We start from the raw sequence: 55,834 nt of genomic DNA on the forward strand, positions 1-55,834 counted from the left end.
GGCCGGCACCTCGCCCTCGCGCTCGTCGAGCATCTTCACGTAACCGCCCAATGGAATGGCAGCTACCACATATTCGGTGCCTTGCCGGTCATGCCAGCGCAGCAGCGGCAGGCCGAAGCCCACGGAAAAACGCAAAACCTTGACGCCACAGCGCCGCGCGACCCAGAAATGGCCGAATTCGTGAAAGGTGACCAGTACGCCCAATGCCACCAGGGTACCGACAATCATGTAGAGCGCACTCATAACTCTCTCCGAATTGCGTCGCGGCGCAAATCAAGCGGTGCGCGTGCACACCGCGGCAGTCAACGCCCGTGGCGATTCAACCATTGCCCGGCCAGCTCGCGTGCCCGCGCGTCGGCGGCAAACACCGCGTCCAGCGCATCCAGCGCCACGACCGGCTCCTGACCCACTACATCCTCGATCATACGCGCGATGTCGGGGTAACGGATGCGCCGCTCGAGAAATGCCGCCACTGCCACTTCGTTGGCAGCGTTGAGCATCGTCGGCGCGCTATTGCCCGCCTGGGCAGCCTGCCGCGCCAGGCGCAGGCAAGGGAAGCGCTGTTCGTCGGGGGCTTCGAAATCCAGCCGGCCGATGGCGAACAGGTCCAGCGCCGACACGCCCGAATCGATACGTGCAGGCCAGGCGAGCGCGTGGGCGATGGGCGTGCGCATGTCGGGGTTGCCCAACTGCGCCAAGACCGAACCGTCGACATAGTCGACCATGGAGTGAATCACACTTTGGCGATGCACCACCACCTCGACCTGCTCCGGGCGTGCATCGAACAGCCAGCAGGCCTCGATCAGCTCCAGGCCCTTGTTCATCATGCTGGCGGAATCAACGGAAATCTTGCGCCCCATGGACCAGTTCGGGTGGGCACAGGCCTGCTCGGGGGTCACCCGCTCCAGCTCGGCCAGCGGCGTCTCGCGGAACGGGCCACCACTGGCGGTCAGCAGGATACGGCGCACGCCGACATTGCCCAGGCCGCGGGCGAAATCGCCCGGCAGGCATTGGAAAATCGCGTTGTGCTCGCTGTCGATGGGCAGCAGCACCGCGCCGCTGCGGCGCACGGCCTGCATGAACAGCGCGCCGGACATCACCAGCGCCTCCTTGTTGGCCAGCAACACCTTCTTGCCGGCTTCAACCGCCGCCAGTGTAGGGCGCAGGCCCGCGGCGCCGACGATGGCTGCCATGACGGCGTCCACGCTCGGGTCGGCAGCCACCTGGCACAGGCCCTGCTCGCCGATCAGCACCTGGGTAGCCAGGCCGGCAGCGCGCAAGCCCGCTTCCAGCTGACGGGCGCCCGCCTCGTCCGGCACCACGGCGACTTGCGGGCGGTGCTTCACGCACAACGCCAGCAATTCATCGAGCCGCGAGTAGCCACTGAGCGCAAACACCTGGTACAGGTCCGGGTGGCGCGCCACCACGTCCAGCGTGCTCAGGCCAATGGAGCCCGTGGCGCCGAGCACGGTAATCATTTGCGGCTTGCTCACAGGGCGCTCCAGTTGGCAGCCCAGAGCAGCACGGCGAACACCGGCACGGCAGCGGTCAGGCTGTCGATGCGGTCCAGCACGCCGCCATGGCCTGGCAGCAGGTTGCTGCTGTCCTTGATACCGGCGCGACGCTTGAACATGCTTTCGGTCAGGTCACCCACCACCGACAGCGCCACCACGATGGCCGCGCCGATCAGGCACAGAAGGGTTTCACCGATACCCCAATGGCGCACCTGGCCAACCACCAGGGTAATCAGCAGGCTTACCGCCATGCCGCCATAGAAGCCCGCCCAGCTTTTGCCAGGGCTGACCTGCGGCGCCAACTTGGCCTTGCCGAAGGCCCTGCCGGAGAAATAGGCGCCGATATCGGCGGCCCACACCAGCACCATCACCGCCAGAATCAGCCAGTTGCCTTGCCCCTGGGCCTTGATCAGCACCAGGCCCTGCCAGGCCGGCAGCAGGATCAACAGGCCGATCAGCAGCTTGCAGGCCACGCTGGACCAATGCTCGCTGGTGCGCGGGAAGGTCAGCACCAGGAAGGTTGCCACCCCCCACCAGATCAGCGCGGCTGCCAGCACGAAGGGCGCCAACGCCGGCGACAGGTAAAGGAAGAACAGGGCCACCGCCACCACGGCGGCAAAGCCCACGCGCGCACCCTGCGCCTCGAAACCGGCCAGGCGTGCCCACTCCCAGGCGCCCAGGGTCACTACCAGGCCGATGAACAGGGCAAAGCCTGCACCTTCGAGCAGGAAGAAACCGCACAGGGCGATCGGTAGCAGGATCAGCGCTGTAATGATGCGTTGTCTAAGCATTAAGCACGGGCTCCGGCTTCGACCTGCTCGCTCGTCTTACCGAAGCGGCGCTGGCGCGAAGCGAAATCGGCCAGCGCGGTGCGCATGGCCTCGTGTTTGAAGTCCGGCCAGAACAGGTCGGAGAAATACAGCTCGGCGTAGGCCAGCTGCCAGAGCAGGAAGTTGCTGATGCGTCGCTCGCCGCCGGTGCGGATGCACAGGTCAGGCAACGGCAGGTCGCCGGTGGACAGGCAGGTCTGCAACAACCCGGGGGTAATATCGTCCGGGCGCAGGTGCCCGGCCTGGACTTCGCGAGCCAGGCGCTGGGCGGCCTGGGCGATGTCCCACTGGCCACCATAGTTGGCGGCGATCTGCAGCACGAAGCGGTCATTGCCGGCGGTCAACGCCTCCGCTTCACGCATGGCAGCCTGCAGCTCAGGGTGAAAGCGTGAGCGATCACCGATGATGCGCAGGCTGATGCGGTTTTCATTCAGGCGCCGCGCTTCCCGGCGCAGGGCCGAGAAGAACAGCTCCATGAGGGCCCCGACCTCTTCGGCCGGCCGTTGCCAATTCTCGCTGGAGAAGGCAAAGAGGGTCAGGACCTCGACCTTCGCCTCTGCGCACACCTCGATGACGGCACGAACGGCGTCCACGCCGGCCTTGTGCCCGGCGATGCCAGGCAGCAGGCGCTTCTTCGCCCAGCGGTTATTCCCATCCATGATGATCGCAACGTGTCGCGGCACCGAGGATGGCGCAGTCTGCTTGGTCTTTTCCATGGAAACGCGCGGATCCTTCTTATACAGCCATCAAGTCGGCTTCTTTCTGCTTCACGGCCACTTCGATTTCAGCCACGAACTTGTCGGTCAGCTTCTGCACGTCATCAGCAGCGCGGCGCTCTTCGTCTTCGCTGATTTCCTTTTCCTTGACCAGGTCTTTCAGCTGGCTCAGGGCATCGCGACGGATGTTGCGCACGGCAACGCGGCCGTCTTCGGCAGCATCACGGGCCTGCTTGGTGAAGCCCTTGCGGGTTTCCTCGGTCAGGGCCGGCATGCTGATCAGCAGCAGTTCACCCAGGTTGGTCGGGTTGAAACCCAGGCCCGAGCTCTGGATGGCCTTGTCGACGGCCGACAGCATGTTGCGCTCGAACGCTACCACTTGCAGGGTGCGCGAGTCTTTAACGGTGACGTTGGCCACCTGGTTCAGCGGGGTATCGGCGCCGTAGTAAGGCACCATCACGCCACCCAGGATGCTTGGGTGAGCCTGGCCGGTACGGATGCGGCTGAACGCGTGTTGCAGCGATTCCAGGGACTTCTGCATGCGCGCTTGCGCGTCTTTCTTGATTTCGTTGATCATTCTTCGCCTTCCTCGATCAGAGTTCCTTCAGCGCCGCCCACTACGATATTCAGCAGAGCGCCAGGCTTGTTCATGTTAAACACCCGCAACGGCATGTTGTGGTCGCGGCACAGGCAGATGGCGGTCAGGTCCATCACACCCAGCTTGCGGTCCAGCACTTCATCGTACGTCAGGCGGTCAAATTTCTCAGCATGCGGATCCTTGAATGGATCGGCAGTGTACACACCATCGACCTTCGTTGCCTTCAACACCACGTCGGCGCCGATTTCGATGGCACGCAGGCAGGCTGCGGAGTCGGTGGTGAAGAACGGGTTGCCGGTACCGGCGGCGAAGATCACCACGTCGCCGGACTTGAGCAGGCGGTCAGCCTTGCGACGGTCGTAGTGGTCGGTAACGCCAACCATGGTGATCGCCGACATGACGATGGCCGGGATATTGGAGCGCTCCAGCGCGTCGCGCATGGCCAGGGCGTTCATCACCGTGGCGAGCATGCCCATGTGGTCACCGGTAACGCGGTCCATGCCGGCTTCGCTCAGCGCAGCACCACGGAACAGGTTGCCGCCGCCGATCACCAGGCCCACTTGCACGCCGATACCTACCAGCTGGCCGACTTCCAGGGCCATGCGGTCCAGCACCTTCGGGTCGATACCGAAGTCTTCCGAGCCCATCAGGGCCTCGCCGCTAAGTTTGAGCAAAATGCGTTTATAGCGAGGTTGACGACCACTAACCTGCTGAGCCATTGCGAATCTCTCCTGCGGCGTTAAAAAATTCTGAGCGGGCTGTTTTGCAGCCTGCGCTAACTCTAGCTTGGCACTGCTACAGCGCCATCGGAAGCAGCCTTGTAAGCCACGATTCCGCCTTTCACTTTGACAAAGAGGCTGCGCGCGTGAGCGGGCAGCCTCTTTGGGACGACAGTGGTTAGACCGTCTTACTGCTTGGCAGCAGCCAGCTGAGCGGCAACTTCTTCAGCGAAGTTGTCAACTGGCTTCTCGATGCCTTCACCGACCTTGAAGTAGGTGAACGAAACGATTTCAGCGCCAGCTTTCTTGGCCAGTTCGCCAACCTTGACTTCCGGGTTCTTGACGAACGGTTGTTCGACCAGGGAAGCTTCAGCCAGGAACTTCTTGATACGACCGTCGATCATGTTGGCGACGATGTTCTCAGGCTTGCCTTTCATCTTCTCTTCGTTCAGCTGCAGGAACACGGCTTTTTCGCGTTCGATGGCTTCGGCGGAGACTTGCGATGGCAGCAGGAACTCTGGGTTGCTGGCAGCCACGTGCATGGCGATGTCTTTGGCCAGCTCGGCGTTGCCGCCTTTCAGGGCAACGACTACGCCGATCTTGTTACCGTGCAGGTAAGCGTCGACCACGTCGCCTTCAACGCGAACCAGGCGGCGAATGTTGACGTTTTCGCCAACTTTGGCAACCAGGGCTTCACGAGCAGTTTCCTGAGCGGCGATCAGCGGAGCTGCGTCGGTCAGTTTGTCGGCCAGGGCTTTTTCAACGCTGGCAGCCACGAAGTTCTTGAAGTCGTCCTGCAGGGCCAGGAAGTCGGTCTGCGAGTTGACTTCCAGGATCACGGCGGACTTGTTGTCAGCAGCGACTTTAACAGCGATGGCGCCTTCAGCGGCAACGTTGCCAGCTTTCTTGGCGGCCTTGATGGCGCCCGAAGCACGCATGTCGTCGATCGCTTTTTCGATGTCGCCGCCAGCCTTGGTCAAGGCCTTTTTGCAGTCCATCATGCCTTCGCCGGTACGCTCGCGCAGTTCTTTGACCAACGCTGCAGTAATTTCTGCCATTTCAAAATCCTCTTGGATAGGTTTTCAACCATTCCACCCGATTGGCACGGGCGCTCAATTCTTGAACACTGCCAGCTACTGCGTTAAAAAATGCAATGACTACGCAGACAGGTTCTCGAGGTGGCAAAAAGGGGGCCTAGCCCCCTTTTTGCGTACCGAGTAAACGCTGGGCGTCTAGACTCAGCCTTCTACCGCTGCAGCAGGAGCGTCCTGGACGTACTCTTCAGTACCGCCAGCAACGTGGTTGCGGCCACGGATAACGGCGTCAGCCATCGAACCCATGTACAGCTGGATGGCGCGGATGGCGTCATCGTTACCTGGGATGATGTAGTCAACGCCTTCTGGGCTGGAGTTGGTATCGACTACGCCGATGACCGGGATACCCAGCTTGTTGGCTTCGGTGATCGCGATGCGCTCGTGATCAACGTCGATAACGAACAGTGCGTCAGGCAGGCCGCCCATGTCCTTGATACCACCCAGCGAGCGATCCAGTTTTTCCAGATCACGGCTGCGCATCAGGGCTTCTTTCTTGGTCAGCTTGGCAAAGGTGCCATCTTCGGCCTGGGTTTCCAGGTCGCGCAGACGCTTGATCGAAGCACGGATGGTTTTGAAGTTGGTCAGCATGCCGCCCAACCAGCGGTGGTCAACGTACGGCGAGCCGCAACGTGCTGCTTCTTCAGCAACGATCTTGCCAGCCGAACGCTTGGTGCCGACGAACAGGATCTTGTTCTTGCCCTGGGCCAGGCGCTCAACGAAAGTCAGAGCTTCGTTGAACATTGGCAGGGTTTTTTCGAGGTTGATGATGTGAATCTTGTTGCGCGCGCCGAAAATGTACTTGCCCATTTTCGGGTTCCAGTAACGGGTCTGGTGGCCGAAGTGCACACCGGCCTTCAGCATATCGCGCATATTGACTTGGGACATGATAGTTCCTTGATAAGTCGGGTTAGGCCTCCACGTACCCCAATGACCAACCAGCAGCTTGAGCTGCGGGCACCCAGGTCATCGTGCCGGCACGTGTGTGGGTTTGTGCTTTCGGGGCTATCCCCGGAAAGCGGCGCATTTTATATCACAGAACCTTGGCCAGCGAAACCCGAATTCACGTTGTCGATCAACGACTTTTGCGTGGAAGCTTGTTTCGCGCAACAATGGCCCCATGACTCTATATAGAGAAGCGATGCCTGGCGACAGTTCCCGTTGCCGTACGTCTGGTAGAATCGTTTCATCCCGTGTTTGCCTGCGCCGCCGAGCGCCCAGAGAGCCCGTATGACCGTCACCATCAAAACCCCCGAGGACATCGAGCACATGCGCGTTGCCGGCCGCCTGGCCGCGCAAGTGCTGGAAATGATCGAACCCCACGTCAAGCCCGGCGTGACCACGGAAGAGCTGGACCGCCTGTGCCATGACTTCATCGTCAATGAGCAGAAGGCTATCCCGGCCCCGTTGAACTACAAGGGCTTCCCCAAGTCGATCTGCACCTCGATCAACCACGTGGTATGCCACGGCATTCCCGGCGACAAGGTGCTGAAGGACGGCGACACGCTGAACATCGATGTCACCGTGATCAAGGACGGCTACCACGGCGACACCAGCCGCATGTTCCACGTCGGCACCGTGCCGGTATGGGCCGAGCGCCTGTCGCAGGTCACCCAGGAATGCATGTACAAGGCCATCGAGCTGGTGAAGCCGGGCTGCCGCCTGGGCGACATCGGCGAAGTGATCCAGAAACACGCTGAAAAGAATGGTTTCTCGGTGGTGCGCGAGTTCTGCGGCCACGGCATTGGCAAGGTGTTCCACGAAGAGCCGCAGATCCTGCACTATGGCCGCGCCGGCACCGGCATGGAACTGAAGGAAGGCATGACCTTCACCATCGAGCCGATGATCAACCAGGGCAAGGCCGACACCAAGGTGCTGGGCGACGGCTGGACCGCCATCACCAAGGACCGCAAGCTGTCGGCCCAGTGGGAACATACCCTGGTGGTGACTGCCACCGGCTACGAGATCTTCACCCTGCGCGCGGACGACACCATCCCCCGCGTCTCGGCGTGATGTGACCCATTGATTGTGGGAGCTGGCTTGCCAGCGAGCTTTTGGGGGCCTCCCAAAAACTCGCTGGCACGCCAGCTCCCACAATAGCGCTCCAGTCAAAATTTGCCGCTACAGTTCAGGAAGGCTCATTCGATGCCCCAGGTGGATCCGGAGTTGTTCGATCGCGGTCAGTTCCAGGCGGAACTGGCCCTCAAGGCGAGCCCCATCGCCGCGTTCAAGAAAGCCATTCGCCAGGCCCGCGACGTGCTGGATGGGCGTTTTCGCGCCGGCCGCGACATTCGCCGGCTGATCGAGGACCGCGCCTGGTTCGTCGATAACATCCTGCAACAGGCCTGGAAGCAGTTCGACTGGAGCGATGAAGCCGATATTGCCCTGGTGGCGGTGGGCGGCTATGGCCGCGGCGAACTGCACCCCTACTCCGACATCGACCTGCTGATTCTGCTGGAAAGCTCGGACCACGAGATTTTCCGCGATTCCATCGAGCGTTTTCTCACCCTGCTGTGGGACATCGGCCTGGAAGTGGGCCAAAGCGTGCGCTCCATCGAAGAATGCGCCGAACAGGCCCGCGCCGACCTGACCATCATCACCAACCTGATGGAAAGCCGCACCGTGGCCGGCCCCGAGCGCCTGCGCAAGCGCATGCTGGAAGTGACCGGCACCGCGCACATGTGGCCCAGCAAGGAATTCTTCCTGGCCAAGCGCGCCGAACAGAAGGCCCGGCACCACAAGTACAACGACACCGAATACAACCTAGAACCCAACGTCAAAGGCTCCCCGGGCGGGCTGCGCGACATCCAGACCATCCTCTGGGTGGCCCGCCGCCAATACGGCACGCTGAACCTGCACGCCCTGGCGGGGGAAGGTTTCCTGCTGGAAAGCGAGAACAACCTGCTGGCCAGCTCCCAGGAGTTCCTGTGGAAGGTGCGCTACGCCCTGCACATGCTGGCCGGGCGCGCCGAAGACCGCCTGCTGTTCGACCACCAGCGCAGCATCGCCGGCCTGCTGGGCTTCAAGGACAGTGACGCCAAGCTGGCCATCGAACGCTTCATGCAGAAGTATTACCGCGTGGTGATGAGCATCGCCGAGCTCAGCGACCTGATCATCCAGCACTTCGAAGAGGTGATTCTGGCCGATGACGTCGGCAGCGTTACTCTGCCCATCAACTCGCGCTTCCAGCTGCACGACGGCTACATCGAAGCTACCCACGCCAACGTGTTCAAGCGCACGCCGTTCGCCATGCTGGAAATTTTCGTGCTGATGGCGCAGAACCCCGAGATCAAGGGCGTGCGCGCAGACACCATCCGCCTGCTGCGCGAACATCGCCACCTGATCGACGACGACTTCCGCAACGACATTCGCAACACCAGCCTGTTCATCGAGCTGTTCAAGTGCGAAATCGGCATTCACCGCAACCTGCGTCGCATGAACCGCTACGGCATTCTGGGTCGCTACCTGCCCGAGTTCGGCCATATCGTGGGGCAGATGCAGCATGACCTGTTCCACATCTACACGGTGGACGCGCACACGCTGAACCTGATCAAGCACCTGCGCAAGCTGCAGTACACGCCGGTGTCGGAGAAATTTCCGCTGGCCAGCAAGCTCATGGGCCAGTTGCCCAAGCCCGAACTGATCTACCTGGCCGGCCTGTACCATGACATTGGCAAGGGCCGCCAGGGCGACCATTCCGACCTGGGCGCGGTGGACGCCGAGGCGTTCTGCCAGCGCCACCAGTTGCCGGTGTGGGACAGCCGCCTGATCGTGTGGCTGGTGCAGAACCACCTGGTGATGTCGACCACCGCCCAGCGCAAAGACCTCTCCGACCCGCAGGTGATCCACGATTTCGCCCAACTGGTGGGCGACCAGACGCACCTGGATTACCTCTACGTGCTGACCGTGGCCGACATCAACGCCACCAACCCCAGCCTGTGGAACAGCTGGCGCGCCAGCCTGCTGCGCCAACTGTTCACCGAGACCAAGCGCGCCCTGCGCCGTGGCCTGGAAAACCCGCTGGACCGCGAAGAGCAGATCCGCCAGACCCAGAGCGCAGCCCTGGACATTCTGGTGCGCGCCGGCACCGACCCCGACGACGTAGAGCAGCTGTGGTCGCAGCTGGGCGACGACTACTTCCTGCGCCACACCGCAGGTGACGTGGCCTGGCACAGCGACAACATCTTGCAGCAGCCGCTGGATGGCGGCCCGCTGGTGCTGATCAAGGAGACCACCCAACGCGAGTTCGAGGGCGGCACGCAGATCTTCATCTACGCACCCGACCAGCACGACTTCTTCGCCGTGACCGTGGCAGCCATGGACCAGCTCAACCTGAACATCCATGACGCGCGCATCATCACCTCCAGCAGCCAGTTCACCCTCGACACCTATATAGTCCTGGACACCGACGGCGGCTCGATCGGCGACAACCCGGTGCGCGTCAAGGAGATCCGCAGCGGCCTCACCGAGGCCCTGCGCAACCCCGACGACTACCCCACCATCATCCAGCGCCGGGTGCCGCGCCAGCTCAAGCACTTTGCCTTCGCGCCCCAGGTCACCATCCACAACGATGCCCAGCGCCCGGTGACCATCCTGGAGCTCAGCGCCCCGGACCGCCCCGGCCTGCTGGCGCGCATCGGCAAGATTTTCCTGGAGTTCGACCTGTCGCTGCAGAACGCCAAGATCGCCACCCTGGGCGAAAGGGTGGAAGACGTGTTCTTCATTACCGACGCCGATAACCAACCGCTTTCCGACCCGCAACTGTGCAGCCGCCTGCAGGATGCCATCGTCGACCAACTGAGTGTCAGCCAGCCGCAGGGCGTAGAGCTGTCGCGCCTGAGCATTTAGAGGAAGTTTCGTGAACAACGCTTTGAACCAGCTGCAGCCCTACCCGTTCGAGAAACTGCGCAAGCTGCTGGGCGCCGTCACGCCCAACCCGGACAAGCGCGCCATTGCCCTGTCCATCGGCGAGCCCAAGCACCGCTCGCCCAGCTTTGTCGCCGAAGCGCTGAGCGCCAACCTCGACCAGATGGCCGTGTACCCCACCACCCTGGGTATCCCGGCGCTGCGCGAGGCCATCGGCGCATGGTGCGAACGCCGCTTCAACGTGCCGGCCGGCTGGATCGACCCGGCGCGCCACGTGCTGCCGGTAAACGGTACCCGCGAGGCGCTGTTCGCCTTCACCCAGACCGTGGTTGAACGCAGCGACGACGGCCTGGTGATCAGCCCCAACCCGTTTTACCAGATCTACGAAGGCGCAGCCCTGCTGGCCGGCGCCAAGCCGCACTACCTGCCATGCCTGGACAGCAACGGTTTCAACCCGGACTTCGACGCTGTGTCGGCCGATGTCTGGGACCGCTGCCAGATCCTGTTCCTGTGCTCGCCAGGCAACCCCACCGGCGCCCTGGTGCCGATGGAAACCCTGAAAAAGCTGATTGCCCTGGCTGACAAGCACGACTTCGTGATTGCTGCCGACGAGTGCTACAGCGAGCTGTACTTCGACGAGCAAACCCCACCACCCGGCCTGCTCAGCGCCTGCGTGGAGCTTGGCCGCAACGACTTCAAGCGTTGCGTGGTGTTCCACAGCCTGTCCAAGCGCTCGAACCTGCCGGGCCTGCGCTCAGGCTTCGTGGCCGGCGATGCGGAAATTCTCAAAGCCTTCCTGCTGTACCGCACCTACCACGGCTGTGCCATGCCCGTGCAGACCCAGCTGGCCAGCATCGCCGCCTGGAACGACGAGGTGCATGTGCGCGCCAACCGCGCGCTGTACCGCGAGAAGTTCGATGCCGTACTGGAGATCCTGGCACCGGTGCTGGACGTGCAGCGCCCGGACGGCAGCTTCTACCTGTGGCCGAAAGTGCCGATGGATGACGCGCAGTTCTGCCAGCAGCTGTTCGAGCAGCAGCACGTGACCGTGGTACCGGGTTCGTACCTGTCGCGCGACGTGGACGGCGTCAACCCGGGTGCTGGCCGCGTGCGCATGGCGCTGGTCGCGCCGCTGGCCGAGTGCGTGGAAGCTGCCGAGCGCATCCGCGACTTCGTCAGCCAGCGTTGACCCCTCTGACGCGGGCGGGGGGGGCCGGGGGCGGGACCCCCGGGGGGGCGGGGCGCCGCCCGCGCCCGCGCCGGGCGCCCCGCGGCCCCGCCCCCGGCGCCCCCGCGCCCCCCCCCCGCGTCAGTGCCATTCCAGTCAACCGACGGAGGGGCGGGTCACACCCAGGTTCGCCTCGCTCAAGTCCAGCTCACTGAGAATCTCGCGCAACACATCATCGCCGATGTGGTGATGACGGCGCAGGTCATACAGTTCCAGGCGCTGGGCGCGCAGCCCGCGGATACGCAGGCGGCGCTCCAGCTGGTCCATCATCAGCGCCTGTGCCTGGGCTTCGGCGGAGTCGTTGAACACGTCCAGTTGGTGGCGGTACTCGGACATGATCTGCGCTTTCAACTCGGTGGCCAGCGCCGCCTGTGCGGCGTCGGGCGCCGGCGCGGCCGGGTCGCTCACCTCTTCCGACTCCAACGCGCGAATCGCTGCCTCGGCAGTGCGCCGCCACACCTCGCGCACCTCTTTGCGCAACGCCTCGTCGGAAGTCTTCTCCACCCCGCGCAGCAACAGCGGCAAGGCCACGCAGGCGGCGATCAGCGACAACAAAATTACCCCCGCGGCAATGAAGATCAGCAGGTCGCGCTCGGGGAAATCCTGCCCCGCGCCCAGCAGCAATGGCACCGACATCACACCCGCCAGGGTAACGGCGCCACGCACGCCGCCCACGGTCAGCAGCCAGCAGGAACGCGCGGTGGGCAGCATGGTGATGGTGGCCTTGCCGGTCCAGCGGCGCAGCATGCTGATGAACCGCCAGGTGCTCTGCACCCAGATGAAACGCAGCACCACCAGCACCAGGAAAATGCCGACAACGTCGAAGATCCGGTAGCCCAGGGTCGGCCACAGCGACGCCTGGTGGCTGGTGACCGCCTTGATGATGTCCGGTAGTTGCGGCCCCAGCAGCAGGAAGATCAGGCCATTGAAGGCAAACTCCAGCAGCGACCAGACGCTGCGGTTCAACAGGCGGGTGCTGGTCTGCCGCGGCAGCAGGTCGAGCCAGCTCTGCATCATGCCTGCCGCCACCGCCGACAGAATGCCCGAGGCGCCCAGGCGCTCGGCCAGCACATAGGCAGCGAACGGCAGCAACAGCATGAACACCACGTGGGTGGCCGGGTCATCCCAGCCGCGGGCGATCATCCACAGGCGCAAGCGCCCCACCAGCCAGCTCAGGGCCACGCCCAGGGCCAGGCCACCGACGGCCACCAGCACGAACGTCAGGCTGGCCTCGGCCAGCGAAAAGTAACCGGTGACGGCAGCCGCCAGGGCGAACTTGAAGGTCACCAGGCCCGAGGCGTCGTTCATCAGCGCCTCGCCCTGCAGAATGCGCATCAGCGGCGTGGGCAGCTTGTCCTGGGCAATCGCCGACACCGCCACGGCGTCGGTGGGCGACAGCACGGCCGCCAGCGCGAAGGCCACCGGCAACGGAATAGTGGGCAACAGCCAGTGAATGAAGTAGCCCGCCCCCACCACGGTAAATAGCACCAGGCCCACGGCCAGCATCAGGATCGAGCCGCGGTAGCGCCACAGGTCGCGCTTGGGCATGCGCCAGCCGTCGGCGAACAGCAACGGCGGCAGGAACAGGAACAGAAACAATTCCGGGTCCAGTACCACGTGCAGGCCCAGGCTGGGCCACGCCAGAATGGCCCCGGCGGCTATCTGCACCAGCGGCAACGGAATGGGGATCACCCTCGCCACCAGCCTGCTGAGGCCCACCAGCATCAGCAGGATCAGGACGGTGTAGGCGGTTTGCATAAGACAGTCTTCCCTCTTGCTTCACACGTGCCGGGCGGAATGGAACGCGCCGGACATTAAACGATACATCTTACCGGCACATGGCAAGCAAGGCCGCTGCACCATGGTCGCAGGGAGCCTGGCCACTTGTAACTGGATGCTACCAGACAAGTGGAGGCCCTCGGCATAAGCAAATTCTTTCATAAACCTTATAAAAGACTTATTATCGAAATGAACCGAGTATTCTGGCAAAGGAAAGCCGTGAAACAGCTCTTGAAGCTGCACACACTTCATCAGGGACAGATTCGCGACGCCGTCACACAGCTCGCGGCAATGCCCGACGTGACCGGCGTCAAATCACTCATCAACCATTCAATGGGTTATCGGCTGCGGGTAGGCAACTATCGAGTCCTGTTCGACTGGGATGGCAGCGTTAAAATCGTGAGCATTCAAGAGGTCAGGAAACGTGACGAACGCACCTACTAATATCCAGGTCATCAACGACCCCGACGGCAAGCCGGCATTCGTGGTCATCCCTTACGACCAGTACATAGCGACCCATGGCTGCGCCGACCTGATCCCTCACGAAGTCGTCAGCCGCGTGGTCGATGGGCTCACCCCCATCCGGGCATGGCGCGAGTACCTAGACCTGACCCAGGAGGAAGTCGCCCGCCGCCTTGGCGTCACCCAGCCCGCATTTGCCCAACAGGAAGCCGTGGCCAGGCCACGCAAGGCTACCCGCGAAAAAATAGCCGCGGCGTTCGGTATCCGCCCCCAGCAACTGGACCTTTGAAGCACATTGCAAGGCAACAGTCATGGCGCCGAAAGAATCGATGCCGCATAATTCGTCGATTCGTATTCAGGAGACCGCAGGGCATGGCCGCGTTCCGCACGCGCCGCCCCCTTTGAACCATGGCTTACACACTGTTCGGCATCAAGGCCTGCGACACCATGAAAAAAGCCCGCACCTGGCTCGACGAGCACGGCGCCGCTTACGAATTCCATGACTACAAGACCCAGGGCATCGACCGTGAACACCTGGAGCAATGGTGCGGCGAACACGGCTGGGAAGTCGTGCTGAACCGTGCCGGTACCACCTTCCGCAAGCTCGCTGACGAGCAGAAGGCCGATCTGGACCAGGCCCGCGCCATCGAACTGATGCTCGCCCAGCCCTCCATGATCAAGCGCCCGGTGCTGGACCTTGGCCACCGGACCCTCGTGGGCTTCAAGCCCGATATTTATGCGGCGGCCGTCCAGCAATAATGCTGGCAACAGGCCCCATTCATTTGCAAAGAGGTAACTGCATGTCCACTACCCTGTTCAGCCTGGCTTTCGGCGTCGGCACCCAGAATCGCAACGGCGCCTGGCTTGAAGTGTTCTACGCGCAACCCCTGGTGTCGCCTTCGGCCGAACTGATCGCCGCGGTCACCCCTATCCTGGGCTACACCGGTGGCAACCAGGCCATCACCTTCACCACCGCCCAGGCCTCGCAGCTGGCTGAAGCCCTGAAAGGCGTCGACGCCGCCCAGGCCGCCCTGCTCACCCGCCTGGCCGAGAGCCACAAGCCGCTGGTCGCCACCTTGCTGGCCGAAGACGCCGCACTGGCATCCACCCCAGAGGCCTACCTGAAGCTGCACCTGCTGTCGCACCGCCTGGTGAAGCCGCACGGCGTCAGCCTGGCCGGCATCTTCCCACTGCTGCCGAACGTGGCCTGGACCAGCCAGGGCGCCGTCGACCTGGCCGAGCTGGCCGAGCTGCAACTGGAAGCACGCCTGAAGGGCGAGCTGCTGGAAGTGTTCTCGGTGGACAAGTTCCCGAAAATGACCGACTACGTGGTACCGGCCGGCGTGCGTATCGCCGATGCCGCCCGTGTGCGCCTGGGCGCCTACATCGGCGAAGGCACCACCATCATGCACGAAGGCTTCGTCAACTTTAACGCCGGCACCGAAGGCCCGGGCATGATCGAAGGCCGCGTGTCGGCTGGCGTGTTCGTCGGCAAGGGCTCGGACCTGGGCGGCGGCTGCTCCACCATGGGCACCCTGTCGGGCGGCGGCAACATCGTCATCAAGGTCGGCGAAGGCTGCCTGATCGGCGCGAATGCCGGCATCGGTATCCCATTGGGCGACCGCAACACCGTGGAAGCCGGCCTGTACATCACCGCTGGCACCAAGGTAGCCCTGCTGGACGAAAGCAACCAGCTGGTCAAAGTGGTCAAGGCCCGCGACCTGGCTGGCCAGACCGACCTGCTGTTCCGTCGCAACTCGGAAACCGGCGCCGTGGAATGCAAGACCCACAAGTCGGCCATCGAGCTGAACGAAGCGCTGCACGCTCACAACTAAGCGGCACCGCGCAGGCCCGGCAGCGTGCCGGGCCTGCCTGCCCAGAGCCCCGATCCCATGTTCCAGCCCTCCCCCTGGCGCGCCGACTTTCCGGCCATCGCCGCCCTGCAACGCCAGCACCAGACGTATCTGGACAATGCGGCAACCACGCAGAAACCTCAGGCCCTGCTCGATGCATTGGCCCACTATTACAGCCACGGCGCCGCCAACGTGCACCGTGCGCAACACCTGCCTGGCGCCTTGGCGACTCAAGCGTTCGAAGCCAGCCGCGAGAAAGTCGCGCAATGGCTGAACGCTGCCAGCCCCAGCCAGGTGGTCTTCACCCATGGCGCCACCAGCGCCTTGAACCTGCTGGCCTACGGGCTGCAGGCCCAGTTCCAGCCTGGTGATGAAATAGTCATCAGCGCGCTGGAACACCACGCCAACCTGCTGCCCTGGCAACAGCTGGCCCAGCGCGCCGGGCTCAGCCTGGTGGTGCTGCCGCTGACCAACGCCGGGCTCATCGATCTGGACGCTGCCGCCCAGTTGATAGGCCCGCGCACACGGCTGCTGGCGGTAAGCCAGCTGTCCAACGTGCTCGGCGCCTGGCAACCGCTTGCGCCCTTGCTGGCCCTGGCCCGCGCCCAAGGCGCGCTGACGGTGGTCGATGGCGCCCAGGGCGTGGTGCACGGCCGCCATGACGTGCAGCAACTGGGCTGCGATTTCTACGTGTTCTCCAGCCACAAGCTGTATGGCCCGGATGGCGTCGGCGTGCTCTACGGCCGCAGCGAGGCGCTGGGCAAACTGGCCCACTGGCAGTTCGGTGGCGAGATGGTGCATGTGGCCGACTACCACAGTGCCAGTTTCCACCCCGCGCCGCTGGGCTTCGAGGCCGGCACCCCGCCCGTGGCTGGCGTGATCGGCCTGGGCGCCACCCTGGACTACCTCGCAAGCCTCGACCAAGACGCCGTCGTGGCCCATGAATGCGCCCTGCACGGCCAGCTGCTGCGTGGCCTCAACGACCGCGAAGGCGTGCGCTTGCTGGGCACACCGCAACTGGCCCTGGCCAGTTTCGTGGTGGATGGCGTGCACAACGCCGACCTCGCGCACCTGCTTACCGAGCAGGGCATTGCCGTACGCGCCGGGCACCACTGCGCCATGCCGCTGCTGAAAAGCCTGGGGCTGGCCGGGGCCATTCGCGTGTCGCTGGCGCTTTACAACGACAGCGACGACCTGCAGCGCTTCTTCGAAGCCTTGGACAAATCGTTGGAGTTACTGCGATGAGCCTGCCCGTACACGCTGCCGAGGCCCTGCAGGCCTTCGAACAAGCTGCGGGCTGGGAACAGCGCGCACGCCTGCTGATGCAGTGGGGCGAGCGTCTTGCGCCCCTGGCCGATGACGAAAAAAGCACCGAGCACCTGGTGCACGGCTGCGAGAGCCAGGTGTGGCTGATCGCCACGCACGCAGACGGCCAGTGGCAGTTTCGCGCCGGTAGCGATGCGCGGCTGATTCGCGGCTTGCTGGCGCTGTTGCTGGTGCGGGTGGAGGGGTTGAGCGCCGCCGAGCTGGCGGCGCTGGACCTGCCGGCGTGGTTCCAGCAGCTAGGGCTGGGCCGTCAGTTGTCGCCATCGCGCAGCAATGGCTTGAACGCGGTACTCAAGCGCATGGCGGAGTTGGCCGCCCCCTGACCCAAGCAGGTGTAGCAGCGGCCTTCAGGCCGCGTCACCGGCGCCGCGCGGTTTCAGGCCGCGCTCGGAGGGGCGGCGCACACCCGCCACCAACTTGTCCACCGCCCGCGCCGCCGCCACCATGCCGAAGGTTGCAGTCACCATCATCACCGCGCCAAAACCACCGGCGCAATCGAGCTTCACACCTTCCCCCACGAATGCCTTGGTCAGGCACACGCCGCCCTTGTTGTCCGGGTAGCGCAGCTGCTCGGTGGAGTACACACACGGCACGCTGTAATGGCGGGTGGTGTTACGCGAGAAACCGTAGTCACGGCGCAGGGTGGACCGCACGTTGGCCGCCAGCGGATCGTTGTGGGTGCGGTTCAGGTCGCACACCTTGATCTGCGTGGGGTCGATCTGCCCGCCCGCACCGCCGGTGGTGATGATGCCGATCTTGCGACGCTTGCACCAGGCAATCAGCGCCGCCTTGGCCAACATGCTGTCGATGCAGTCGATCACGAAATCCAGGTCCGGGGTGATGTACTCGGCCATGGTCTCGCGGGTGACGAAGTCGCTGACCGCGTGCACCGTGCATGCGGGGTTGATCGCCCGCAGGCGCTCGGCCATCACCTCGACCTTGGGCTTGCCTACATTGCCGTCCAGGGCATGCAACTGGCGGTTGACGTTGCTGACGCAGACGTCGTCCAGGTCGAACAGCGAAATCTCGCCCACGCCGCTGCGGGCCATGGCTTCCGCCGCCCAGGAGCCCACGCCGCCGATGCCGACAATGGCCACATGGGCGGCGCGCAGGCGCTGCATGCCCTCGCGCCCGTACAGCCGGGTAACACCTTCGAAACGTGGATCTTCTGTGCTCATGGACCTGGACCTCAAAAACCGGCGCGCATTATAGGCCTGTAACACGCACAGATCACCTTCGGCGTTTAATGCGCTACAACTAATAGCAGGCAAGAACTTAACCAAAAAATTCCAATCTAAACGTATGTTTTCAGACATCTCCTATACACACTTGTAACGTGCAGAGTAGGATGCGCGCCGGTTCGGCGCCCGTCGCCGGCACTCCCCCGTTCCCCCGCTTCGGAACCCAAGCCCCCATGTCATCGCGTAAATTTGGTCTCAACCTGGTGGTAGTCGTCGCGATCGCGGCGCTATTCACAGGTTTCTGGGCGTTGATCAACCGCCCGGTCAGCGCCCCCGACTGGCCTGAGCAAATCTCCGGCTTCTCCTACTCACCTTTCCGCCTGGGCCAAAGCCCGCAGAAAGAGCAGTACCCCACTGACGACGAAATTCGTCAGGACCTCGAGCAGATGAGCAAGCTGACCGACAGCATCCGCATCTACTCGGTGGACGGCACCCAGGCCGACATTCCGAAAATTGCCGAGGAATTCGGCCTGCGCGTCACCGTGGGCGTATGGATCAGCCCCGACCTTGAGCGTAACGAACGCGAAATCGCCAAGGCCATCGAACTGGCCAACTCCACCCGCAGCGTCGTGCGCGTGGTGGTCGGCAACGAAGCGCTGTTCCGCAAGGAAGTGACCGTCAAGGACCTGGAAGCCTACCTCGACCGCGTACGCGCTGCCGTGAAGGTACCGGTGACCACCTCCGAGCAGTGGCACATCTGGGAGCACAACCCGTCGCTGGCCAAGCACGTCGACCTGATTGCCGCGCACATCCTGCCGTACTGGGAATTCATTCCCATGGACAAGGCCGGCCAATTCGTCCTCGACCGGGCGCGGGAACTCAAGCACATGTTCCCGAAAAAGCCGCTGCTGCTGTCTGAAGTAGGCTGGCCGAGCAACGGCCGCATGCGCGGTGGCGCCGACGCCACCCAGGCCGACCAGGCCATCTACCTGCGCACCCTGGTCAATAAGCTCAACCGCCAGGGCTACAACTACTTCGTGATCGAAGCCTACGACCAGCCGTGGAAGGCCAGCGACGAAGGTTCGGTGGGTGCGTACTGGGGCGTGTTCAACGCCGCGCGCCAGCAGAAATTCAACTTCGAAGGCCCGGTGGTGGCCATTCCGCAATGGCGCGTACTGGCCATCGGCTCGGTGGTGCTGGCGATGCTGTCGCTGGCCCTGCTGCTGATCGACGGTTCGGCCTTGCGCCAGCGCGGCCGCACCTTCCTGACCTTCATCGCATTCCTGTGTGGTTCGGTGCTGGTGTGGATTGGCTACGACTATAGCCAGCAGTACAGTACCTGGTTCAGCCTGACGGTCGGTTTTCTATTGGCCCTGGGCGCGCTGGGCGTGTTCATCGTGCTGCTGACCGAGGCTCACGAACTGGCCGAGGCCGTGTGGACGCACAAGCGCCGCCGGGAATTCCTGCCGGTGGAGGGCGATTCCAACTACCGGCCGAAAGTGTCGATTCACGTGCCGTGCTACAACGAGCCGCCGGACATGGTCAAACAGACCCTGGACGCCCTGGCGGCGCTGGATTACCCGGACTACGAAGTCCTGATCATCGACAACAACACCAAGGACCCGGCGGTGTGGGAACCGGTGCAGGCTTACTGCGAAACCCTGGGCCCGCGCTTCAAGTTTTTCCACGTCGCGCCGCTGGCCGGCTTCAAGGGCGGTGCGCTGAACTACCTGATCCCGCACACCGCGCCAGACGCCGAAGTGATCGCCGTGATCGACTCGGACTATTGCGTGGACCGCAACTGGCTCAAGCACATGGTGCCGCACTTCGCCGACCCGAAAATCGCCGTGGTGCAGTCGCCGCAGGATTACCGCGACCAGAACGAAAGCACCTTCAAGAAGCTCTGCTATTCCGAGTACAAGGGCTTCTTCCACATCGGCATGGTCACCCGCAACGACCGTGACGCGATCATCCAGCACGGCACCATGACCATGACTCGCCGCTCGGTGCTCGAAGAACTGGGCTGGGCCGACTGGTGCATCTGCGAAGACGCCGAGCTTGGCCTGCGCGTGTTCGAAAAAGGCCTGTCGGCGGCGTACTACCACCACAGCTACGGCAAGGGCCTGATGCCCGACACCTTCATCGACTTCAAGAAGCAGCGTTTCCGCTGGGCCTACGGCGCCATCCAGATCATCAAGCGCCACACCGCAAGCCTGTTGCGCGGCAAGGACACCGAACTGACCCGTGGCCAGCGCTACCACTTCCTGGCGGGCTGGCTGCCGTGGGTGGCCGACGGCATGAACATCTTCTTCACCGTGGGCGCCCTGCTGTGGTCGGCGGCGATGATCATCGTGCCGCAACGGGTCGACCCACCGCTGCTGATCTTCGCGATCCCGCCATTGGCGCTGTTCGTGTTCAAGGTAGGCAAGATCGTGTTCCTGTACCGTCGCGCCGTGGGCGTGAACCTCAAGGACGCCTTCGCTGCCGCCCTGGCCGGGCTGGCCCTGTCGCACACCATTGCCAAGGCGGTGCTGTACGGCTTCTTCACCACCAGCATCCCGTTCTTCCGCACCCCGAAGAACGCTGACAGCCATGGCCTGCTGGTAGCGATCTCGGAAGCCCGCGAGGAGCTGTTCATCATGCTGCTGCTGTGGGGCGCGGCCGGCGGCATCTGCTTCGTGCAAGGCCTGCCGAGCTCCGACATGCGCTTCTGGGTGGCCATGCTGCTGGTGCAGTCGTTGCCTTACCTGGCGGCGCTGGTGATGGCATTCCTGTCGTCGCTGCCCAAGCCGGCGCCAGCGCCGGAACCGGTGACCGCGCAGTAACCTGATGAGAGGCCCGCAGATGCGGGCCTTTTTTTCTTATGACAAGTTCAAGAACCTCATCTGTCGCTAACCAGGACACACGGTCATGACAAGAACCGGTATAGGCACAACACCCCCAAACCGAAGAAAAAGGTTACCGCAAAAGGCACCAAGCCATAGGTTTCAGCCAGGGACTCCTTGCGGCCCATGTCTTTCTCTATTTTATCAATTTCCTTATCGATTGCCGCTAGGAAACGCTGAGTTGGACTGCTCATTCCTTCATCCTCTTTTGACGCCAGCCTAGTCCCGCCGAATACCGACGGCAAACTCCTTTCAATGCCAAATATGCCTCAAGCGATTTCACCGCATGGAAGTCAAATCTTGAGCCAAAACGTTCCGACGGCAGTGATCGACGCTGTTGCCACCAAAATCGGATAAAACAATCCCTCTCGCTTCAACTTGACCGTTTCTGCCTTCAGCTTTGCGGTTTCCGACCTTAATTTTTCAGTTTCGATTGCCTTTCTGCGATTCTCGACAAGCAGCGCTTCGAGCTCCGCATTTTCTCTGCTGTCCAAAAACATCCGTTGCCTCCACGATCATCCAAGGTGCAGGGAACATTGTGCAGAGGCTCAAAAATGAAATATGCCGGTCGTCTCCGACGTTTCTGTAGGAAGCTTCTCCCTTGGAATTGATCGTGTCGGTCCATAGATCCACCAGCCCCTGCGCCCGCCCCCGTTTTGCTTTAACATGTCGCCCTCTTTATATGCGCCCTGCCCTGTTTTCGGAGTCTTCCCCATGACGGCCCACGCCGACCTTTCGCCGACCCTGCAACTCGCCTGCGACCTGATTCGCCGCCCTTCGGTCACCCCGGTGGACGCCGACTGCCAGAAGCTGATGATGCAGCGCCTGGGCGATGCCGGCTTCACGCTTGAGCCCATGCGCATTGAAGACGTCGACAACTTCTGGGCCAGCCACGGCACTCAGGAAGGCCCGGTGCTGTGCTTCGCCGGCCACACCGACGTGGTGCCCACCGGCCCGGTCAGCGCCTGGCAGACCGACCCGTTCGATGCGCTGATCGACGAGCAGGGCATGCTCTGCGGGCGCGGCGCGGCCGACATGAAGGGCAGCCTGGCAGCCATGCTGGTAGCGGCCGAGCGCTTTGTGGGCGACTACCCCAACCACCGCGGCGCGGTGACGTTCCTGATCACCAGTGACGAAGAAGGCCCGGCCCACCACGGCACCAAGGCTGTGGTAGAACGCCTGGCCGCGCGCAACGAGCGCCTGGACTGGTGCATCGTCGGCGAGCCGTCGAGCACCACCCTTGTGGGTGACGTGGTCAAGAACGGCCGTCGCGGCTCCCTGGGCGCGACCCTGACCGTGCGCGGCAAGCAGGGCCACGTGGCCTACCCGCACCTGGCCCGCAACCCCATTCACCTGGCTGCCCCGGCCCTGGCCGAACTGGCCGCCGAGCACTGGGACAACGGCAACGCCTTCTTCCCGCCCACCAGCTTCCAGGTGTCGAACCTGAACTCGGGCACCGGCGCCACCAACGTGATCCCGGGCGACCTGACGGCCGTGTTCAACTTCCGTTTCTCCACCGAATCCACCGTCGAAGGCCTGAAGGCGCGCGTTGCCGCCATCCTCGACAAGCACGAGCTGGACTGGCACGTGGAGTGGGCGCTGTCGGGCCTGCCGTTCCTGACCGAGCCGGGCGCCCTGCTGGACGCGGTGTCGGCCAGCATCAAGGCGGTCACTGGCCGCGAGACCCAGGCATCCACCAGCGGCGGCACCTCCGATGGCCGCTTCATCGCCACCCTGGGCACCCAGGTGGTCGAACTGGGCCCGGTCAACGCCACCATTCACCAGGTCAACGAGCGCGTGCTGGCCAGCGACCTCGACGTGCTGACCGAAATCTATTACCAGACCCTGGTGAAACTGCTCGCATGATGCTCACCTGCCCCATCTGCAACGCCAGCCTGGCCAATGCCAGCGCTGGCAACGGCGTGGTCTGCCCTGCCGGCCACAGCTTCGACCGCGCACGCCAGGGTTACCTGAACCTGCTGCCGGTACAGCACAAGAACAGCCGCGACCCGGGTGACAACCAGGCGATGGTGGAAGCGCGCCGCGACTTCCTCAACGCCGGCCATTACTCGCCCGTGGCCCAGCGCCTGGCGGAACTGGCCGCCGAGCGCCAGCCTGGCCGCTGGCTGGACATCGGCTGCGGCGAGGGCTACTACACTGCGCAAATCGCCGAGGCACTGCCCAAGGCCGACGGCTACGCCCTGGACATCTCCCGCGAGGCGGTGAAACGCGCCTGCAAGCGTGACCCGGCCGTCACCTGGCTGGTGGCGAGTATGGCGCGCATTCCGCTGCCCGACGCCAGCTGCCAGTTCCTGGCCAGCGTGTTCAGCCCGCTGGACTGGCAGGAAGCCAAGCGCCTGCTGGTGCCCGGCGGCGGCCTGATGCGCGTGGGGCCGACCCGCGAGCACCTGATGGAGCTGCGCGAACAGCTGTACGATGAAGTGCGCGAATACGTGGACGACAAACACCTGCTGCAGGTGCCTGAAGGCATGAGCCTGGCCCACAGCGAGACGCTGACCTTCAAGATCAAGCTGATCGACGGCCCGTCGCGTGCCAACCTGCTGGCCATGACACCCCACGGCTGGCGCGCCAGTGCCGAACGTCGCGCGAAGGTCATCGAGCAGCCACGGCCGTTCGTGGTCACCGTCTCCATGCGTTACGATTATTTTGTGCTGCAACCCTGATTCCCGAGTGAGTACGTCCATGCGCCAACCCGATATCGAGATTTACCTCAAAGACGCCGACGTCGACCACAAAGCCATCGCCGCGTGGCTGAGCGAGGCCCTGGGCCCGTGCAGCGACTGGGTACAGAAGGGCCATACCTGGAAGTGCAAGGCTGGCAGCGTGCCGGTGACCTGGCTGCCCAAGGCCGTGGGCAAGTGGAACAGCCTGTACCTGGAAAGCGACCAGACCCCATGGGACGACGACATCGCCTGCGCCCGCGCAGCCTTTGCCGCGCTGCAGGTGGAAGTACGCTGCGCGCCTGGCAGCTGGGTGGAAGAAGAAGGCGAAGAAAGCGCCGACACCTGGATTCGTGTCAGCGCAGACGGCGAAGAGCAGATCACCTGGCGCACCGGCTGACCCGCACCTGTAGCCGCTGCCGCAGGCTGCGCTGGCCTTTGCTCACACTGCAATCGCCAGTGCGGCACAGGCCAGCGCAGCCTACGGCAGCGGCTACACGTCACGATTTACCCGTCACAGCCCCTGCACGTCCTCGGCCTGCGGACCTTTCGGGCCGTCAACCAAGGCATACTCCACCTGCTGCCCCTCTACCAGCGACCGATGCCCTTCGCCACGAATGGCGCGAAAGTGCACGAACACATCGGCCCCGCCCTCACGCTGGATAAAGCCATAGCCCTTGGCATCGTTGAACCACTTGACGCTTCCTGTCTCACGAGACGACATCGACCTACTCCGTTTTTTTCTATTTATGGGATACAACTATTATCGCGGCGGCGCTTTTTGCCGGACGACCGAGCCTGTACAGTGCCGAACATCTGTTTCATGCAAGCACAGGCCTTATGACCCGTTTCCCGTTCCGCCGCTTCGCCTTTGGCACCCTGCGCCGACTGCTGTACCTCTGGGTTCGCTCCGAGACCATCAACCAGTCATCCTTCACCCTGAACCTGGACCGCAGCCGGCCGGTGTTCTATGTGTTGCAGTCGCCCTCGGCCAGTGACCTGGCGGTGCTGGACACCGAGTGCACCAAGGCCGGCCTGCCGCGCCCGGTGCTGCCTGTGGCCGTTGGCCAACTGCTGGAACCTGCGGCGTTCTTCTACCTCACCCCGGAACCGGACTGGTTGGGCCGCCACGACAAGCGCGGCGCGCCACCGACCCTGGAGCGCCTGGTAGCGGCCATTAGCCAGAATGCCGAAGAAGATGCACAAATCATTCCCGTCAGCGTGTTCTGGGGCCAGACCCCGGCCAGCGAGTCCAGCCCCTGGAAGCTGCTGTTCGCCGACAGTTGGGCGGTCACAGGCCGTCTGCGCCGGCTCGTCAGCATCCTGATACTGGGCCGCAAGACCCGCGTGCAGTTCTCCGCGCCCATTCATTTGCGCGAGCTGGTGGCACAGAACAAGGGCCATGAGCGCACCCTGCGCATGACCCAGCGCCTCCTTCGGGTGCATTTTCGTAACCTCAAGGCGGCGGTCATTGGTCCGGATATTTCCCACCGGCGCAACCTGGTCAAGGGCCTGATCCACGACAGCCAGGTACGCCAGGCCATCAGCGAAGAGGCCGAACGCCAGAACATCCCGCTGGAGAAAGCCGAGGCCCAAGCCTTGCGCTACGGCAACGAAATCGCCTCCGACTACACCTACACCGCCATCCGCTTCCTGGAAGTGGTGCTCAGCTGGTTCTGGAACAAGATCTACGACGGCATCAAGGTCAACAACATCGAAGGCGTGCAGGACGTCGCACCCGGCCACGAAGTCATCTACGTGCCGTGCCACCGCAGCCACATCGACTACCTGCTGCTGTCTTACCTGCTGTTCCGCAACGGCCTGACGCCGCCGCACATCGCCGCCGGCATCAACCTCAACATGCCGGTGATCGGCAGCCTGCTGCGCCGTGGCGGCGCGTTCTTCATGCGCCGCACCTTCAAGGGCAACCCGCTGTACACCGCGGTGTTCAACGAATACCTGCACACCCTGTTCACCAAGGGTTTCCCGGTGGAGTACTTCGTGGAAGGCGGGCGCTCGCGCACCGGGCGCATGCTGCAACCCAAGACCGGCATGCTGGCCATTACCCTGCGCAGTTTCCTGCGCTCATCGCGCATGCCCATCGTCTTCGTGCCGGTGTACATCGGCTACGAGCGCGTGCTGGAAGGCCGCACCTACCTGGGCGAGCTGCGTGGCGCCAGCAAAAAGAAAGAATCGATCTTCGATATCTTCAAGGTCATCGGCGCGCTCAAGCAGCGCTTCGGCCAGGTGGCGGTAAACTTCGGCGAGCCTATCAAGCTGGCTGAATTCCTCGACGCCGAACAGCCGGACTGGCGCGAACAGGAGCTCGGCCCGCAATACAAGCCGCAGTGGCTGCATGAAACCACTCACCGCCTGGGCTCCCGGGTGGCGCAGCACCTGAACGAGGCCGCCGCCGTCAACCCGGTAAACCTGGTGGCCCTGGCACTGCTGTCCACCACCCGCCTGGCCCTGGACGACGCGGCCATGGCGCGGGTGCTCGACCTTTACCTGGCCCTGCTGCGCAAGGTGCCGTACTCGCCGCACACCACCTTGCCGGAGGGCGACGGCCGCGCGCTGATCGACCACGTCAAGGGCATGGACCTGCTGTCCGAACAAAGCGACGCGCTGGGCAAGATCCTGTACCTGGACGAGCAGAATGCCGTCCTCATGACCTACTACCGCAACAACGTGTTGCACATCTTCGCCTTACCGGCGTTGCTGGCCAGCTTCTTCCAGAGCAGCTCGCGCATGAGCCGCGAACAGCTGCTGCGTTACACACGCGCGCTCTACCCGTACCTGCAATCGGAACTGTTCATCCGCTGGTCCGTGGACGAACTGGAAGGCGTGGTCGACCAGTGGCTGGAAGCCTTCGTCGAACAGGGCCTGCTGCGCTTCGAGAACCAGGTCTACCTGCGCCCGGCGCCCAGCTCGCGCAAGTTCGTGCTGTTGACGCTGCTGTCGCGCAGCGTCGCCCAGACCCTGCAGCGTTTCTACATGGCCATCGCCCTGCTGCTCAACAATGGCCAGCACGCCCTCAGCGCCGAAGAACTGGAAGACCTGTGCACGATCATGGCCCAGCGCCTGTCCATCCTGCATGGGCTCAACGCCCCGGAGTTCTTCGACAAGAGCCTGTTCCGCCACTTCATCCAGACCCTGCTCGACCAGGGCGTGGTCACCCGCGATGCGGCCGGCAAACTGGGCTACCACAACAAGCTCGGGGAACTGGCCGAGGGCGCCGCCAAGCGCGTGCTGCCGGCGGAAATTCGCCTGTCGATTCGCCAGGTGGCGTTGCACCGCAGGGACGAAGCCTTCCAGGGCAGCTGAAGTGCCGAGCGTTTATCCGTATCCTGTGCATTCCTTCGCTGCATTCGATACGGAGATCCGCCCATGAAGAAACTCACTCTGGTTCTGTTCAGCGCCCTGCTGGGCGCGTGCAGCAGCTTCGACAGCGCGCCCGAGGCAAGCCTGGACGGTGAAGTGTTCTACCTGCAGCGCATGGCGCTGCCACCCTCGGCCACCCTCAGCGTGAGCCTGCAGGACGTCTCCCTGGCCGACGCCCCGGCCCAGGTGCTGGCCAGCCAGAACGGCCCCATCAAGGGCCAGGTGCCGTTGCCGTTCCACCTGCAATACGACCCGCGGCAAATTCGCCCCGGCCACCGCTATGCGGTCAGCGCCCGCGTGGAGGCTGACGGTCAGCTATTGTTTATCAGCACCGAGCAGCACACCGTGCAGCTGGATGGCAAAGACCCGCAGCCGCTGCGCATTCGCCTGAACCCTGCCCGCTAATTCAAATATGCAAAAGGACGCACCCATGTTCCGTCGCTCCGCCCCCTTCGCCGGCCTGATGGCAGGCCTGCTGCTGTGCACCCACGCCTTCGCGCTGGACCTTTCCAGCCTTTCCCAGGGTGACGCCAGCGGCGGCCTCAAGGACGCCCTGACGCAAGGCGCCCAGGTGGCAGTCAAACAACTGGGCACGCCCGGTGGCTTCAACAATAACCCCGACGTGCGCATCGAACTGCCAGGCAAACTGGGCAAGGCCGCCAAGGCGATGAAGAAATTCGGCATGGGCAGCCAGGTGGACGCCCTGGAAACCAGCATGAACCAGGCCGCGGAAGCCGCCGTGCCACAAGCCCAGGCGCTGCTGGTGGACGCCGTGAAGAAAATGACCGTGACCGACGCCAAGGCCATCCTTGCCGGCGGCAATGACTCGGCCACCCAGTACCTGAGCAAGACCAGCCGCGAGCAGATCCGCGCCAAGTTCCTGCCTATCGTCAAGCAAGCCACCGACAAGGTCGGCCTGGCGCAGAAGTTCAACAGCTTCGCCGGCCAGGCCGCCAGCCTGGGCGTGATCGACAGCAAGGACTCGAACCTGGAAGGCTACGTGACCGAACAGGCGCTGAACGGCCTGTTCAAGGAAATCGCCAACCAGGAAGCCAGCATCCGCAAAAACCCGGCGCAGGCAGCTACCAGCCTGGCGAAGAAGGTGTTTTCGGCGCTGTAAACAGCAGACGCAGCCTTCGGCAGCTGCTACGGGATTGAGTTCGTAGCAGCGGCCGCAAGGCCGCGTCATGAGCGCCTGCGCTCCGACGGGTACACTGCGGGGAACGGACGCAGCCTTTGGCAGCTCGCCACGCTGCGTCGCGGGCTTTAGAAGCGGTACACCGCCGACAAAACCGCCGACCTTCCATCCCCATACTCGATCGCCGAAGAACGCTTGTTGTTGCCCTCCACCGTGCGCACCCGCTCCACGTAGTGGGTGTTCAACAGGTTGTCGATGTTCAACTGCAGGTCCAGCTCCTTGGTCACCTTGTAGCCCAGCATGGCCTGGTGCACCCAGTAACCGTCAACCTTGTAGGTGGCATCGTTGCGCAGGTTGCGCTCGCTCACGTGGCGCAGCCCGTAGCCCAGGCGCCAGTCGCCGGGCAATTGGTAAGCGGTCCACAGGCTGAAGGAGCGCGGCGGGGTGTTTTCCAGGGCCTGGCCTTCGGCACGTGGGTTGGACCTGGACTTCAGGGTTTCGCTTTGCATGAAGGTGTAGTTGGCAATCACCTGCCAGTGCTCACTGAGGTTGCCGGTGGCACCAAGCTCCAGGCCTTGTACCCGCTGCAGGCCAGCCAGCAGCGACTCGCCGGTTGCGAGCTTCTCGCGCACATTGTCCTTCTGGGTGCGGAACAGCGCTGCGTTCAGTTGCAGGTCGCCAGCCAGCAGGTCCCATTTGGTGCCCAGTTCCCAGGTGCGACTGGTTTCCGGGTCGACCTTGTGGGTGCCTTGGGTAACGCCATAGCCGCCAGTGACCAGGCTTTCCGCAGACGGGTTGAAGGAGTTGCCGTACGCCAGGTAGATGCGGCCGTTGGGCGCAGGCTTGTACACCAGCCCGGCGCGGTGGCTGAGGAAGGCATCGCGGGTGTCGTATTTGCTGCGGGTGTCATCGGGCTTGCGTTCAAGGCTGCTGCCGTCGATCCAGTCCTGGCGCAGGCCCAGCATCAGGTCCCATTGCGGGTGCAGGCTGAGGGTGTCGAGGGCGTACACGCTGGTGGTCTGCAGGCGGTTGCGCATGCTGGCTTCGCGGGTACGGCTGATAGGCCCTGCCCAGTAGCCAGGCGGGTTGGCCAGGTCATATTCGTGGCCTGCCGCCAGCTTGCGGATGTTGTAGTTGCTGGCGTCACGGCGGTAGCGTTCGAACGACAGGTCCATGCCGGTCACCAGCGTGTGGCCGATGCCGAAGGTGTCGAAGCGGCTGGTGAGCAGGGTGCTGTTCAGCCACTGGTCGGTGACGATCTCGCGGCCATAGCCCTGGGGCCCGGCGGGCCGGTATTTGCCTGGCGGCAGGCCGTCGCGGTCGACATGGGAGGCAGACACCACGCCGCTGCGTTGCACGCGCGAGTAGCGCAGGGTGTTCTGCAGCGACAGTGCATCGCTGAAGTCATGCTCGAACAGCGCACTGAGACGGTCGGTGGTGACCTGGTCCTTGTCCAGGTTGCGCCAGCCGAAGTAGGCATCGCGCTTGACCCCTTCAATCAACTTGCCCTGGAAGGTGGGCAGGCCGTAATCGGGCAGGTTGTCGTCCTGCTGGTGCAGGTAACTGAAGGTCAGCCGGGTGTCGTCACCCAGGCCCAGCAATACCGATGGCGCCAGGCCCCAGCGCTCGCGTTCGATCTGCTGGCGGCCGGGCACGTCATTGCCGTGGGCCATGAGGTTGAGACGCACCGCGCTGCCGGTGCCAACGCCGGGCAGCGGCTGGTTGGTGTCCAGGGTCATGCGCCGGTAGTGGTCGGTGCCAAGGCCTGCGCCCAGCTCGGTGAAGGCCTCGGCCTGCGGGGTCTTGCTGATCAGGTTGGCGGTGCCGCCGGTGGTGCCGGCGCCGCCAAACACCGAGTTGGGGCCCTTGATGACCTCCACCGCCTGCAGGTTGAAGGTGTCGCTGCGGGTGGTCTGCGGGCTATCGCGCAGGCCGTCGAGCAGCACGTTGTTGGTGGCGTCGAAGCCGCGGATGTTGATGAGGTCACCCGAGCCACCGCCGCCCTCGCCGGCATCGAAGGTGATGCCCGAGACGTTGGACAGCACCTGGCGCAGGCTGAGCGCGTTCTGCTCGCGCATGACCTGCTCGCCGACCACGGTGACGGTCTGCGGCGTGTCGAGCAGCGACTCGGTGAGCTTGCCCGACGCCGAGCGCTCGGCCTTGTAGCGCTGCTGGCGCTCGCGCTCGGCCTCGACCTTCAGCGTTTCCAGTTGCACCGGCGCCCCTTCGGCGAACGCCAGCCATGAGCAGGACATCAGTGCCAGGCCGCTGGCGGGCCGGGTCAGGCCCGATCGTAAATTTGCCATGAAGTACTTCCTCCCCCAAAAATTGAGGGGGAAGTCTACGGGCGAAAAAGCTGAAAAAACCGCCGCAGCGAAAATCAGGAAACGTCCTACTTTACGTCTGTAGGACGCAAATCCCTACTATTTCAGCGCTTTCTTCGGATAGATGTCATAACGGCTCGATTTGCCTTCCAGGCTATGGCTGGGCTTGGGCCCGTCGATGCATGGCGCCTTGCGCGGGCGTTTTACCACTACGCGGTGGGTGGCCAGGGCCAGGGCCGCGGCCAGCAAAGCCGGGGCGTCCATATCGTCGCCCACCAGGGGGCGGAACAGGCGCATTTCCTTCTTCACCAAGGCGCTTTTCTCACGGTGGGGGAACATCGGGTCAAGGTAGATGACCTGGGGCGGCTCGCCCTGCCATTGGCTGATCAGCTCGATGGAGTTGCCCTTGAGCAGGTGCATGCGGGCAACGATGGCGCCCACCTCGGCATCGCCCTGGGCGCGGGCCAGGCCGTCCTCCAGCAGGGCGCCAATGATGGGTTGGCGCTCGATCAGGCTCATCTCGCAGCCCAGGCTGGCCAGCACGAAGGCGTCCTTGCCCAGGCCGGCGGTGGCGTCCAGCACACGCGGGCGCACGCCCTGCTGAATGCCCACGGCCTTGGCGATCATCTGCCCGCTGCCGCCACCGAACAGCCGGCGGTGGGCCACCGCACCTTCGACGAAGTCAACGCGTACCGGCCCCGGCGCGTCAGGCCCCAGTTGCTGCAGCTGCAGCCCGGCGTCGGTGGCCTGCAGGGCAAACTCGGCGTCCGGCGCGTCCAACGGCAGCGCCAGGCGCTGGGCCCATGCCTGGGCCTGGGGTTCAAGGGCGCTGGTGTGCGCCTCGACGCGGATACATACCGCCGCTTGCTGCTCTGCCATGAAATCCACTACTCAAAAAATTTAAAGATCGGCCAATTCGGCCGATAAGGAATATGTCAGGTATTTTGCCAGAGCCAGCGCCCTTTAGTGCCATGAGCAACCTTCAAACCACCTCCATTGGCTACATTTCGCCCCACGGCGACTTCAGCCGCCAGAACACCCAGGCATTGGGTGGCATCAGCCACCTGTGGTCGGACTTCTTCGCCCAGGCGATGGCTGACCAGGTGGGTGATGCGGCCGATGGCAGCCTGGTGTTGCCAGAGCAGGCGGTGGACACCGAAGTAGAGCCCGCTGGCGGTGGCGACGTGCTGGCGCAGATCACCTCGCAACGCCTGTGCGACGTGCAGGATACCGAAGTACGCCCCCCCGAACCGCTGTTCCTGCCCAAGGCCGAGTTCGAGACCGAACTGCTGGACAAGCCTGCCCCACCCTACCCGCCCGAAGAAATCGTCGACCAGCAGAAGCAGCTGGACTACGACAACGGCTGGGTGCGCCCCGTCGTGATGAACGCCAACCAGCCGCAGCCCGAGCCGGGGCCTGCACCAGCACCCAAATCCCTGTTCCTGCCGATTGCCGAGTTCGAGTGGGACCTGGCCGACAAGCATGTGCCGTTCGACGCGGCAACGCTGGCCGAGCAGGACAAGCAGTTCGCCTATGACACCAAGTGGGCGCGGCCGTTGATTGTCAATAATTTGCGTTTGGCGGCGTAATCTCGCTTTCCCCCCTGTAACCGCTGCCGAAGGCTGCGCTGGCCCTGCCCCCAACAAAGATCTTCAGTGTTCGCGAGGGCCAGCGCAGCCTGCGGCAGCGGCTACGGTTAGCGGTGTCCGACAGCTTTTGAAACAACCCCACGATTGTCCTACCGCGCCCACAGGGATAGGTTACCCCCGTCACTGCACATCAGTGACCGGGTGTGAGAGCCCGGCTGGCCATTAGGCTGCACACGCACAGAAACTGTTTTGCACGGTTTTGAAAACCTCTGCAAACTGTCTACGGCGGTTGTGTACGGGCAGACTTTGTCTGGCCGGGTTGCCTATTGACCGGTGCTCTCACCCTGTACGCAGCCGCCACCATTCGTGTGAGACCGAATGCTGGCAGCGCCAACTCATCAATAGGAAGTTGATATGTCAGACCTTGTCCCGGCACCCCCCCTCTTCACCCTCCACCCCAACCTTCCCACCGAAGAAATCCTGATGCACGCAGCCCACCTGCTCGACTGCATTGCCAGCACTGCCTACGAAAACGCCGACAGCCTGCAAGGCCACGAGCGCAAACAGGCCATGGCCGTGTTCTACCTGGTAGAAATGGTCAAGACGCTGGTGGACGGAGCAATCGAAAGCATGGACCGCGAGCGAGTGATGGCGTAACCCGCTTACAACAACCCCAACTGCTCCGCCACCGGCTCGCGCGGATGTTCGGGCAGCGCCGGCAGGCCCGGCAACCGTTCCATCAACCGCGCATGGAAACGCCGCGCCAGCAGCGGGGCGCGGTGGTTGTCGGAGGTGTGCAGGAAGATATAGGGCATGCGCCCTTCTTCAATCCACTCGGCGATCTTGCCTACCCAGGGCACCAGGAAGCTGTCGTTGGCCAGCAGATCCGGGTGGCCGATGAAGCGCACCTGCGGGCATTGGCTGAAAGCCGTGGGGCGTGGCGGCACCTTGGGCTTCTTGGCCTGGGCGTCGAGCACCGCGGCGGTCTGGTCGGTGCAGCTGAACAGCGCGCGCGGGTCCAGGCAGATACGCTCCACCTGGCGCCCCATCAGCAGGCGGTTGAGCACCCGCTCTTCGTCACCGCGGGCAAAGAACGCCGGGTGGCGCACTTCCACCGCCACCGGTTGCTGCAATTCGTCGATGAACGCCACAAGTTCCGCCAGCCGGTGTGGACCAAAGGTGGCCGGCAGCTGCAGCCAGAACGGCGCTACCCGCCCACCCAGGGGCTTGAGCAATTGCACGAAGGCTTCGGCCGCCGGCAGCATGTCGCGCAGGTCGGGGCCGTGGCTGATTTCCCGGGGGAATTTGGCGGTGAAACGGAAATGCTCGGGCATGCTGGCCGCCCAACGCGCCACGGTGGCAGGCGCCGGCTGGGCATAGAACGTGGTGTTGCCTTCCACGGCGTTGAACACCTGGCCATACAGCTGCAGGAATTCAGTGGGTTTGGCATCTGCCGGGTACAGGTGTTCGCGCCAGGCCAGCTCGCTCCAGGAAGGACAACCGAGGTAGTACGGCAGCAAGGGCAAGGTCAGATATGTACGTCCAGCCCCAGCACGTCCGCGTCCCACTCAACGAAGGTAGCGGTGGTCAGGTAGCTGCTGAGGGCAGTGGCCACCCGGCGGCTCATGGAGCGGTGGAAGATCATGTCCTGCGGGCGGGCCGGCAGGTTGGCAGTGGCACCGCCGCTGCGCGGGGCGCTGCGTTGTGCAGAAGGCTGAACCTCGAAGTCGCCTTCCAGGTCTTCGGCGTCGTCGGTCTGCGCGAGCGCCTTGCGGGGCTTGCGTTTGACTGGGTAGGAACTCGACGAAAAGCCGTCTACACGCATAACTGCTTACTCTGGACCGATGATGGCAATTTAGCGGCACTTGTACGGGTAAGCAAATGCCCTAGTGATAACTAGAGCACAGTTCAGGGAAAAGGTTTCATCCAGCGCCCGGATACCCGATGAACTGCTCATAAAACCGGCAGTTAGCAGCGCCATTCGTCGGCTAACGGGCTTTTGGCGTGGCCACTTTGTCGCGCAGGTACACCGGCTGTGCCAGGTCGGCGGCCACGGCTTCACCACGGGCCCAGCCGCCTTGTGCCAGGGTCAGCAAGTCCAGTGCATGTGGCAGCAGCGTGGCGTCGCAGGCCGATGGCTTGACGGCCAGGCGCTCGCCATAGCCCCAGCCGGTGCCTGCGCCGTACCAGTCGCCTTGCGCCCCGGCTGGCAACGTGACCAGTTCTGGCGCCAGCACCGCTTCGTCGCCCACCAGTTTCATTTCGCCGCCGTCGGCCTGGTAACAACCCCAGTACACCTCGTCCATGCGCGCGTCGATGGCCGCGGCCACCTGGCGCACGCCGTGTTCGCGCAGTGCGCGCTGGGCCAGCAGGGCCAGGTTGGACACCGGCAGCACCGGGCGGTCGAGGCCGAACGCCAGGCCCTGGACCACGCCGATGGCAATGCGCACGCCGGTGAAGGCGCCCGGGCCGCGGCCGAAGGCGATGGCGTCCACCGCCGACAGGCCAATGCCCGCCTCGCCCAATAGCGTCTGGATCATGGGCAGCAGCTTCTGCGCGTGCAGGCGCGGGATGACCTCGTAGTGGCTCAGCACCTTGCCGTCATGCAGCAGGGCGACAGAGCAAGCTTCGGTTGCGGTATCCAGGGCCAGCAAGGTGGTCATTGCGCGAATCCATCAAAAAAAGTGCAGCATTATAAACGTCAACGGCCCGCAAGCGGGCCGTCGGTGATCGAATGATTCGATCAGCTCAGTGCGGCCAGCACCTTGGCGGTGATGGCATCAACCGAGCCCACGCCTTCGATGTGGCTGTAGACCGGCTTGCCTTGGGCTGCGGACAGCTTCTGGTAGAAGGCAACCAGTGGCTCGGTCTGCGCGTGGTACACGGACAGGCGGTGGCGCACGGTTTCTTCGGTGTCGTCCTTGCGTTGAACCAGTTCTTCACCGGTTTCGTCGTCCTTGCCAGCCACTTTCGGCGGGTTGTAGACAACGTGGTAGACGCGGCCCGAACCTTCGTGGACACGGCGACCGGCGATACGCTGGACGATTTCCTCGTCCTTGACCGCGATTTCAACCACGTGGTCCAGCTCGACGCCGGCGCTCACCAAGGCTTCAGCCTGGGGAATGGTGCGCGGGAAGCCGTCGAAGAGGAAGCCGTTGGCGCAGTCGGCCTGGGCGATACGCTCTTTTACCAGGGCGATGATCAGGTCGTCGGAGACCAGGCCGCCGGCGTCCATCACGCTCTTGGCCTTGATGCCCAGTTCAGTACCGGCCTTGACGGCGGCACGCAGCATGTCGCCGGTGGAGATTTGCGGAATACCGAACTTTTCGGTGATGAACTTTGCCTGAGTACCTTTGCCGGCCCCGGGAGCTCCCAGCAGAATCACGCGCATCGATATGCTCCTCAACTTTTTATATGGAAATCGTCAGACCCGCCCCAGCGCAGCTAACTGCCTGAAGCCAATCCCAAAATCGGTTGGTGGCCACAAAAATGGCCAAAAGGCTGACCAAGATACACAGCGGCTCAAAGCCACACAAGCCGTCCAAAGCAGGAACAACCTGCGTCCCATGCGCACGCCCCTCGCCGGTGGCGCCCGGTGCAACCGTTGCCGGTTGCAAGCCGGGGCGCCGCCTGGCGCGGTCCCCTCACAGATAGTGGACGTGCCACGGCGGCTTCGCCAGCCTCAGCCCGTGTTGCGCAGACCGGCGGCAATACCGGCCACGGTGACCAGCAACGCCTGTTCCAGAGGGCTGTCCTGGCTAGCCTCCTGGCTGCGCGAGCGCGCCAGCAGCTCGGCCTGCAGCAGGTGCAGCGGGTCGAGGTAGGTGTTGCGCAAGCTGATGAATTTCAAGGTCTCGGGGCTATGGGCCAGCAACTGCGACTGGCCGGTGAGGCCAAGCACCACCTTGCACGCCTGCGACAATAGGTCGCGCAGGCTTGCCCCCAGGGGTTTCAGCGAATCCTGCACCAGGCGCTCGTCGTAGAAACGGGCGATATCGGCATCGGCCTTGGCCAGCACCATTTCCAGCATGTCGATGCGGGTACGGAAGAACGGCCACTGTTCGCGCATGCTTGCCAGCAGCGCGCCTTCGCCACGCTCCAGGGCCTTGCTGAGGGCCGCTTCCCAGCCCAGCCAGGCCGGCAGCATGAGGCGGGTCTGGGTCCAGCCGAAGATCCACGGGATGGCCCGCAGACTCTCGATGCCGCCCTGCCGGCGCTTGGCCGGGCGGCTGCCCAGCGGCAGGCGGCCCAGTTCCTGTTCCGGGGTGGATTGGCGGAAGTACTCGACGAATTGCGGGTTCTCGCGCACCACGTCGCGGTAGGCCTTGACGCCATCGGCGGCCAGTTCGTCCATCAAGGCGCGCCAGGCGGGCTCTGGCGGTGGTGGCGGCAGCAGCGTGGCCTCCAGCACTGCGGCCAGGTACAGGTTGAGGTTCTGCTCGGCGATGTCCGGCAGGCCGAACTTGAAGCGGATCATTTCGCCCTGCTCGGTGGTGCGGAAGCGCCCGTTCACCGAACCCGGGGGCTGCGACAGGATGGCCGCATGGGCCGGGCCGCCGCCACGGCCCACGGTGCCACCACGGCCGTGGAACAGCACCAGCTCGACGTTCTGCGCGTGGCAGATGCGCACCAGGTTTTCCTGCGCGCGGTACTGGGCCCAGGCGGCGGCGGTGGTGCCGGCGTCCTTGGCCGAGTCGGAATAGCCGATCATCACTTCCTGCGGGCCATGCAGGCGCGTGCGGTAGCCGGGCAGATGCAGCAGGCGCTCGATCACCGGGCCAGCGTTGTCCAGGTCCGCCAGGGTCTCGAACAGCGGCACCACGCGCATCGGGCGCAGCACCCCGGCTTCCTTGAGCAACAATTGCACCGCCAGCACATCGGAGGCGGCGCCGGCCATGGAGATCACGTAGGAGCCCAGGGAGGCAGCCGGCGCGGCGGCGATTTCGCGGCAGGTGGCCAGCACTTCGGCGGTGTCTGCCGCCGGCTTGAAATGCGCCGGCAGCAACGGCCGGCGGTTGCCCAGTTCGTGCAGCAGGAAGGTGATGCGCGCCTCTTCGTCCCAGTCGGCGTAGCGGCCCAGGCCCAGGTAGTCGGTGATCTCGCTCATGGCCGCGGTGTGGCGCGCCGAGTCCTGGCGCACGTCCAGGCGCACCAGGAACAGGCCGAAGGTGACGGCGCGGCGCAGGCAGTCCAGCAGCGGGCCGTCGGCGATCACGCCCATGCCGCACTCGTGCAGCGACTGGAAGCACAGCTGTAGCGGTTCCAGCAGTTCACGGTTGTTGCTCAGCACCTCGGCGCTGGCCGGTTGCGCCTGGGCCAGCGAGGCCTGGGCCCAATTGCGCGTGGCGCGCAGCCGCTCGCGCAGTCGTTTGAGCAGGGTGCGGTAAGGCTCGGCGGTGTCGCCGACGGCCTCGCGCAGTGCGGCGCTGGCCTGTTGCATGGACAGCTCGCCGGCCAGGTGGTCGACGTCGCGCAGGAACAGGTCGGCGGCCATCCAGCGCGCCAGCAACAGCACTTCGCGGGTGACCGGCGCGGTAACGTTGGGGTTGCCGTCGCGGTCGCCGCCCATCCATGAGGCGAAGCGCACTGGCGCAGCTTCCAGCGGCAGGTGCAGGCCGGTGGCGGCGTGCAGCGCCTGGTCGACCTTGCGCAGGTGGTGCGGGATAGCGTGCCACAGCGAGTGTTCAATGACTGCGAAGCCCCACTTGGCCTCGTCCACGGGGGTGGGCCGGGTGCGGCGGATTTCCTCGGTGTGCCAGGCTTCGGCGATCAGCCGCTGCAGGCGCTCGCGGATCTCTTCACGCTCGGCGGCGGTGAGGTCACGGTGGTCCTGGGCGGCCAGTTGCGCGGCGATGGCGTCGTATTTCTGGATCAGCGTGCGGCGCGCCACTTCGGTGGGGTGCGCGGTCAGCACCAGTTCGATGTCCAGGCGCCCTACCTGGCGTGCCAGCGATTCGCCGCTGTGGCCGGCCTGCTTGAGGCGTTCCAGCAGCTGCGGCAACACCACATTCTCGAAGGGCGGCGGCTGGTCGTCGTCGCGGCGGCGAATCAGCTGGTACTGCTCGGCGATGTTGGCCAGGTTGAGAAACTGGTTGAAGGCCCGTGCCACGGGCAGCAATTCCTGCTCGTCGAGGTCATTGAGGCGGGTGCTGAGCTGTTCGGTGGCGGTCTTGCCGCTGTCGGGGCCGCTGCGGCGGTCGGCCTTGGCGTCGGCGCGGATGCGCTCGATGGTGTCCAGGAACGCCTCGCCGTACTGCTCGCGAATGGTGTTGCCGAGCAACTCGCCCAACAGGTGAACATCTTCACGCAGGCGCGCATCGATCTCGGTCATTGGCACAGTCTCCTTGATTGTTCTTGGCGTGCCGTCCATCGCGGGGTTTATAGCCTTGCGAGTGAACAAGCACAGGAAAAACCGCTCTATCCCCAAGAGTGCACAGCGGGCTCGGTTCTGACAAGCGCATTGACCAGCCATGTTCAAAAGGCCGATCGCGGCTACGCTCAACCTATGGACTGATGAAAGAGGTCGACATGAAAATCCGCGAGCTTGCACAACACTGGGAACAGAACGCCAAGGGCCGCCTGAGCCCCACGGGCTACAACATTCACCTGGACATGGAGTCGGCGGCGCGCCTGGCGGCCATCACCGAGATGTACCCCAAGCACCACCCCGAGGAACTGCTGGGCGAGCTGATTGGCGCGGCGCTGGAAGAGCTGGAAACCAGCTTCCCGTATATCAAGGGGCAGAAGGTGATTGCCACCGATGAGGAAGGCGACCCGCTGTACGAGGACGTCGGCCCTACGCCGCGTTTCCTGGCGCTGTCGCGTCGCTATCTGCATGACCTGGCGGCGAAGGCCGACGAACCGCAACACTGATTTTCTCCCGCGCGCCCGGGGCAGCTTGTAGCCGCTGCCGCCAGGCTGCGCGGGCCCTTCCCTACACTGCACATCTCCTGTGAGGCTTATGGCCAGCGCAGCCTTCGGCAGCGGCTACGGGGTTTGCGCGGGGAGTGAAAGCATCCTGTCTGCTGCGTCAGGAATTTCCTGATCTTCACCAAATTCGAGTGAACCAATTAAAAATCGGTTCGGTCCGAACCAATAAGCCATCACAGAAGACCCTTCGAAAATGTGGCTCAGGCCTAGCCGTTCGGGCCCGCAAGGAAGATCTGTCATGGGTGAAGTTTTTCAGGAGTTTTCCAATGGAGTTGACACCATGAATACCAGCACAGCCAAAACCTTTAACCACCTGCGCGGGCTGAAACTGGCGGCCCTGGCAATCGGCACCAGCTTCATCCTCGCCGGTTGCGCGGGCAAGCCCCCCACCGAGCAATACGCCGTGACGCAATCGGCCGTGAACAGCGCGGTCAGCGCCGGCGGTACCGAGTACGCCGCGGTCGAGATGAAATCTGCCCAGGACAAGTTCAAGCAGGCAGAACTCGCCATGCATGACAAACACTACGACCAGGCCCGCGTACTGGCCGAACAGGCCGAGTGGGACGCCCGCGTGGCCGAACGCAAGGCCCAGGCCGCCAAGGCCGAGAAAGCCGTGCAGGACGCCCGTGCCGGGGTCCAGGACGTGCGCGAAGAAGGCATGCGCAATACGCAGCAGCAGTGAGCCTGGCTCAGCCATCGCCACCCGTATTCGATTAAAGGATGAACACCATGCGTAAACACTTGATGATCCCTGCCCTGCTGGCCGCCAGCGTTGCCCTGGCCGCTTGCGCCACCAAACCCAACCCGAACCTTGAGTCGGCCCGCAGCAACTTCCAGGCCCTGCAAAGCAACCCGCAGGCCAGCCAGGTCGCGGCGCTGGAAACCAAGGACGCCTCGGACTACATGGACAAGGCCGACAAAGCCTTCCTCAACCATGACGACAGCCGCGACGTGGACCAGTTGGCCTACCTGACCAACCAGCGCGTGGAACTGGCCAAGCAGACCATTGCCCTGCGCACCGCCGAAGCGAACCTGAAGAACGCCGCCGCCCAGCGCACCCAGGCGCGCCTGGATGCCCGTGACGCGCAGATCAAGCAGCTGCAGGACAGCCTCAACGCCAAGCAGACCGACCGCGGCACCGTGGTTACCTTCGGCGACGTGCTGTTTGACGTGAACAAGGCCGGGCTGAAATCCGGCGGCCTGGTGAACGTGAACAAACTGGCGCAGTTCCTCCAGGAAAACCCTGACCGCAAGGTGATCGTCGAAGGCTACACCGACAGCACAGGTTCGGCGGCCTACAACCAGAGCCTGTCCGACCGCCGCGCCGGCTCGGTGAGCACCGCCCTGGTGAAAATGGGCGTGGACCCAAGCCGCGTGGTGTCGCAGGGGTATGGCAAGGAATACCCGGTAGCCGACAACAGCAGCGTCTCGGGCCGTGCCATGAACCGTCGCGTGGAAGTGACCATTTCCAACGACAACCAGCCGATTGCCCCGCGCAACTCGGTAAGCTCGGCCAACTGACGCCGGTGTGGCTGGCGGCGCCCAGGGCGCCGGCCAGCCTGCCCGTCAGGGCTTGGGCGTGAACCCCGTGGTCCACGGGAAGCCCGGCTGCTGCAGCTGGGCGCTGGCGATGACGGCGATCATGATCGCCGCCATCACCCACTGCCAGGTATCCCAGTCGAATACCCGCGCCACCGCTTGCCACGGCTTGCGCCAGTCCGGCGCCAATGGCTCGCTCACAGGCTTGAGCCACTGACGCACGCTGAGCGCCAGCCACGCCGTTACACCCAACACCCCCAGGTTCAACCACACCCACCCTGTAACCGCCAGCCACGGCACGCCATGGCGAATCAGCAGCGCTTGCCGGTCCGGGTCCAGGCGCTTGGGCAGCCAGCCGCTCAGCCACAGGTCGGGGGCCAGCAACTCATGGCTGAAGCGCGCCCACAAGCCCATGGCGAAGCGCACGATCCACACCACGATCAGGCTCACGAAAGCGCTGGCCACCACCTGCTCCCACCAGGCCTGCACGCTGGCCTTGCCGGCCAGGTGGCCGAGCGCCAACACCAGCATGGCGCCGCTCCACACCTTGGGCAGCTGCCGGGTTTCGAAAGGGCGCGGCATCAGCCGGCGCCAGAAGAACGGGTCGCCCGAGGGCAGGCGGTCGAGCAATTGCGGGTACTGATAGGCGAACTTCATCGACAGGTCATGGCAGGCCTGCCAGTCGGCCTGTTCGAAGGTGCGTACCCATTGGTATTGCTGCCACAGGCCGAGCGGTGTCAGCAGCAACAGCGCGGCCTTCTGCTCTGCGCTCGAATGGCGGGTGTCGGTGGCCATCGCCTGCAAGCGCTGATACCAGGCCTGCTGCTCGCAACGCTCGACCAGGCGCTGCCAACGCCATTGCGGCTCGGGGATGATGCCTTTGGCCTGGTCCCAGCCGAACAGGCGGCAGACGCGTTCGAACAGCGCGCTGCTGATGTCCTGGTCGTCGTCCAGCAGCTCCAGCACCATGGCTTGCAGGTCCAGGCGCCGGTCGAAGGCGGCCAGCCATGGCTGCTCCGCCAGGCTTTTCAAGGCGTCCATGAACGGCCGCTCGTCCCCGGCCTGCAGGCTGTGGCTCAGGGCCTGGCAATGGCGCACCATCAGCGAGCGTACCAGCGCCTGCTGCTGCGCCGGGGCCAGGCGCACTTGCTGGAAGGGGGTAAGCCACTGGCGCTGGGTGACGCCCCAGTCCAGCAGCGCCGCCTCGGCGTGGGGCGCCTGCAGGCAACGCTCGGCCAGCCGTTGCTCGAAGGCCTGCGCGCAGCCTTGCTGCAATGCCAGTTGCCAGCGTTCGGCGAGATTGTGCGGTGCCAGGCCCTGCAGCAAAGCGTCGGCCTGCACGTCGACGGATGGCGCCGGCTCGACCACCGCCACCGTTGGCATGGCTTCGGGTGGTGGCGGCGGCGCGGGCTGGTGCGGGGGCTGGTCCGGTGCCTGATCCGGTGCTTGGGGCGCTACCCACGCGGCGCCCTGCTCCTCGTAGTCGTCTTCGTCACTGCGCCAGCGCGCCAGCTGCAGCGCGCGCTCGTAGGCTTCACGCAGGCGCTGGAACGCCTCGGCGTCCTCGTCCGGGCGGTGCACCTTGAGCAGCCGCGCGTATTGGCGCTTGATGCTGCGCTCGTCGGCCCGCTCATCGAGTTGCAGCACCTGCCAGCAATCCAGGTAGGTCTCGCTCATTGCCACAGGCCCCGGTCGACTTCGCTCAGGCGCTCGGTGAGGTCATGACGCACCTCGCGTATCTGGCGTTCGTCCTGGGTGTCCAGCACCTGCTGGAACTGGCTGGCCCAATGGTTGATCTGGTTGCGCATGTCACCCAGGCTTTCCTGGTACAGGCGCTCCAGGCGGGCCACCAGCACGGTGTTCACCTGCTGGTCACGCGGGTGCACCTTGAGTTGCGACAGCGCCTGCAGGCGCTGCTGGATTTCCTCGGGGCTGAGTACCCCGGGGTTGTTCTCGATCACCAGCGCATGCTGCTCGCCGGTCAGCGGAATGCTGACCTGGGCTTCGAGAATGCCGTTGTTGTCGTAGGTAAAGCGCACGTCCAGGGTCACTTCCCCGGCCTTGCGCTTGGGCACCGGAATGTCCAGCTCACCCAGCGCCACGTTGTCCTTCACCAGGCGGCTTTCGCCCTGGAAGATCTTCACCAGCACGTGTTCCTGGTTGTCGGTGAGGGTGTTGACGGTTTTCACCCGGCTGACCGGCACCACGCTGTTGCGTTCGATGATGGGCAGGTAATGCCCGGCCTCCTGGCGCTGGCCCATGGCTTGCGACACCTCGATACCCAAGGTGTAGGAACAGACGTCGGTCAGCACCACCTCTTCCAGCGCCGCCGAGCGCGCCTTCAATGCGGCCTGCACGGCCGCGCCGTGGGCCACTACTTCGTCAGGGTTGAGGGTGATGGAAGGAAAACGGCCAAACAGCCCGGCGGCCAGCTTGCGCACCAGTGGCATGCGCGTGGTACCGCCCACCAGCAGCACTTCGTCGAGGTCGCTGACGCGAATACGCGCATCGCGCAGGGCGCGCTCGATGGGCGCGCGCAGGCGCTCCAGCAGTGGCGCATAAAGATCGGCCAACTGCTCCTGAGTGATGGTATGCAGCCATTCACGGCCGCCCAGGCGCAGCACGAAGTCGCTGCTGGCTTGCTGGCCCAGGCTCTTGCGCACCCGTTCGGCTTCGCGGCGCAGGGCCTGGCGCACGTTTTCCAACGGCGGCAGGTCGGCGTGCTGGCGTACAAAGTGCTCCACCAGCAGGCTGTCGAAATCCTCGCCGCCGAGGAAGTTGTCACCGGCGCTGGCACGCACTTCCATGACCCCGTCGAACAGCTCCAGGATCGACACGTCGAAGGTGCCGCCGCCCAGGTCGAAGATCAGGAACGAGGTTTCCTTGTCCTTCTGGTGCAGCCCGTAGGCGAGCGCGGCGGCGGTGGGTTCGTTGATCAGCTTCTCTACCTTGAGCCCCGCCAGCTCGCCGGCGATGCGCGTGGCCTTGCGCTGGGCGTCGCTGAAGTAGGCCGGCACGCTGATCACCGCCTCGGTGACCGGCTCGCCGAAGGCGCGTTCCACGTCTTCCTTGAGGCTCTTGAGTACCAGTGCCGACAGTTCCTCTGGGCGAAACTGGCGCTCGCCCAGGCGCACTTCCTGGGCGCTGCCCATGTGCCGCTTGAACAGCGCCGCCGTTTTGCCCGAATGGGTGTGCAGGCGCTCCCTGGCGGCCTGGCCCACCAGCACCCGGCCTTCGTCATCGAGCCCTACCACGCTTGGGGTGAGCACGCTGCCCAGGGCGTTGGGCACCAGTTGCGTGGTGTCGTCGCGCCAGACGGCGATCAGGCTGTGGGTGGTGCCAAGGTCGATGCCGACGATCATGGGCGCAGAACTCCTTTTCCGGGGGAAGGCGATGATGCCGCCACCGCGGTGGCCATCATGTAGAAATGTGTCTGAATGGTAACGCAATGCGCGAAGCAGCGGGAGCAGCCAGGTTTTGATCTGGTTTTTGATCTGCTTCTGAGCTGCTTTTGATCTGGCTTCTGATCTGCTGTTGATCTGCTTGTGATCTGGCTTGTGATCTTGATTGTATGCCCCGTAAAGCGCCCGGGCCGACTGGAGGCGTCGATCAACGGGCTGCCCGAAGGGCCGAGGCCGCAGGCCGAAGAGACGGTAACCCGCAGGCTTCTATAGCGGGTGCCGTCTGCCCGTTGAGCGGCGCCGGAAGGAGGGGACCCGTAGCGCAGCGGAGGGCCCAAGCAGGGGCAAGCGTTTTTTGCTTACTTTTTTTGGCGTCTGAAAAAAAGTGAGTCGGCGTAAGGCCGAAACGGTCGGTGGTCGCAGCGCGAAAATGGATATGTTCGAAATCGCCGAAGCGGGATCCAGAATCCGCGAACATGTCCATTACTCCAGTCGGCCCTGGCGCTTTATGGGGCACACAATCAAGATCAAAGGCCGCACGGGATCAAGATCAAAAGCAGTCCGCGGCGCGGCAGCGGCTACGGGGCCGTGGGGACTGCCGGCGCGCAGTGCACGGCCTGCTTCTGGTTGTTGACCAACACACCACTCAGGCCCTTCTGCTGGGTATCAAACAACACCAACACCCCATCAATACACTGCGCCACTTCATTGGCCGGCGTAGCCGAGACCTTGTAATCCTCGCCAGGAATGGTCTTGAGCATGGTGAAGTCACTCAGCAGCAAGGCGTCCTCAGGCTTGGCGAAGTGCAGGTAGCCGTAGTACCACAAGCACCCGACGGTGACGAAAATACTGCCGATGCCGGTCAGGATCATCGGGATGGCGTTGCGTTCGTCACTCATGGGGCGGCTCTTGTTGTTCGGGGTAATTGGGCACTTCGCCCAGGCGGCGCAGGCCGTTGAAGTGTTGCGGGTCTTGCAGGAAGCGAATCATCACCGTGCGCCAGGTGGGGTCGGCGAAGGTCTGCACGTGGCCGCCACGGGTCAGTTGCAGCACCCGTGGCGGTGGGGCGTTTTTGTAGAGGTCGAGGCCGTTGGCCAGGGGCACGATGGGGTCGTCCATGCTCTGGTAGAACAGCATCGGCGTACCCTTGAGCGCCGCGATGGAGTAGATGGCGCTGTCACCGTCCGGCACCAGCCACGACAACGGCACCTGCAGCGGCCAGGTCAGCCACGAAGTGCTGAGGGCGAACTGGCCCACGCCGCGGTAGCTGGACGGCACGCCGTCGAACACCAGGGCCTGCAAGCGCTTGAGCTGCTGCGGGTGGCTGGCCAGATAGTGCACGCCCATGGCGCCGCCCAGGCTCTGGCCCAGCAGCACCAGGGGTTTGCCCTGAGTTTCGGGCTGTTGGTCCAGCCACTTGAACGCGGCGTCGATGTCCTGGTAGATGGCCGGCAGGCTCGGCTCGCCCTGGGACAGGCCGTAGCCGCGGTAGTCCAGCAGCAGCACCTGGTAGCCCTGCTCGGGCAGCCACCAGCTGCCACCCAGGTGCCAGGCCATGTTGCCGCCGTTGCCGTGCAGGTGCAGCACCGTGCCTTTCACCGGCACACCGGGTTTGGCTGGCAGCCACCAGCCATGCAAGCGGGTGCCGTCGGCGGCGGTCAGGGTCACGTCGCGGTACGCAAGGCCAGCCTTGTCCGGGGTGAACGGCTGGCCTTTTTCCGGGTAGAACAACAGGCTGCTGCAACCGGCCAGCAGCGCCAGCACCACCAGGCCGCTACAGAATGTTCGAATAGTCCGCTTCAATGCGATCCAGGCTCAGGTGGTTGAGGAAGTTGGAGAAGCACATCCACGCCGACAGCGCGTTGAGGTCGCGGAACTGCTCGGGCAGGTATTTGGGCGGCGTCACCAGGCCTTCGTCCACCAACTGGCGCAGGGTGCGCATGTCTTCCAGGGTGGTCTTGCCGCAGAACAGCAGCGGAATCTGCTCCAGCTTACCCTTGCGCACTGCCAACTGGATGTAGTTGTAGACCATGATGAAGCCCTTCAGGTACGACAGGTCCTTGGTGAAGGGCAGGCCGGTGGGCGTGGAGCCACGGAACACGCGGCTGGCGTTGCCGTAGCTTTCCGGCATGCCGAAGCCCTGCTCGCGGAAGAAGTCGAAGATCTGCAGGAAGTCGGCGCCCTCCTCCACCATGTGGATGGCGCGGGTGCGGTTGGTCAGCTTGCGCAAGCGGCTGGGGTAGGAGGCAAAGGCAATCACCTCCATCAGAATCGCCAGGCCTTCCTGAGTCACGGTCGACGAGGGCGGGCCCTTGGACAGGAAGGTGCAGATCGGCTGGTTCAGCCCGTTGAGGGTGGTGCCCACGTGCACCAGGCCCTCATGCACTTCCAGTGCGCGCACGTCGCGCTCGTTGAACAGGGCGTCGCTGCGGATCTTGATGTAGTCGGCCCCCGCCGCGGCGTCGGCGACGATGCCGTCGGACTCGAACACCCGAATGGTTTCCTCGGCCTCGCCGAAGGTGCGGTTCAGGCGGCTTTGCAGCATGCCCACGGCGTCCTTGGCGGTGAGGGTCTTGGGCTCGTCCTTAAGGTCGCCACGGCCGTCGATGTTGTTGAGGTAGTCCGACAGCATCAGGCCCAGGTCGGCCAGGGTCGGGTCACCGGCGTGGAAGGCATCGGAGGCGGCGCCGTACAGTTCCTGGGAAATCAGGCCAAAATCCTCGGTGCCGCGTGCTTCGAGCATGCGCACCACCATGCGGTATTCCTTGCACATGCGCCGCATGATCTGGCCCACCGGGTTGAACTGGCCCAGTTGGCGGGTGATGTCGCGCTCGATGTTCTGGAATTCCAGCTTCACCGCGCTGGAATCGAACGACAGCGGGCGGTTCTGGTAGTAGGCACGGTCCACGGCAGGCATGGCCTTGCCCTTGGCCTTGAGGAAATCCTGGCGGATGTTGTCATCCCATTTCACCGCGTCCAGCACGCGGATCGGTGCCTGGGCCAACACGATGCGGTCGGAAAGGCCGCGAATCGTCTGCTGATAATCGTCCACCGGCGACTCCTTGCTATTACTGCGGTTTTGACTTGGCCCGGGTATAGCGGGCTATTTCGACGAAAACGTCGGAGTTGGCCGGGTCGTCCAGGTAGGCGAATACCTGGTCCAGCCCGCTGTCCACCCGCACGCCATCGCCTTGCGGCGTATCCAGGTTGGCGCCGCTCAGCGCGTGCTGGGCAATGGCCTGCTGAATGCGCTCGACATCGAGGTTATAGACCACCAGCGCGCCATCGTCGGCAAGCTCGAAGCCCACCAGGGCATACTGACCACCGTAATCGGCCGGCATTCGCGCCGAGGCGTACCAGCGGCTGCCATGGCCGGCCACGGTGAAGCCTACCTCATCGCGCGGCTGCCCGGCGGGCGTGCTGATGGCAAGGTAATGGTTGGCGTCCTGGCGCTTGATGGTCAGGGCCAGGTGCTGGCCCCAGGCGGTCCGGCTCACCCAGCGCCCCACCAGCCCTGCGGGCGCGGCCTGGGTGGGCGGCAACGGGTCCTTGAAGCTGACCAGGCACCCGCTGAGCAACAGCGACCACAGGGCGATGAGCAACAGGCGCCAGGCTTTCATCAAGCACTCCTTGGGCGGTGGGGGCAGGCGCGTTCGTGCGCCTGTGTCAGGCCGAGGCCAGTACCAGATGCATGTAGCGGACAAGAATCGCCAGCATCTCGTCATCGGCCATTGGCGCCTGGCTGTCGAGCAGGCCCTGATATTCCATGCGGCCGATGATGGCCGTCAACACCTTGGCGTCCTGATGCGGCTCGCGCGAGCCCAATACCTGCAGCAACTGGCAGGTGCCCTGCAGCAAAATTTGCTGGTGCGAGGTGACGAGTGCAGCCAGCCGCGGGCTCAGCAGCGCTTCCTGGCGGAAGGCCTGTTCGGCCATCAGGTAGTCACGGCGGGTGAGCAACTGGCGGTGCACGTACTCGGCGGTCATGCGCGCGATTTCGTCGGCCAGCTGGGCGCGGGACGCCGGGCTGCCGTCGTTGCGCGCCATGATGTTGCGCAGCAGTTCCTCGGTGCTGGCCCACAGCTTGGCCATGTAGGCGGCGCTTCGCTCCACGTACTGGGCGAAGGTGTCGGTGAGCAGGTCTTCGATGTCCTTGAAATAGTAAGTGGTGGCCGACAGCGGCACGCCGGCTTCCGCCGCCACCGCCCGGTGCCGGACCCCGCGAACGCCGTCGCGGACGACAATGCGCATGGCCGCGTCGAGAATCTCCTGACGACGCTGCTCACTTCCCTGGCGGCTGGCCTTGCGACCCTGATACTGCACACTTTCCGCCACTGCTGTCGCTACACCGGCAGCACCTTGTTGAGCCATTGCAGGAGTCACTACCTAAACCCTCTTGAAGAAAAACCGATCCATCGGTGAACTGTTCGTAGCAGCTGCCGGAGGCTGCGTCCGGCAGCACCACCAGTGTAAAGCCAGACGCCGCCTTCGGCAGCTGCTACAGGATATTCGCGCAAAAAAAAGCCGCCCCGGGGGGCGGCTCATTCAGCTGACTCAGGCCTGCGGACGCATGTGCGGGAACAGGATCACGTCGCGAATCGACGGCGAGTTGGTCAGCAGCATGACCAGACGGTCGATGCCGATGCCCTCACCGGCCGTTGGCGGCATGCCGTACTCCAGCGCGCGCACGAAGTCGGCGTCGTAGTGCATGGCTTCGTCGTCGCCGGCGTCCTTGTCGGCCACCTGGGCCATGAAGCGCTCGGCCTGGTCTTCCGCGTCGTTCAGCTCGGAGTAGGCGTTGGCGATTTCACGGCCGCCGATGAACAGCTCGAAGCGGTCGGTGACGTTCGGGTTGTCGTCGTTGCGACGGGCCAGCGGCGACACTTCGAACGGGTACTGGGTAATGAAGTGCGGCTGCTCCAACTTGTGCTCGACCAGCTCTTCGAAAATCATTACCTGCAGTTTGCCCAGGCCTTCGAAGCCCAGCACCTTGGCGCCGGCCTTCTTGGCGATTTCACGCGCCTTGTCGACGTCGTTCAGGTCGGCCGCGGTCAGCTCCGGGTTGTACTTCAGGATCGAGTCGAACACCGACAGGCGCACGAACGGCTCGCCGAAGTGGAACACCTTGTCGCCGTACGGCACGTCGGTGCTGCCCAGTACCAGCTGCGCCAGCTCGCGGAACAGCTCTTCGGTCAGGTCCATGTTGTCTTCGTAGTCAGCATGGGCCTGGTAGAACTCGAGCATGGTGAACTCGGGGTTGTGCCGGGTCGAGACGCCTTCGTTACGGAAGTTGCGGTTGATCTCGAAGACCTTCTCGAAACCACCTACCACCAGGCGCTTGAGGTACAGCTCCGGCGCGATGCGCAGGAACATCGGCAGGTCCAGGGCGTTGTGGTGAGTCTCGAACGGCTTGGCCGCTGCACCGCCAGGAATGGTCTGCAGCATCGGCGTTTCCACTTCCAGGAAGTCACGCTTCATCAGGAAGCTGCGGATGTGGGCGATGACTTGCGAACGCACGCGGAAGGTGTCACGCACTTCTTCGTTGACGATCAGGTCGACGTAGCGCTGGCGGTAGCGCTGTTCGGTGTCGGTCAGGCCGTGGTGCTTGTCCGGCAGCGGGCGCAGCGACTTGGTCAGCAGGCGCACGTTGGTCATTTCCACGTACAGGTCGCCCTTGCCCGAACGGGCCAGGGTGCCTTCGGCGGCGATGATGTCGCCCATGTCCCAGGTTTTCACCGAGGCCAGGGTTTCTTCAGGCAGGGTCTTGCGGTTGACGTAGACCTGGATGCGACCGGTCATGTCCTGGATCACCATGAACGAGCCACGGTTGAGCATGATGCGACCGGCAACCTTGACCGGAATGGCCAGGGCTTCCAGCTCTTCCTTGGTCTTGTCGACGTACTGCTTCTGCAGGTCACCTGCGTAGCTGTCACGGCGGAAGTCGTTGGGGAAGGCCTGGCCCTTGGCGCGCTCGGCAGCAAGCTTTTCCTTGCGCAGGGCGATCAGGGAGTTTTCTTCCTGTTGCAGGGCTTGCGGGTCGAGTTGTTGGTCGCTCATGTCTTGAAAAATTCCATCACGGTTTTGTTGCCCCCGCCTTGCGGCGGGGATCGCGGGCGGTCACGCCCCCAAGGGGCGCGCGCCTTACAGGCCTTGCTTGAGGCTGGCCACCAGGTATTCGTCGATATCGCCGTCCAGCACCTTGTCGCAGTCGCTGCGCTCGATGTTGGTGCGCAGGTCCTTGATGCGCGAGGCATCCAGTACGTAGGAGCGGATCTGGTGCCCCCAGCCGATGTCGGACTTGCTGTCTTCCATGGCTTGGGATGCAGCGTTGCGCTTCTGCACTTCCTGCTCGTAAAGGCGCGCCCGCAGCATTTTCATGGCGGTGTCCTTGTTCGCATGCTGGGAACGTTCGTTCTGGCAGCTGACCACGGTGTTGGTCGGCACGTGGGTGATACGCACCGCGGAGTCCGTGGTGTTTACGTGCTGGCCGCCCGCACCCGAGGAGCGGTAGGTGTCGATGCGCAGGTCCGACGGGTTGATGTCGATTTCGATGTTGTCATCGATTTCCGGCGACACGAACACGGCCGAGAACGAGGTGTGGCGACGGTTGCCGGAGTCGAACGGGCTCTTGCGCACCAGGCGGTGCACGCCGATCTCGGTGCGCAGCCAGCCGAAGGCGTACTCGCCCTTGATGTGCAGGGTAGCGCCCTTGATACCGGCCACTTCACCGGCCGACAGCTCCATGATGGTGGTGTCGAAGCCGCGCTTGTCGGCCCAGCGCAGGTACATGCGCAGCAGGATGTTGGCCCAGTCCTGGGCTTCGGTACCGCCGGAGCCGGCCTGGATATCCAGGTAGGCGTTGTTGGCGTCCATCTCGCCGCTGAACATGCGGCGGAATTCCAGCTTCTCCAGCGACTCGCGCAGGCGGTCGACTTCCTCGCTGACGTCGGCGGCAGCAGCTTCGTCTTCTTCCTCGGCGGCCATCAACAGCAGGTCCTTGGCATCGGCCAGGCCGCTGGACATCTCATCCAGGGTTTCAACGATCTGCGCCAGCAGCGCACGCTCGCGGCCCAGGTTCTGGGCGTATTCAGGGTTGTTCCAGACTGCCGGATCTTCAAGCTCGCGGTTGACCTCGGTCAGACGCTCATGCTTTTGATCGTAGTCAAAGATACCCCCGAATGGTTTCGGAGCGCTCGGACAGGTCCTTGATGGTGTTCAGGATCGGGTTGATTTCCATGGCGGGCAGCACTCGTACGTATTGTGTCAAAAGCCGGAGAGTATAACGCACTCGGCGCGCGGGGGCAGCCCGCCGGGCGGTAATGGGGGGATTTTGCTCGCGGGGAGCATGATGGCAGTTTGGCTCCTGTCAGTTCTGTCAGTAGCGAGGGCAAAAGGGGCCGGATTAGTGTGGCTGTGCCAGTCGGCAATCTGCATTTTCCCTTTATGAGGCAGCAAACATGAGCACTAAAGCCGCAATCGCACCGCCAGCGCTGGATTTTCCATCAGCCCTGCAGGTTATCCCCTTCGCCACCGCCCCGGCCAAGATTCCTGTGGAGGTCCTGTCGGAACGCAGTTCCCAACCCTCGGAAGTCACCGTGGTCTATCAGTACGCCAATGGCATCCGGCATGAAACCGCGCCCCAAGTGGTAAATCCAGGCACCCCGACTACTTTCCTGATCGACAAGCCTTCATCGCCAGGCTTGGTCATCGTGTCGGTCCAGGGTGATTTTGACGGGCTGATCGGTAGGCCACATAACCTCAACCTGGTGGCGTAACCGCCCCTGCAGCGGCCGCCAGGCCGCGTCCCAGCTTGCTCCATGGAGGCGGCTGGGACGCGGCCTGGCGGCCGCTGCTACGGGGGGGTGGTCAGTCGCTGATACCGACCTGGTTGCGGCCGTTGTGCTTGGCCTGGTACAGGCCCTTGTCGGCCGCCGAGATCAGCTGGCGGCAGTGGGAGCCGCCTTGGGGGATCTGGGTGGACAGGCCGATGCTGACGGTCAGGTGCGAGCCTTCGCTGGGCGCGATGTGCGGAATTTTCAGCGCGGCGATGGTCTGCCGCAGCTTTTCCGCCACCAGGCGGGCGCCGCCGGGCGAGGTGTTGGGCAGCACCAGGGCGAACTCCTCGCCGCCGTAGCGCGCCGGCAGGTCGGTGGAGCGGCTGCAGCTGTCGCGGATGGCGTCGGCCACGCGGCGCAGGGCTTCGTCGCCATCCAGGTGGCCGAAGCTATCGTTGAACGACTTGAAGTAGTCGACGTCAATCATCAGCAGCGACAGCTGGGTCTGGTCGCGCAGCGCGCGGCGCCATTCCAGTTCCAGGTATTCGTCGAAGTGACGGCGGTTGGACAGGCCGGTGAGGCCATCGGAGTTCATCAGGCGCTGCAGCACCAGGTTGGTGTCCAGCAGCTGCTGCTGGCTGACGCGCAGGGCGCGGTAGGCCTCGTCGCGCTGCAGCAGCGTCTGGTAGGAGCGCGAGTGGTAGCGGATGCGCGCCACCAGCTCGATGTTGTCCGGCAGCTTCACCAGGTAGTCGTTGGCGCCGGCGGCAAACGCCGCGCTCTTCACCAGCGGGTCTTCCTTGGTGGACAGCACGATGATCGGGATGTCCTTGGTGGCCGGGTGGTTGCGGTAGTCGCGTACCAGGGTCAGGCCGTCCAGGCCGGGCATCACCAGGTCCTGGAGAATCACCGTGGGCTTGAGGCGCACGGCCTGCTCGATGGCGTGGTGGGGGTCGGCGCAGAAATGGAAGTCGATGTTGGCTTCATTGGCCAGGCCACGCCGCACCGCTTCGCCGATCATGGCCTGGTCGTCGACGAGCAGCACCATGGCCTTGTTCTCGTCGGTAGCCTTGAACTCTTCGATCTGCAAATCAATCATGCGTTGTCACCTGATCGCTGCCTGTACGCCGGCAGGGCTTAATACTCGGGTTCATGGCTGGATAATTTCCATCAGTCTGGGAGCAATCCGCTCCAGGGGGCGGATTTCCACCGCTGCATCAATGGCCGCTGCCGCCTTGGGCATGCCATACACCGCACTGCTTGCCTGGTCCTGGGCGATGGTCAGGAAATTCTGCTGGCGCAGCAGTTTCAGGCCCTGGGCGCCGTCACGCCCCATGCCGGTCAACAGGACGCCAACCGCGTCGCCACGCCAGAAACGCGCCACGCTTTCAAAGAATACGTCAATGGACGGCCGGTAGATCTCGTTCACCGGCTCCTCCGTGTAGGCCAGTGTTCCGTCGGCAAGCAGACGGAGGTGATGATTGGTGCCCGCCAGCAATACTACGCCAGGTTGCGGCGGTTCGCCTTCGCGGGCAAGGCGCACGTTGAGGCCGCTGGCGCCGGACAGCCAGTCGGCCATGCCGGCGGCAAATACCTGGTCAACGTGCTGCACTAGCACAATGGCTGCGGAAAAGGTTTTCGGCAAGCCCTTGAGCAGCACTTCCAGGGCTGCCGGGCCGCCAGCCGAAGAGCCGATGGCAATCAGCGTCTGCCGCTGCACGCCCGTGCGCAATGGCGTGGGCACGGCCTTCACCGAGGTACCGCGCTGGCCGATCAGCCAGCCGATGTTGAGGATCTTGCGCAGCAGCGGCGCGGCTGCCTCGCGCGGGTTGCCGGCGCCCACGGCCGGGGTGTCGACGACATCCAGCGCGCCATGGCCCATGGCTTCGAACACCCGGTGCACGTTCTGCTGGCGGTCGACAGTGACGATGACGATGGCGCACGGGGTGGCAGCCATGATCTGGCGGGTGGCCTCGACGCCGTCCATGACCGGCATGATCAGGTCCATCAGGATCAGGTCGGGCAACTGTTCGGCGCACTTGGCCACGGCCTCGGCGCCGTTGCCCGCCACCCAGATGATCTGATGCGCCGGCTCGAACGCCACGGCCCGGCGCAGGGCCTCGACGGCCATGGGCATGTCGTTGACGATGGCGATCTTCATCCCTGGGCACTCCCGATCAACTCGACCACGGCGTCCAGCAGGGCGTCGTCATGGAAACTGGCTTTAGCCAGATAGTAGTCGGCCCCGGCGTCCAGGCCACGCCGCCGGTCTTCTTCGCGGTCCTTGTAGGACACCACCATCACCGGCAGTGACTGCAGGCGGCTGTCACGGCGCACCAGGGTCACCAGCTCGATGCCGTCCATGCGCGGCATGTCGATGTCGGTGATCAGCAGGTCGAAGTCCTCGCCGCGCAGGGCGTTCCAGCCGTCCATGCCGTCCACCGCCACGGCCACGTCGTAGCCGCGGTGGCTAAGCAGCTTGCGCTGCAGTTCGCGCACGGTCAGCGAGTCGTCCACCACCAGCACGCGCTTGCGCGCCTGTTCCACGCCGGGGCGGTTGCGCCGGTCGATGCGTTCCAGGCGGCCGGTGGTCAGCAGTTTTTCCACCGAGCGCAGCATGTCTTCCACGTCGATGATCAGCACCACCGAGCCATCGTCCAGCAAGGCCCCGGCGGAAATGTCCTGGACCTTGCCCAGCCGCGCATCCAGCGGCAGCACCACCAGGGTACGCTCGCCGATGAACCGCTCCACCGCCACGCCGTAGATGGCGTCGCGCTCGCGGATCACCACCACCCGCAGCGAGTCTTCGCTGCTCTGCCCAGCCGGGCGCTGCAGCAACTGGCTGGCGGCCACCAGGCCGACGTGCCGGCCTTCGTACCAGAAGTGCTGGCGGCCTTCGAGCTGGACGATGTCTTCGGCCGGCAGGTCAAGGGTGTGTTCGATGTGCGCCAAGGGGAACGCGTAGGCTTCCTCGCCCACCTCCACCACCAGGCTGCGCACCACCGACAGGGTCAGCGGCACTTCGATATGGAAACAGCTGCCCTGGCCGCGCACCTGGGTCAGCTCCACCGAGCCGCGCAGCTGGCGCATCATGTGCTGCACCGCGTCCAGGCCGACGCCGCGGCCGGAGACTTCGGTGACCTTGTCGCGCAGGCTGAAGCCGGGCAGGAACAGGAAGCTCAACAGTTCTTCCTCGCTGAGCTGGGCAGCGGTCTCGGCCGGCGACAACTGGCGGTCGACAATACTGCGGCGTAGGCGCTCAAGGTCAACGCCGCCGCCGTCATCAATCAGTTCCAGCACCAGCAGCCCGGCCTGGTGCGAGGCACGCAGCAGCACCCGGCCCTCGGCCGGCTTGCCCGCCAGCAGGCGCTGCTCGGGCGATTCGATACCGTGGTCGACGGCGTTGCGCAGCAGGTGGGTCAGCGGTGCTTCGAGTTTTTCCAGCACGTCGCGGTCGACCTGGGTCTTCTCGCCTTCGATTTCCAGGCGCACCTGCTTGCCCAGCTCGCGGCCCAGGTCACGCACCATGCGCCCCTGCCCGCCCAGCACGTCGGCGAACGGCCGCATGCGGCAGGCCAGGGCGGTGTCGTAGAGCAACTGCGCGCGCTGGCTGGCCTGCCAGCCGAACTCGTCCAGCTCGGCGGTCTGGTGCACCAGCATCTGCTGGGTCTCGCCCAGCAGCCCTTGCACCAGCGCCAGGGCCTCAAGCACTTCCTCGGATTGGTGAGTGGCCTGCAGGTGTTCCTTCAAACCGTCCAGGGCGCGCTGGCTCTGGCCCTGCATGCGCTTGAGGCGCTGCATGGTCGCCAGGTACGGCTTCAACCGCTGGGTTTCCACCAGCGACTTGCTGGACAGGTCGAGCAGGCTGTTGAGGCGCTCGGCGGTCACCCGCAGTACGCGCTCGCCACCTTCCACCGGCGCGCCCTTGGCCTTGCGTGGCTCGGGGCTGGTGGGGGCTTCCGGGGCGGCCTCCGGCTCGGCCGCCGGCGCCTCGATGACGGCCGCTGGCGCCGGGGCTGGCGCGGCGG

At 64.2% G+C, this 55,834-nt stretch carries 54 protein-coding genes (2 of these 54 cut by a window edge); 22 read left to right on the forward strand and 32 right to left on the reverse strand.

The window, feature by feature from the left end; genetic code table 11:
- The 8 genes from rseP to rpsB form a co-directional block, all read right to left on the reverse strand.
- Positions 1 to 243 carry the 5' portion of a sigma E protease regulator RseP gene (gene rseP, locus AC0SZ7_RS08465; RefSeq protein ID WP_475503970.1) on the reverse strand. Its footprint begins 1,110 nt before the window's first position, so the window shows 243 of its 1,353 coding nt (coding positions 1-243); the start codon lies at positions 241 to 243; its stop codon lies off the left edge, out of view.
- A 59-nt stretch (positions 244 to 302) separates the two neighbouring features.
- Positions 303 to 1,493 carry a 1-deoxy-D-xylulose-5-phosphate reductoisomerase gene (gene ispC, locus AC0SZ7_RS08470; protein ID WP_475503971.1) on the reverse strand — a complete coding sequence of 397 codons (1,191 nt, stop codon included), beginning with the start codon at positions 1,491 to 1,493 and terminating at the stop codon, positions 303 to 305.
- A complete protein-coding gene (locus AC0SZ7_RS08475) occupies positions 1,490 to 2,305 on the reverse strand; it encodes a phosphatidate cytidylyltransferase (protein ID WP_475503972.1) in 816 nt (271 codons plus the stop codon). The genes ispC and AC0SZ7_RS08475 overlap by 4 nt, the downstream gene beginning before the upstream one ends.
- Positions 2,305 to 3,060 (reverse strand): polyprenyl diphosphate synthase, encoded by a 756-nt coding sequence (uppS, locus tag AC0SZ7_RS08480; RefSeq protein ID WP_475503973.1) that lies wholly within the window; start codon positions 3,058 to 3,060, stop codon positions 2,305 to 2,307. The genes AC0SZ7_RS08475 and uppS overlap by 1 nt, the downstream gene beginning before the upstream one ends.
- A 19-nt stretch (positions 3,061 to 3,079) precedes the next feature.
- A complete protein-coding gene (gene frr / locus AC0SZ7_RS08485) occupies positions 3,080 to 3,637 on the reverse strand; it encodes a ribosome recycling factor (protein WP_475503974.1) in 558 nt (185 codons plus the stop codon).
- On the reverse strand, positions 3,634 to 4,377 hold the full coding sequence (gene pyrH, locus AC0SZ7_RS08490) for a UMP kinase (RefSeq protein ID WP_008366369.1): 744 nt from the start codon (positions 4,375 to 4,377) through the stop codon (positions 3,634 to 3,636). Before pyrH ends, frr begins: the two co-directional genes overlap by 4 nt.
- A 188-nt stretch (positions 4,378 to 4,565) precedes the next feature.
- Positions 4,566 to 5,435 (reverse strand): translation elongation factor Ts, encoded by an 870-nt coding sequence (tsf, locus tag AC0SZ7_RS08495; RefSeq protein ID WP_475503975.1) that lies wholly within the window; start codon positions 5,433 to 5,435, stop codon positions 4,566 to 4,568.
- 180 nt (positions 5,436 to 5,615) lie between these two features.
- Positions 5,616 to 6,356 carry a 30S ribosomal protein S2 gene (rpsB, locus tag AC0SZ7_RS08500; RefSeq protein ID WP_008366367.1) on the reverse strand — a complete coding sequence of 247 codons (741 nt, stop codon included), beginning with the start codon at positions 6,354 to 6,356 and terminating at the stop codon, positions 5,616 to 5,618.
- A gap of 342 nt (positions 6,357 to 6,698) precedes the next feature.
- On the opposite strand from rpsB, the gene map reads away from it, so the two are divergent.
- From map to dapC, 3 genes are all read left to right on the forward strand, one after another.
- Positions 6,699 to 7,481: a type I methionyl aminopeptidase gene (map, locus tag AC0SZ7_RS08505; protein WP_027978826.1), complete on the forward strand. Its 783-nt coding sequence runs from the start codon at positions 6,699 to 6,701 to the stop codon at positions 7,479 to 7,481.
- Positions 7,482 to 7,613: 132 nt separating this feature from the next.
- On the forward strand, positions 7,614 to 10,316 hold the full coding sequence (locus AC0SZ7_RS08510) for a [protein-PII] uridylyltransferase (protein ID WP_475503976.1): 2,703 nt from the start codon (positions 7,614 to 7,616) through the stop codon (positions 10,314 to 10,316).
- 10 nt (positions 10,317 to 10,326) lie between these two features.
- Positions 10,327 to 11,523 carry a succinyldiaminopimelate transaminase gene (gene dapC / locus AC0SZ7_RS08515; RefSeq protein ID WP_475503977.1) on the forward strand — a complete coding sequence of 399 codons (1,197 nt, stop codon included), beginning with the start codon at positions 10,327 to 10,329 and terminating at the stop codon, positions 11,521 to 11,523.
- A gap of 135 nt (positions 11,524 to 11,658) precedes the next feature.
- On the opposite strand, the gene AC0SZ7_RS08520 is transcribed toward dapC, so the two are convergent.
- On the reverse strand, positions 11,659 to 13,320 hold the full coding sequence (locus tag AC0SZ7_RS08520; RefSeq protein ID WP_475503978.1) for a Na+/H+ antiporter: 1,662 nt from the start codon (positions 13,318 to 13,320) through the stop codon (positions 11,659 to 11,661).
- A 210-nt stretch (positions 13,321 to 13,530) separates the two neighbouring features.
- Here AC0SZ7_RS08520 and AC0SZ7_RS08525 point away from each other — a divergent pair, with 210 nt between their 5' ends.
- The 6 genes from AC0SZ7_RS08525 (at position 13,531) to AC0SZ7_RS08550 (ending at position 17,305) form a co-directional block, all read left to right on the forward strand.
- A complete protein-coding gene (locus tag AC0SZ7_RS08525; RefSeq protein WP_475503979.1) occupies positions 13,531 to 13,785 on the forward strand; it encodes a type II toxin-antitoxin system RelE family toxin in 255 nt (84 codons plus the stop codon).
- Positions 13,766 to 14,092 carry a helix-turn-helix domain-containing protein gene (locus AC0SZ7_RS08530; protein ID WP_416422838.1) on the forward strand — a complete coding sequence of 109 codons (327 nt, stop codon included), beginning with the start codon at positions 13,766 to 13,768 and terminating at the stop codon, positions 14,090 to 14,092. The genes AC0SZ7_RS08525 and AC0SZ7_RS08530 overlap by 20 nt, the downstream gene beginning before the upstream one ends.
- Positions 14,093 to 14,211: 119 nt before the next feature.
- The gene (locus tag AC0SZ7_RS08535) at positions 14,212 to 14,562 is read left to right on the forward strand and encodes an ArsC family reductase (RefSeq protein ID WP_416422837.1); all 351 of its coding nucleotides are present in this window, start codon (positions 14,212 to 14,214) and stop codon (positions 14,560 to 14,562) included.
- A 41-nt stretch (positions 14,563 to 14,603) separates the two neighbouring features.
- Entirely contained in the window at positions 14,604 to 15,638 is a 1,035-nt protein-coding gene (gene dapD, locus AC0SZ7_RS08540) for a 2,3,4,5-tetrahydropyridine-2,6-dicarboxylate N-succinyltransferase (RefSeq protein ID WP_475503980.1), read from the forward strand.
- 57 nt (positions 15,639 to 15,695) lie between these two features.
- Positions 15,696 to 16,901: an aminotransferase class V-fold PLP-dependent enzyme gene (locus tag AC0SZ7_RS08545; RefSeq protein WP_475503981.1), complete on the forward strand. Its 1,206-nt coding sequence runs from the start codon at positions 15,696 to 15,698 to the stop codon at positions 16,899 to 16,901.
- Positions 16,898 to 17,305, forward strand: a complete 408-nt coding sequence (locus tag AC0SZ7_RS08550; RefSeq protein WP_416422834.1) for a SufE family protein — start codon at positions 16,898 to 16,900, stop codon at positions 17,303 to 17,305. The genes AC0SZ7_RS08545 and AC0SZ7_RS08550 overlap by 4 nt, the downstream gene beginning before the upstream one ends.
- A gap of 24 nt (positions 17,306 to 17,329) precedes the next feature.
- Here AC0SZ7_RS08550 and tcdA read toward each other — a convergent pair whose 3' ends face one another.
- Entirely contained in the window at positions 17,330 to 18,160 is an 831-nt protein-coding gene (gene tcdA, locus AC0SZ7_RS08555) for a tRNA cyclic N6-threonylcarbamoyladenosine(37) synthase TcdA (protein ID WP_475503982.1), read from the reverse strand.
- Between the two features lie 236 nt (positions 18,161 to 18,396).
- Here tcdA and AC0SZ7_RS08560 point away from each other — a divergent pair, with 236 nt between their 5' ends.
- A complete protein-coding gene (locus tag AC0SZ7_RS08560; RefSeq protein ID WP_475503983.1) occupies positions 18,397 to 20,988 on the forward strand; it encodes a glycosyltransferase in 2,592 nt (863 codons plus the stop codon).
- 83 nt (positions 20,989 to 21,071) lie between these two features.
- On the opposite strand, the gene AC0SZ7_RS08565 is transcribed toward AC0SZ7_RS08560, so the two are convergent.
- On the reverse strand, positions 21,072 to 21,242 hold the full coding sequence (locus tag AC0SZ7_RS08565) for a hypothetical protein (protein WP_475503984.1): 171 nt from the start codon (positions 21,240 to 21,242) through the stop codon (positions 21,072 to 21,074).
- Between the two features lie 99 nt (positions 21,243 to 21,341).
- Positions 21,342 to 21,548: a hypothetical protein gene (locus tag AC0SZ7_RS08570; RefSeq protein ID WP_475503985.1), complete on the reverse strand. Its 207-nt coding sequence runs from the start codon at positions 21,546 to 21,548 to the stop codon at positions 21,342 to 21,344.
- Positions 21,549 to 21,762: 214 nt separating this feature from the next.
- On the opposite strand from AC0SZ7_RS08570, the gene dapE reads away from it, so the two are divergent.
- The 3 genes from dapE to AC0SZ7_RS08585 are packed head-to-tail and all read left to right on the forward strand — an operon-like array spanning position 21,763 to position 24,129.
- Positions 21,763 to 22,914 carry a succinyl-diaminopimelate desuccinylase gene (gene dapE, locus AC0SZ7_RS08575; RefSeq protein ID WP_475503986.1) on the forward strand — a complete coding sequence of 384 codons (1,152 nt, stop codon included), beginning with the start codon at positions 21,763 to 21,765 and terminating at the stop codon, positions 22,912 to 22,914.
- Positions 22,914 to 23,732 carry a putative RNA methyltransferase gene (locus AC0SZ7_RS08580; protein WP_475504105.1) on the forward strand — a complete coding sequence of 273 codons (819 nt, stop codon included), beginning with the start codon at positions 22,914 to 22,916 and terminating at the stop codon, positions 23,730 to 23,732. Before dapE ends, AC0SZ7_RS08580 begins: the two co-directional genes overlap by 1 nt.
- Before the next feature lie 19 nt (positions 23,733 to 23,751).
- On the forward strand, positions 23,752 to 24,129 hold the full coding sequence (locus tag AC0SZ7_RS08585) for a hypothetical protein (RefSeq protein WP_475503987.1): 378 nt from the start codon (positions 23,752 to 23,754) through the stop codon (positions 24,127 to 24,129).
- Positions 24,130 to 24,243: 114 nt separating this feature from the next.
- Here the strand turns inward: AC0SZ7_RS08585 and AC0SZ7_RS08590 are convergent, their stop codons facing one another.
- Entirely contained in the window at positions 24,244 to 24,453 is a 210-nt protein-coding gene (locus tag AC0SZ7_RS08590; protein ID WP_008366335.1) for a cold-shock protein, read from the reverse strand.
- Positions 24,454 to 24,569: 116 nt separating this feature from the next.
- Between AC0SZ7_RS08590 and plsB the strand changes: the two genes are divergently transcribed.
- The 3 genes from plsB (at position 24,570) to AC0SZ7_RS08605 (ending at position 28,230) form a co-directional block, all read left to right on the forward strand.
- Complete coding sequence (plsB, locus tag AC0SZ7_RS08595) at positions 24,570 to 27,053, forward strand: glycerol-3-phosphate 1-O-acyltransferase PlsB (RefSeq protein WP_475503988.1); 2,484 nt, start codon at positions 24,570 to 24,572, stop codon at positions 27,051 to 27,053.
- Positions 27,054 to 27,116: 63 nt separating this feature from the next.
- Positions 27,117 to 27,515, forward strand: coding sequence for a YbaY family lipoprotein (locus AC0SZ7_RS08600; RefSeq protein WP_475503989.1), 399 nt, complete (start codon positions 27,117 to 27,119; stop codon positions 27,513 to 27,515).
- Positions 27,516 to 27,540: 25 nt separating this feature from the next.
- Positions 27,541 to 28,230, forward strand: a complete 690-nt coding sequence (locus tag AC0SZ7_RS08605) for a DUF4197 domain-containing protein (RefSeq protein WP_475503990.1) — start codon at positions 27,541 to 27,543, stop codon at positions 28,228 to 28,230.
- 146 nt (positions 28,231 to 28,376) lie between these two features.
- Here AC0SZ7_RS08605 and AC0SZ7_RS08610 read toward each other — a convergent pair whose 3' ends face one another.
- Positions 28,377 to 30,554 (reverse strand): TonB-dependent receptor, encoded by a 2,178-nt coding sequence (locus tag AC0SZ7_RS08610; RefSeq protein WP_475503991.1) that lies wholly within the window; start codon positions 30,552 to 30,554, stop codon positions 28,377 to 28,379.
- A gap of 117 nt (positions 30,555 to 30,671) precedes the next feature.
- A complete protein-coding gene (locus tag AC0SZ7_RS08615) occupies positions 30,672 to 31,451 on the reverse strand; it encodes a class I SAM-dependent methyltransferase (protein ID WP_475503992.1) in 780 nt (259 codons plus the stop codon).
- A gap of 92 nt (positions 31,452 to 31,543) precedes the next feature.
- Here AC0SZ7_RS08615 and AC0SZ7_RS08620 point away from each other — a divergent pair, with 92 nt between their 5' ends.
- Positions 31,544 to 32,161, forward strand: coding sequence for an energy transducer TonB (locus tag AC0SZ7_RS08620; protein ID WP_475503993.1), 618 nt, complete (start codon positions 31,544 to 31,546; stop codon positions 32,159 to 32,161).
- Positions 32,162 to 32,575: 414 nt separating this feature from the next.
- Positions 32,576 to 32,818 (forward strand): DUF6124 family protein, encoded by a 243-nt coding sequence (locus AC0SZ7_RS08625; RefSeq protein WP_475503994.1) that lies wholly within the window; start codon positions 32,576 to 32,578, stop codon positions 32,816 to 32,818.
- A 5-nt stretch (positions 32,819 to 32,823) separates the two neighbouring features.
- Here AC0SZ7_RS08625 and AC0SZ7_RS08630 read toward each other — a convergent pair whose 3' ends face one another.
- From AC0SZ7_RS08630 to ppc, 5 genes are all read right to left on the reverse strand, one after another.
- A complete protein-coding gene (locus AC0SZ7_RS08630; protein ID WP_475504106.1) occupies positions 32,824 to 33,693 on the reverse strand; it encodes a DUF72 domain-containing protein in 870 nt (289 codons plus the stop codon).
- Positions 33,690 to 33,986, reverse strand: a complete 297-nt coding sequence (locus AC0SZ7_RS08635; protein WP_475503995.1) for a hypothetical protein — start codon at positions 33,984 to 33,986, stop codon at positions 33,690 to 33,692. Before AC0SZ7_RS08635 ends, AC0SZ7_RS08630 begins: the two co-directional genes overlap by 4 nt.
- Positions 33,987 to 34,149: 163 nt before the next feature.
- Entirely contained in the window at positions 34,150 to 34,824 is a 675-nt protein-coding gene (gene tsaB, locus AC0SZ7_RS08640) for a tRNA (adenosine(37)-N6)-threonylcarbamoyltransferase complex dimerization subunit type 1 TsaB (protein WP_475503996.1), read from the reverse strand.
- Between the two features lie 80 nt (positions 34,825 to 34,904).
- Complete coding sequence (gene adk / locus AC0SZ7_RS08645) at positions 34,905 to 35,552, reverse strand: adenylate kinase (protein ID WP_475503997.1); 648 nt, start codon at positions 35,550 to 35,552, stop codon at positions 34,905 to 34,907.
- Between the two features lie 291 nt (positions 35,553 to 35,843).
- Entirely contained in the window at positions 35,844 to 38,492 is a 2,649-nt protein-coding gene (ppc, locus tag AC0SZ7_RS08650; RefSeq protein ID WP_475503998.1) for a phosphoenolpyruvate carboxylase, read from the reverse strand.
- Positions 38,493 to 38,689: 197 nt separating this feature from the next.
- Between ppc and AC0SZ7_RS08655 the strand changes: the two genes are divergently transcribed.
- The 3 genes from AC0SZ7_RS08655 (at position 38,690) to lptF (ending at position 40,612) form a co-directional block, all read left to right on the forward strand.
- Positions 38,690 to 39,034 (forward strand): pilin assembly protein, encoded by a 345-nt coding sequence (locus tag AC0SZ7_RS08655; RefSeq protein ID WP_475503999.1) that lies wholly within the window; start codon positions 38,690 to 38,692, stop codon positions 39,032 to 39,034.
- A 337-nt stretch (positions 39,035 to 39,371) separates the two neighbouring features.
- Complete coding sequence (locus AC0SZ7_RS08660) at positions 39,372 to 39,773, forward strand: DUF4398 domain-containing protein (RefSeq protein ID WP_475504000.1); 402 nt, start codon at positions 39,372 to 39,374, stop codon at positions 39,771 to 39,773.
- Between the two features lie 47 nt (positions 39,774 to 39,820).
- Entirely contained in the window at positions 39,821 to 40,612 is a 792-nt protein-coding gene (lptF, locus tag AC0SZ7_RS08665) for a lipotoxin F family OmpA-related lipoprotein LptF (RefSeq protein WP_475504001.1), read from the forward strand.
- Between the two features lie 45 nt (positions 40,613 to 40,657).
- On the opposite strand, the gene AC0SZ7_RS08670 is transcribed toward lptF, so the two are convergent.
- From AC0SZ7_RS08670 to prfB, 9 genes are all read right to left on the reverse strand, one after another.
- On the reverse strand, positions 40,658 to 42,307 hold the full coding sequence (locus AC0SZ7_RS08670; protein ID WP_475504002.1) for a J domain-containing protein: 1,650 nt from the start codon (positions 42,305 to 42,307) through the stop codon (positions 40,658 to 40,660).
- Positions 42,304 to 43,992, reverse strand: coding sequence for a molecular chaperone HscC (locus AC0SZ7_RS08675; RefSeq protein ID WP_475504003.1), 1,689 nt, complete (start codon positions 43,990 to 43,992; stop codon positions 42,304 to 42,306). Before AC0SZ7_RS08675 ends, AC0SZ7_RS08670 begins: the two co-directional genes overlap by 4 nt.
- 617 nt (positions 43,993 to 44,609) lie before the next feature.
- Complete coding sequence (locus AC0SZ7_RS08680; protein WP_475504004.1) at positions 44,610 to 44,930, reverse strand: hypothetical protein; 321 nt, start codon at positions 44,928 to 44,930, stop codon at positions 44,610 to 44,612.
- The gene (locus AC0SZ7_RS08685; RefSeq protein WP_475504005.1) at positions 44,923 to 45,834 is read right to left on the reverse strand and encodes an alpha/beta hydrolase; all 912 of its coding nucleotides are present in this window, start codon (positions 45,832 to 45,834) and stop codon (positions 44,923 to 44,925) included. Before AC0SZ7_RS08685 ends, AC0SZ7_RS08680 begins: the two co-directional genes overlap by 8 nt.
- A complete protein-coding gene (locus tag AC0SZ7_RS08690; RefSeq protein ID WP_475504006.1) occupies positions 45,806 to 47,083 on the reverse strand; it encodes a flavohemoglobin expression-modulating QEGLA motif protein in 1,278 nt (425 codons plus the stop codon). Before AC0SZ7_RS08690 ends, AC0SZ7_RS08685 begins: the two co-directional genes overlap by 29 nt.
- Positions 47,084 to 47,099: 16 nt before the next feature.
- A complete protein-coding gene (locus AC0SZ7_RS08695) occupies positions 47,100 to 47,651 on the reverse strand; it encodes a hypothetical protein (protein WP_475504007.1) in 552 nt (183 codons plus the stop codon).
- Positions 47,652 to 47,697: 46 nt separating this feature from the next.
- Positions 47,698 to 48,402 (reverse strand): TetR/AcrR family transcriptional regulator, encoded by a 705-nt coding sequence (locus tag AC0SZ7_RS08700; RefSeq protein ID WP_475504008.1) that lies wholly within the window; start codon positions 48,400 to 48,402, stop codon positions 47,698 to 47,700.
- A gap of 183 nt (positions 48,403 to 48,585) precedes the next feature.
- Positions 48,586 to 50,088: a lysine--tRNA ligase gene (gene lysS, locus AC0SZ7_RS08705; RefSeq protein ID WP_475504009.1), complete on the reverse strand. Its 1,503-nt coding sequence runs from the start codon at positions 50,086 to 50,088 to the stop codon at positions 48,586 to 48,588.
- A gap of 84 nt (positions 50,089 to 50,172) precedes the next feature.
- Positions 50,173 to 51,268, reverse strand: a protein-coding gene (gene prfB, locus AC0SZ7_RS08710) for a peptide chain release factor 2 (RefSeq protein WP_475504010.1) whose coding sequence is annotated in 2 segments (ribosomal slippage) — positions 50,173 to 51,195 and positions 51,197 to 51,268 — 1,095 coding nt in all. Because the reading frame shifts where the segments join, the coding sequence is not laid out codon by codon here.
- A 220-nt stretch (positions 51,269 to 51,488) separates the two neighbouring features.
- On the opposite strand from prfB, the gene AC0SZ7_RS08715 reads away from it, so the two are divergent.
- Positions 51,489 to 51,806: a hypothetical protein gene (locus AC0SZ7_RS08715; RefSeq protein WP_475504011.1), complete on the forward strand. Its 318-nt coding sequence runs from the start codon at positions 51,489 to 51,491 to the stop codon at positions 51,804 to 51,806.
- A gap of 91 nt (positions 51,807 to 51,897) precedes the next feature.
- Here the strand turns inward: AC0SZ7_RS08715 and AC0SZ7_RS08720 are convergent, their stop codons facing one another.
- The 3 genes in view from AC0SZ7_RS08720 to AC0SZ7_RS08730 are tightly spaced (at most 51 nt apart) and all read right to left on the reverse strand, a layout consistent with a single transcriptional unit that may run on beyond the window.
- The gene (locus tag AC0SZ7_RS08720) at positions 51,898 to 52,905 is read right to left on the reverse strand and encodes a diguanylate cyclase domain-containing protein (RefSeq protein ID WP_416422803.1); all 1,008 of its coding nucleotides are present in this window, start codon (positions 52,903 to 52,905) and stop codon (positions 51,898 to 51,900) included.
- Positions 52,906 to 52,956: 51 nt separating this feature from the next.
- Entirely contained in the window at positions 52,957 to 53,967 is a 1,011-nt protein-coding gene (gene cheB / locus AC0SZ7_RS08725; protein WP_475504012.1) for a chemotaxis-specific protein-glutamate methyltransferase CheB, read from the reverse strand.
- On the reverse strand, positions 53,964 to 55,834 hold the 3' portion of the coding sequence (locus tag AC0SZ7_RS08730; protein WP_475504013.1) for a response regulator. The gene runs 412 nt beyond the window's last position; 1,871 of the gene's 2,283 nt are visible here — the last part of the coding sequence; the start codon falls outside the window, past its right edge — the gene reads right to left on this strand; its stop codon occupies positions 53,964 to 53,966. The genes cheB and AC0SZ7_RS08730 overlap by 4 nt, the downstream gene beginning before the upstream one ends.

Source organism: Pseudomonas sp. JC1203 (assembly GCF_056175065.1).

Coding starts and splice junctions, on each gene's coding strand:
- AC0SZ7_RS08475 (WP_475503972.1), bottom strand. CDS start 2,305: ATGCTTAGACAACGCATCATTACAGCGCTGATCCTGCTACCGATCGCC.
- uppS (WP_475503973.1), bottom strand. CDS start 3,060: ATGGAAAAGACCAAGCAGACTGCGCCATCCTCGGTGCCGCGACACGTT.
- frr (WP_475503974.1), bottom strand. CDS start 3,637: ATGATCAACGAAATCAAGAAAGACGCGCAAGCGCGCATGCAGAAGTCC.
- pyrH (WP_008366369.1), bottom strand. CDS start 4,377: ATGGCTCAGCAGGTTAGTGGTCGTCAACCTCGCTATAAACGCATTTTG.
- tsf (WP_475503975.1), bottom strand. CDS start 5,435: ATGGCAGAAATTACTGCAGCGTTGGTCAAAGAACTGCGCGAGCGTACC.
- rpsB (WP_008366367.1), bottom strand. CDS start 6,356: ATGTCCCAAGTCAATATGCGCGATATGCTGAAGGCCGGTGTGCACTTC.
- map (WP_027978826.1), top strand. CDS start 6,699: ATGACCGTCACCATCAAAACCCCCGAGGACATCGAGCACATGCGCGTT.
- AC0SZ7_RS08510 (WP_475503976.1), top strand. CDS start 7,614: ATGCCCCAGGTGGATCCGGAGTTGTTCGATCGCGGTCAGTTCCAGGCG.
- AC0SZ7_RS08520 (WP_475503978.1), bottom strand. CDS start 13,320: ATGCAAACCGCCTACACCGTCCTGATCCTGCTGATGCTGGTGGGCCTC.
- AC0SZ7_RS08525 (WP_475503979.1), top strand. CDS start 13,531: ATGAACCGAGTATTCTGGCAAAGGAAAGCCGTGAAACAGCTCTTGAAG.
- AC0SZ7_RS08535 (WP_416422837.1), top strand. CDS start 14,212: ATGGCTTACACACTGTTCGGCATCAAGGCCTGCGACACCATGAAAAAA.
- dapD (WP_475503980.1), top strand. CDS start 14,604: ATGTCCACTACCCTGTTCAGCCTGGCTTTCGGCGTCGGCACCCAGAAT.
- AC0SZ7_RS08545 (WP_475503981.1), top strand. CDS start 15,696: ATGTTCCAGCCCTCCCCCTGGCGCGCCGACTTTCCGGCCATCGCCGCC.
- AC0SZ7_RS08550 (WP_416422834.1), top strand. CDS start 16,898: ATGAGCCTGCCCGTACACGCTGCCGAGGCCCTGCAGGCCTTCGAACAA.
- tcdA (WP_475503982.1), bottom strand. CDS start 18,160: ATGAGCACAGAAGATCCACGTTTCGAAGGTGTTACCCGGCTGTACGGG.
- AC0SZ7_RS08560 (WP_475503983.1), top strand. CDS start 18,397: ATGTCATCGCGTAAATTTGGTCTCAACCTGGTGGTAGTCGTCGCGATC.
- AC0SZ7_RS08565 (WP_475503984.1), bottom strand. CDS start 21,242: ATGAGCAGTCCAACTCAGCGTTTCCTAGCGGCAATCGATAAGGAAATT.
- AC0SZ7_RS08570 (WP_475503985.1), bottom strand. CDS start 21,548: ATGTTTTTGGACAGCAGAGAAAATGCGGAGCTCGAAGCGCTGCTTGTC.
- dapE (WP_475503986.1), top strand. CDS start 21,763: ATGACGGCCCACGCCGACCTTTCGCCGACCCTGCAACTCGCCTGCGAC.
- AC0SZ7_RS08580 (WP_475504105.1), top strand. CDS start 22,914: ATGCTCACCTGCCCCATCTGCAACGCCAGCCTGGCCAATGCCAGCGCT.
- AC0SZ7_RS08585 (WP_475503987.1), top strand. CDS start 23,752: ATGCGCCAACCCGATATCGAGATTTACCTCAAAGACGCCGACGTCGAC.
- AC0SZ7_RS08590 (WP_008366335.1), bottom strand. CDS start 24,453: ATGTCGTCTCGTGAGACAGGAAGCGTCAAGTGGTTCAACGATGCCAAG.
- plsB (WP_475503988.1), top strand. CDS start 24,570: ATGACCCGTTTCCCGTTCCGCCGCTTCGCCTTTGGCACCCTGCGCCGA.
- AC0SZ7_RS08600 (WP_475503989.1), top strand. CDS start 27,117: ATGAAGAAACTCACTCTGGTTCTGTTCAGCGCCCTGCTGGGCGCGTGC.
- AC0SZ7_RS08605 (WP_475503990.1), top strand. CDS start 27,541: ATGTTCCGTCGCTCCGCCCCCTTCGCCGGCCTGATGGCAGGCCTGCTG.
- AC0SZ7_RS08610 (WP_475503991.1), bottom strand. CDS start 30,554: ATGGCAAATTTACGATCGGGCCTGACCCGGCCCGCCAGCGGCCTGGCA.
- AC0SZ7_RS08615 (WP_475503992.1), bottom strand. CDS start 31,451: ATGGCAGAGCAGCAAGCGGCGGTATGTATCCGCGTCGAGGCGCACACC.
- AC0SZ7_RS08620 (WP_475503993.1), top strand. CDS start 31,544: ATGAGCAACCTTCAAACCACCTCCATTGGCTACATTTCGCCCCACGGC.
- AC0SZ7_RS08625 (WP_475503994.1), top strand. CDS start 32,576: ATGTCAGACCTTGTCCCGGCACCCCCCCTCTTCACCCTCCACCCCAAC.
- AC0SZ7_RS08635 (WP_475503995.1), bottom strand. CDS start 33,986: ATGCGTGTAGACGGCTTTTCGTCGAGTTCCTACCCAGTCAAACGCAAG.
- tsaB (WP_475503996.1), bottom strand. CDS start 34,824: ATGACCACCTTGCTGGCCCTGGATACCGCAACCGAAGCTTGCTCTGTC.
- adk (WP_475503997.1), bottom strand. CDS start 35,552: ATGCGCGTGATTCTGCTGGGAGCTCCCGGGGCCGGCAAAGGTACTCAG.
- ppc (WP_475503998.1), bottom strand. CDS start 38,492: ATGACCGAGATCGATGCGCGCCTGCGTGAAGATGTTCACCTGTTGGGC.
- AC0SZ7_RS08655 (WP_475503999.1), top strand. CDS start 38,690: ATGAAAATCCGCGAGCTTGCACAACACTGGGAACAGAACGCCAAGGGC.
- AC0SZ7_RS08660 (WP_475504000.1), top strand. CDS start 39,372: ATGAATACCAGCACAGCCAAAACCTTTAACCACCTGCGCGGGCTGAAA.
- lptF (WP_475504001.1), top strand. CDS start 39,821: ATGCGTAAACACTTGATGATCCCTGCCCTGCTGGCCGCCAGCGTTGCC.
- AC0SZ7_RS08670 (WP_475504002.1), bottom strand. CDS start 42,307: ATGAGCGAGACCTACCTGGATTGCTGGCAGGTGCTGCAACTCGATGAG.
- AC0SZ7_RS08675 (WP_475504003.1), bottom strand. CDS start 43,992: ATGATCGTCGGCATCGACCTTGGCACCACCCACAGCCTGATCGCCGTC.
- AC0SZ7_RS08680 (WP_475504004.1), bottom strand. CDS start 44,930: ATGAGTGACGAACGCAACGCCATCCCGATGATCCTGACCGGCATCGGC.
- AC0SZ7_RS08695 (WP_475504007.1), bottom strand. CDS start 47,651: ATGAAAGCCTGGCGCCTGTTGCTCATCGCCCTGTGGTCGCTGTTGCTC.
- AC0SZ7_RS08700 (WP_475504008.1), bottom strand. CDS start 48,402: ATGGCTCAACAAGGTGCTGCCGGTGTAGCGACAGCAGTGGCGGAAAGT.
- lysS (WP_475504009.1), bottom strand. CDS start 50,088: ATGAGCGACCAACAACTCGACCCGCAAGCCCTGCAACAGGAAGAAAAC.
- AC0SZ7_RS08715 (WP_475504011.1), top strand. CDS start 51,489: ATGAGCACTAAAGCCGCAATCGCACCGCCAGCGCTGGATTTTCCATCA.
- AC0SZ7_RS08720 (WP_416422803.1), bottom strand. CDS start 52,905: ATGATTGATTTGCAGATCGAAGAGTTCAAGGCTACCGACGAGAACAAG.
- cheB (WP_475504012.1), bottom strand. CDS start 53,967: ATGAAGATCGCCATCGTCAACGACATGCCCATGGCCGTCGAGGCCCTG.